We start from the raw sequence: 43,718 nt of genomic DNA on the forward strand, positions 1-43,718 counted from the left end.
CAGCTTGGTGCCTGATAGTCAAAAGCAATCAGCTCTATGCCATCATCCAGTGCCACCAGTTCGTTTCTTCCACCAATGCTCTTTGTAATGGCTGGGTATGCAGGTATTTCTGGATGAAGTAGCATCGCGTCATCCAAATGACCGGATTATCCTGGTGCTTGATGGTACAGGGTGGCATCGCAGTCACACCCTGAAGCTTCCGCCTAATCTGCGTTTACTCATGCTGCCACCCTGCTCGCCGGAACTCAATCCTGTTGAAAATCTTTGGGATGAGTTACGTTAGAAATCATTCCATAACCGTGTATTCGACAGCCTGGACGCACTTGAAAAGCACCTGGAAGCGGCACTGTATGACATGGAAAAGGATCGTGAATGTGTCCAATCCATCGTTACATGGCCTTGGATCATAAATTCAATTATGAAATAGAATTGGAATTAGATAGAACCATTTTGTGGCGCAGCCGCACCATATTTTATAAAGGGTCAGGCTGAAGTACACCACCCGACATGATCCTTGATCCCGAAAATTGCTGGGTAAAACTGAGTAGTGATGATCCATTGGGGTAAATGGACTTGGCTTGGGGTAGCTATAAAAATATATTCATGCATCCATGGCGTCTTTTTTATCATTTAAACTCGCCAACTCAACTCGATTTCTACCTTTATGCTTAGCAAGATAAAGCGCCTCATCAGCTTTTTTTAGTAGAAGGTTTTCGTCCAGCGTCTCTTGTTCCGTGCTGATAGCAACGCCTAAGCTGATAGTCACAGGAATAAACATTTGATTAGTGCTGACTTCTTGGCAAGCTACGGCATTGCGGAATCGTTCGGCGGCTTTCAGAGCCCCTTCTTGATCATAGGGCGAAACAATAGCCAGAAACTCTTCGCCGCCATAGCGTCCGATGTACTCATGAGAACGAGCTGATCTGGTTAGTCGCTCGGCAACCTCGCATAATACCGCATCGCCGATCAGATGGCCGCACGTATCGTTAATCGATTTAAAGCGATCAATATCGATCATGATAACCGCGATTCCAAGACCGCTTCGTTTGGCGTGCAGGATTTGTTTACGCAGGATATTGAATATGGCAGGCCGATTGAATAGGCCAGTTAGCGCATCATGGGTGACACGTTGCTCCAGTGATTTCTTTTGCGCGATGAGTTGCTTGTTCAGTTTTATTCCCCGATATAATTTGGTTTTCTCAATGATTAAAGCCAGATGACTAGCGATTTGCAGGGATAAATCCCGGTGGGGTTTTTTGTAAATATTTTTCTTGCGGCAAGAAAATAAAATAAATCCGATCGGTTTTCCGGTGGCGATTAAAGGACAGATCAGACAGGAATGAATTCCTTCTTTAGTAGCTGTCTGGATGAGATTGGATTCTGAATGCTTCTCCAGATACGCGCTTAAATCATCAATAATCAGCATTTCCTGGCTTTCAATGAGCTTCTGTAAAGTACTATCTGTGATTGGGAAAGAGTAGCCTGTATTTAATTCAAGATTACTGTAATTGGCGCGAGCCCAATGCAATTTAAGCTTGTTTTTATCATTTTCAATTAAGGCCAGGCTAATCCGGTCATAAGGTAAATGATCTTGAAAAGATTCATAAATATGGTTCAGTACATCAATCAGGCGCAGATTGAGGTTACACTCGACCATGATCCTGTAGAGCGATTGGTTTTTATCAAACTGTTTCTGCAAATAAGATGATAATTTTCTGAGAGATTTTCCCAGATGGCCGATATCATCGTCAGCAATAGGAATGCTGGGTGTGAAATCACCGCGCGCCATAGCTTCAACTGCTCTATGCAACGCGAGAATTCGATCACTCTTTTTCATCTGCTAACTACCAGTCGAAATGATATACCGTTAAGCCATTTTGCACAGGGATGTTCCAACACTTTCTCTTCTTAAGACTGATTTGCAGGTTATTAATTCAAAAATTGAAATAGAATTTATTGAGTAATTGTTCGCTGAATAAAAGCCGAGCAGGCTTTTTTTATCGATCCATAACAACTCAAACATATCTAAGCAATGTCAATGCTAAAATTCTTGAATTGATTAATCGAAAGCAGAAACAGGGCAAAAGCGAGATGATTGGAATTTTAGTGCTCACACATGAAGATTTAGGGGATCATTTGATTCGTTGTGCAAGCCATGTGGTTGGTATGAAACCACCACAATTGATACATTTGAGTGTTTTTCCACAGGATGATCCTGATATTGTGCTATCCCGAGCACGCGCATTGATTAAACAATTGGATGGCGGTGATGGTGTGCTGATATTGAGTGATATTCTGGGTGCAACGCCTTGTAACATCGCTAGCCGGCTAGTGCAGCCCGGTAAAGTGGAGTGTGTTACAGGTGTTAATCTACCGATGCTGGTGCGTGTACTGACCTATCGTAATGAGCCGTTGTCTGTTGTCCTTGAGAAAGGATTAAGCGGCGGTCAGGATGGGGTAGTACATATTTAATGATTAATGTGGAATCTTGGTATGCAAATTAAAGAAGTGGAAATTGTCAACAAACTGGGGTTGCATGCACGCGCATCCGCAAAACTGACAAAACTGGCTAGTCAATTCAAATGCGAAGTCTGGGCGACACGTAACAATCGCCGCGTGAATGCGAAAAGTATTATGGGAGTGATGACATTGGCGGCCAGTAAAGGCTCACGTATCCAGATTGAAACGACTGGCGATGATGAGGTTGAAGCGATGGTAGCCTTGGTGGCATTGGTTGAAAATTATTTTGGTGAAGGTGAATGAGCTTTATTCTGCATGGAATTGGCGTATCTGAAGGCATTGCGATAGGGCATGCCCATCTAGCTGCCCCTGCTGCTTTGGAGGTGATGCACTATCTGGTTCCCAAGAATCAGGTGGATAAGGAAATTGCGCGTCTGGATAGCGCTTTTGCGGTGGTCCGTAAAGAATTCGAGGCGTTACAAAAATCAGTGGTTGATGGTCGTGCGCGCGCTGAGTTTAGTGCATTCCTGGATTTGCACATGATGATCCTGGATGATCCGACGCTTTCAGAAGCGACTCGTAGCATGATTGCGCAAACTCACTGCAATGCAGAATGGGCGTTGATTCAGCAAATGCAAGTGCTATTGGTGCAGTTTGAAGAAATCGAGGATGCTTATTTGCGCGAGCGCAAAGCCGATGTGGTGCAAGTTGTGGAACGGGTGCTCAAAGCGATGCTGGGACATCCTGGCTACTTACCCATCGCATCGAGACTCACCGGTGACAGCATTCTGGTTGCGCATGATTTGAGCCCTGCAGATGTGATGCAGTACAAGCAGCACCAATTTACCGCTTTTCTCACTGACCTTGGCAGTCAGACTTCGCATACGGCAATCGTCGCGCGCAGTTTAAATATTCCTTCGGTCGTCGCGCTGCATCACGCGCACCAGTTAATTCTGGAAAATGATTCTCTGATTGTGGATGGTACACATGGGATCATCATCGTCAATCCGGATAAATATGTTCTGGATGAGTATCGCCTGCGGCAAGGCCAGTTGGAGCTGGAGAAGAGAAAGTTACAGCGGATTAAAAGTGTTGCTGCAGTGACACTGGATGGAACACTCATCGATTTATACGCCAATATTGAACTGCCTGAAGATATTGCGCAAGTCAAAGAAAGTGGCGCTACCGGCATAGGCTTGTTTCGCAGTGAATTTTTATTTTTGAATCGCGACGATACACCCAGTGAAGATGAGCAGTTTGAAGCTTATCGCGCGGTTGCAGTGAAAATGCATAAACAGCCGGTTACCATCCGTACTTTTGATCTTGGTGCGGATAAGAATCTTAAAGGCACAACACAGGTGGCGGTTAATCCGGCGCTGGGTCTGCGCGCGATTCGTTTGAGCCTGGTAGAACCGAAAATGTTTCATGTCCAGCTCCGCGCAATTTTACGCGCTTCTAAGTATGGTGATGTCCGTATCTTGATTCCCATGCTTTCCAATGTGGCGGAAATTGATCAAACATTGCATCTGATTGAATATGCCAAGCAGACCTTACGGGATGAGAAAATAGATTTTGACGAGCATATTAAAGTTGGAGGTATGATTGAGATTCCAGCGGCTGCTTTGAGTCTGGATATTTTTATGCGAAAACTGGATTTTTTGTCTATCGGCACCAATGATTTGATCCAGTATACCCTGGCTGTTGACCGAATAGATGATACGGTGGCACACCTGTATGATTCATTTCATCCCGCTATTATATGGCTGGTTTCTCATATCATTCAGAGCGCTAATCGTGCCAAAGTACCGGTATCGCTTTGCGGTGAAATGGCAGGTGATAAGCAGTTTACACGATTGTTGCTGGGTCTCGGCTTGAAGCAATTCTCCATGTACCCGACCCAGTTATTGAATGTGAAGAGCCAGATCTTAAAAAGCCACTTGCCTGATATTATTCCACTGGTAAACAAGATTCTCAAAACGGACCATCCAGAAAAAATAGCTGCATTGCTGGCAAAGTTGAACGACTAGAAAAACGCGAATAATGAATTACATTGGTTTTGAGCCACTAATGAGTTTGATCAGAGTTTTCCCTAGTGTATGCCGGTTTTTTTGGCGATATAATTGTCAACCATATATTCATTCGGTTTTTTCTGCGGAACTCCCTTTATAAATGCAAGACTCGAAATCAGTAGGTGTGATAACACCTCAGTATGTGCAGATCAGCACGCCATTACAGTTGAAAAGCGGGCTGGTGCTCGATAGCTATCATTTAGTGTATGAAACATACGGACAATTGAATGCGGCACGATCAAACGCCGTGTTAATTTGTCATGCGCTCTCAGGCAACCATCATGTGGCTGGCGTGTATGCCGAGACAGAGAAAAGCCTTGGCTGGTGGGATAATATGGTGGGATCTGGAAAACCCATTGATACTAATCGCTTCTTTGTCATTGGCGTGAACAATCTGGGCGGATGTCATGGTTCTACCGGGCCAGCAAGCATTGATATTAAAACTGGCAAGCCCTATGGTGCGACTTTTCCCGTGGTGACGGTAGAGGACTGGGTGGAAACCCAGGCGCAGTTAGCCGAGCATTTGGGAATTGAACAGTTTGCAGCGGTCGTCGGCGGCAGTCTGGGCGGGATGCAGGCTATGCAGTGGGCGCTGGATTATCCCGAAAAAGTGCGCCATGCACTGATAATCGCAGCGGCTGCCAAGTTAACCGCACAAAATATTGCTTTTAATGACGTCGCCCGGCAGGCGATCATGACCGATCAGGAATTTTATGGCGGCAATTATTACGCGTATAACACCTTGCCGAGACGGGGCTTACGATTGGCTCGCATGTTGGGGCATATCACTTATCTCTCCGACGATTCAATGGCAACGAAATTCGGACGTAATTTACGTAACGGCGAGCTTTCTTTCGGCTTTGATGTCGAGTTTGAAATTGAATCCTATCTGCGCTATCAAGGTGACAAATTTGCAGATCTGTTCGATGCCAATAGCTATTTGCTCATGACGAAGGCACTGGATTATTTTAATCCAGCCGATGCTTATGATGGTGATTTAAGTGCAGCCTTCCGGGTTGCCAAGGCGAATTTTCTGATTTTATCGTTTACGTCCGATTGGCGCTTCTCGCCGGAACGTTCGCGGGAAATTGTCAAGGCATTGCTGGATAATAAAATTAACGTGAGCTATGCAGAAATCACCACCAGCCACGGCCATGACTCGTTTCTGATGGCAACGCCGCATTATCATCGACTGGTACGGGCCTATATGGACACTATTTCTACCTGAGTGATCGAATCGATTAATTAACCATGAACGATACAACAGCGCCATCAACTATTGCACTACGTCCGGATTTTGCCGCCATTGCGGCGTGGATCAAGCCCGGTGCAAAAATATTGGACTTGGGCTGCGGCGACGGCTCCTTACTGCGCTATTTGCGCGATACGCGTAATGTCTTTGGTTATGGCGTGGAAATCGACGACGACAATTTACTCAAATGCTTTCGCAATGGCATCAATGTGATTCAGAATGATTTGGAAGCAGGATTATCTGGCTTTGAGTCGGACTCGTTCGATTATGTCATTCTGTCCCAGACCCTGCAGGCCATGCGGCATACAGAAGGCATTATTAAGGAAATATTGCGGGTTGGCAAAGAAGGTATTGTCTCATTCCCCAATTTCGGCTATTGGAAAAACCGCGTGCAGGTGATTTCTGGACATATGCCTGTTTCAAAAACACTGCCGTATCACTGGTACGATACACCCAATATTCATTTATGCACGCTGGGTGATTTCGAAGCGCTGTGTCAGCAATGTAACGCCCGCATCCTTGAACGCCGGGTGATGAATAACGATCGGCTGGTTAAATTTCTGCCGAACTTGATGGGGATGCTGGCGTTTTATCGATTTGAAAGACAAGATTGAGATGGGCCAAAATGCTTAACATACCGGGTGATCAGCCGCTTCATGCTGCTTTGCCTGAAGGGCAGCCCATACTGCGTATGGTGCCGATGCCATCAGATACCAACTATGCGGGCGATATTTTCGGCGGCTGGATCATGTCGCAAGTCGATTTGGCAGGCAGCATTCCGGCTATCCGGCGCGCACGCGGCCGGGTTGCAACGGTGGCTGTCAATTCTTTTGTATTCAAGCAGCCCGTGTTTATCGGCGATCTCGTCAGCTTTTATGCCGATATCATCAAGGTAGGACGCACTTCAATTACCGTCGATGTATCGGTATATGCTCAGCGTGGTGTGCGTGAGGGCGGGGAGGAGATCTGCATCAAAGTGACCGAAGCCGTATTGACGTATGTGGCGATTGATAACAACCGACGACCAAAAGCGGTGCCGCAGGAATGACTGGACTGAACAGAAGCCTGACGATTCCGAGAACCGATTCTGAAAAACCAGCATCGTTAACACCCATCACGCTATTTTTGTGTGGTGATATGATGCTTGGAAGGGGAATAGATCAATTATTACCCAATCCCAACGATCCAGAGTTGTATGAGCCCTATGTAAGGGACGCAAGACGTTATGTCGAATTGGGAGAAGAAACGGGTGGTGCGATTCCCAAGCCGGTCGGCTTCGACTACGTCTGGGGTGATGCGCTTGTGGAGCTGGAAAAAGCGAGAGCCGACGTGCGCGTGATCAATTTGGAGACGAGTATTACCACAAGCAGTGATTTTTGGACCAACAAAGGCATCCACTATCGGATGCATCCCAAAAATGTCGGATGCCTTATCGCTGCAAAAATAGATTGTTGTGTCTTGACGAACAATCACATTCTGGATTGGGGATATGCTGGTTTAACGGAAACACTGGACACACTGCGGGATGCTCATATCAAAGCAACGGGTGCAGGTACGGACCTGCAAGAGGCGCAATCTCCAGCTATTCTGGATGTGCCATCCAAAGGCAGAGTCATTGTGCTATCCTGTGGTACAGAATCCAGCGGAATTCCAAGCGAGTGGGCTGCCCAGAGCAGGAAAGCCGGGGTGTATTTCTTACCTGATCTCTCTCGCAGGATGGTTGACCAGATCGCAGCGATCGTGCATCCAATCAAACACCCCGGTGATGTGGTGGTGCTTTCCATACACTGGGGTGGAAATTGGGGGTATGAGATTTCCCAGGAACACATCAATTTCGCCCACATGCTCATCGATTCTGCAGAAGTTGATATGCTACATGGTCATTCTTCCCATCATCCGATTGGTCTGGAAATTTATAAGGGAAAACTCATCCTGTACGGATGCGGCGATTTCTTGAACGATTATGAAGGCATCGGTGGTTACGAGCACTATCGCGGTGACTTATCCTTGATGTATTTTGCACGTATCGAGCCGGTTACCGGAAAATTGGCTGGATTGGAAATGATACCGATGCAGATTAAACGCTTCAGGTTAAATCACACTTCAGAAGAGGATGCACGCTGGTTGCAACGCACCTTAGACGAACATAGCCGCAGATTCAATTGTCTGGTTGAACTAACACCAGATCAGACGTTAAAGGTTGTGTATTAGGCTACGTTCAATTTTGTATTTTGCTTTATCCGTTATTTTTGGGGAACAGATAGTTAGTAATGGCAACAAGCGTGACTCCTACCTGGACAACGGTGGCGCCAATTAACGACATGAACACGTTTTCCGTTATCAGACGTTGATCATTCTGAATAAGCTTTTCTCTGAGCAGCACAATATCAACACTAAAGGCTTGCCAAACAAGAAAAATCACTGCCACATTCAGCAGAATGGAAAGCACGACGATCGCTAGCGTCATCAACAGGCGCGCCCGCGTATCGGCATCCATGCTGCGAATGCGCGCCTTCGTTTCCTCGCTGACTCCAGTAAGTTGAGCAGCCTCTTGATCGAGGATCGTTATACCAATTTTAGTAGCCTCTTGATCGAGGTGGATCGTCATGGCGGACTGTTACTTGATGATTATTTTCTGATCCTTGTCGTCCTTGCGGATAGTAATCGACCCATCCTCTGCTTCAGATTCCGCGGCAATCTTCAGAAGAGCAACCGCTTTTCTTAATACTTCAGCTTTGGAAGAGGCTCCAAAATGGGCCTGCAACTCTTCCAGTGTTTTTCCCATTTTTCCATCGATATTAAAAGTTGTGACCGGCATGTCTTTACTCTCTATTTAGAATGATATATATAAAATATATATAATAATTATATAAAAATCAAATTATCTATATATTGTTGGAAGCGATTATAAATAAAAATGCTCGTTTCCCATTCAAAATTCTCTTTATTTTAATTCATACAGTTAATACGAGAAGCGCGGCATACGGAAAAACGATGAGGGAATCTGCATCAAAGTGATCAAAGCCGTGCTGATTTATGGATTATCGATAGAATCGGAGGCTCAGGATAATGTCGCAGGAATGGATTAACTGATAAAAACTCAACTCACAGTTGTTGAGGGTATCAGAAAAGTCTTGCCCAATTGTTTCCTCATAAACTTCTTGTAGGAAGGTTTCTTGAATCAAACCCCGCTACGAGAACGGGGTCATCTTAAACGTAGCTAATCAAAGTTGAGTTTTGGTTTTCCTGCGAAGTGCAGTGAACCCCAACAATCCAAGCCCAGCCAATAGCATGGCGTAGGTTTCTGGTTCTGGAACAGCCACTACGGAGACGTTATCGAGCACGGCACCTACATCGTCGCCACCAGCGTTCTGGAAAATCAGTGAGTAAGTGTCAGTGACGCCGGGTGTAAAAGAAATAGTTTCCCTTGAAAAGTCATCACCACTCCTTACCGTAAAGTCGTCAAAAGCGCTGCCAAAAACGACAAGCACCTCTTCAGTGCTACCGCGCTAACTCCCAGCCAAATCAAAGGTAAGCTTATATTCTTGCCCTCCAGTTAGCGATAGTTCTTTCTGGAATGAGCCTGCTTGATTCATAGAGCCATCAAGATCCACATAACGTCCATTACCTGACAGCAAGGGAAAATCAAAGAAAGGATCACCCTTTCCGATTAAATCGACAGCGCCACCACTGACTGTCCATCCGCCCTTAAATACGGTTTGATTAAGAGCTAGAGCGTCCTTATTGAAGTCATCGGAAAAAATTGTTGCTTGAGTTGTTGCTTGAGATAAAGAAGGTAAAAGTATCAGAGACAAAGTTAATATGAATGCAATTTTCTTCATTTCTTTCTCCTTTGTAGGCTTTGTAGGAATTACAGAAAAGTACCAAGCTATCTAACTGCCCAATTAGTCTACAGTTTATACTATCTCGATGCAATGAGAGATTATTCCTACGATGGAAAATATTTTTTCAGTTTACATTATTTGTCTCAAAAACAGTCAGTGCTGTATTAGCGTGTTGCAATAGCCATATTAGGGGTAGCTTCTTCGGATCGGGATGTACATTCAATTGATCCAGCAACCTCCGCTTAGCCTTACCCGTAACCACCAGCGCAATCTGTTCACTTCCCGCTAGCATCGCCAGCGAAAGGCTGATGCGCGGCGATGGTGCAATGGGCGGCGCAACGGCGACGCAATGATGAGCCGAGAGTAAATCCGAATTCATGCCCGGAAACAGCGAAGCGATGTGTCCATCTTCTCCCAAACCTAACACTGTCAGGCTTAATGGCAGTGGCAGGCTATTCAGTCGTTGATGAATTTCATCAATCGCAGAAAATGGACTATTGTGCTGGGTTTTGAGTCCAACAAACGGAGTATTTGCCGGAAGGTGTGCCATCAAGTATTTTTTCACCAAATGTTCATTCGACTGCTCATCAGTGACATCGACCCAGCGCTCGTCGCTGAGTGTGACGGTGATTCGATCCCAAGGTAGCCGGTGTTTTGCCAATTCAGGCAGGTAATGGCGTGGCGTATTGCCGCCGGGAACAACTAGCGTGGCTTTAGACCTATGAGCTAGCGTGTTCTGCAGCGTAGTTGCTGCAAAATCGGCAAAGCCCTGGCTTAAGTGTTCGATATTCGGGTAGACATTTCTCTGCATTGGAGAACTCCAATTCTAGACGACTAATCCGCGCAAATCGGGAACAATTTCTACATAGGTGGGAAAAGGATTTAGGTCACCAGGCCGTACGCGACCGAGAAAAGCGGTGCCGTTGGCAATTGCGCCCTCAAAATCTGCCATCGCATCGCCGATCATTAACACCGCTTCAGGTTTGAGTGCGTGGGCAGATAAGATTTCTGAAATAATGGTTTTTTTAAGCGCTGGTGCGCCGCGCACTTCGGTAAAGTAGGGAGATAAACCCCGACGTTCAATGATGACCTTGAGTTCTGTTTCCGGTGTGCCGGAAGCGACAAATAAAGGAATTTTACCGGCTTGCTGGCGGATCAGTTCTATTGCGCCAGGCACGGCTTCGGCTGCAATAATGGCTTCAACCACCAGTTCAGAAAAGTGCCGGTCCAGTTCTTTTTCTTCCGCTTCCGTCAAGGGCGGCTTGGCCAGAAAATGTTGTTGAAAATAACGGAATTTGTGGTAGCGCGACAACCCGCCGTTCTGGGTATGGAATTGCATCACCTTTGCGACGATGTCTTCTCCATGCGGACGATAAAGTTCCGCAAAAGCCTGGGTTTTGATTTCCCCGGATTCCACCACGACGCCATCAAAATCAAAAATGATCGCCTGCCAGTCAAAATTTTTCATAATCGTTCGTTACGCCAGATTATCCGATGTCATCGGCGTGGCGTCGTCATTTTCACCATTATGATGCAGATTCTGGTGAATTTCCCGCAGGCAATCGAGAATGCCTTGCCCCAGATCGACATGTTCGTTCAACACCAGTTTGCGGCCAATGCGCGGCTGGAATGCATAGGGCGTGATCTCGTAGTGATGCACGGCATTGGCTTCGTCAAAATGCAATTCAACCGGCCACGGCAGGATTTCCGAGATCATAGTCATGACATCCTTGATGCGCAGTTTTTCCTGACCTGTCAAAATCAGGTGCCGGTTGGCGAATTCGGGTGCGAGTATCTGCACGCTCATACGGGCAGCGTCTTCCACATGGATATATTCACGCATGGCTTCGCCACTGCCCTTGTAGGTGATGGAATGGTGCGCGACGGCTTCGTGCAGCATGCGATAGATGCCGTTGCGCTTATCGGCGCGCCGACCATACAGCGAGCCGTAGCGCAGGATGCTATAGTCCAGGCCGTAGCGTTCATGGTAAGTTTCAGTGAAGCGCTCTGCTGCCTGCTTGCTGGCTCGATAAAAAGAACCGGATTCGGAGTATACATACACACTGCTGGCAAATACAAAGCGGCGCGCGCCGGTGATGCGTGCGGCCTCCAGAGCGTGCATATTGCCCAGTACATTGATAGTTGCTGTGGGAAGAGGCTTGTCGTTCGCTTCATCAATGTCGGCAATCGCGGCAAAGTTATACACAATGGATGCTCTCTTGGCGGCATCAATGACTTGATCGAGATTCATAATATCGCCAACAATCATTTCCTGGTTGCCTTTGAGATAGGGAGATGGAGTACGGTCAAACAGCCGCACGCGGTAGCCTGCGGCTGATAATGCATCGGCAACATGGCTGCCCAGAAAGCCGCTGGCGCCAAATACGACAACCATTTCATTAGATATTGCGTTATCAATCATTGATTAACCCTGTTTTGATCAAACCCTGCAGCAAATTTTCAGCTGCTTCTATTTCCATGCGCTGACGCGACTCTCTGGCAAGTGAACCGATGTGCGAAGTCAGGATAATTTGGTTAGATTCGATTAATGGGCCTTGATAAGGTTCCTGCTCGAATACATCCAGCGCAGCGGCAGCGAGTTTGCCGGTTTTCAAGGCTTGCGCTAGTGCGTTTTCGTCGACCAAGCCACCCCGCGCTGCATTGATGACAATCGCTTCAGGCTTCATGATTGCGAACGCCTGGGCGTCCAGCAGATGATGCGTGTCAGGTGTATAAGGCATGTGCAGGCTGATAATGTCCGCGGTGGCTAATAATTGTTCCAGTGGCATCAAAGTGACGTCAGCAAGAATCTGATTGGTATACGGATCATGTGCAATGACAGTTGCCTCAAAAGCTTGACACAGGCGTGCAACCCGCCGGCCAATATACCCCATGCCGATGATACCGATGGTTTGCGCTGCCAGCAAACGGCCTTGGGTGCGGGGCCATTCGCCTTTGCGGATTGATTGATCAATCTGACCGATTTGCCGAAGTGAAGCCAGTATCAGTCCCAGGGTGAGCTCGGCTACTGCCTGCGCAGGTGCTTCCGGTGTGTTCAAAACAGTAATGCCGTGATTTTTTGCCGCTGTCAGATCAACACTGTCAAGTCCTGTGCCACAGCGCGAGATGACTTTCAGTTTTTTGGCGGATTGGAATACCCGCTCAGTCAATGGTTCAATGCCGGCGATCAGGCCGACCGCACCGTCATTCAGTAGTCCAATAATTTCATCCTCGGTGAGCTTGCGCCGATATGGATTGGGGATTGCCCGCATGCCTTTTTGCAGCAGATGCTGAATAGCAGGGTTGTTGTCTATATTAAAAGAGGAAGTGGAGATGACAAATGCATTCATGACGTTTTGAGTGTTGCGCGAATATGTTGCAGATGATTGCGGCAGATGGAATCAAGAATGCGAATATCCAGACCATAGCCGAGGAAATTAAAACCCGCTTGAATGCGTTGTTGCAGTGCTTGCGGATCCGGTTCTATGACGTGAATGCCCCCCGGCTTGTTGATGCGACGGCCAGCTTCCAGAACTTGTGTGATGGCACTTTGCACATCGGGATGATTCAGATCGCCGGGGCGTCCCATCGAGCCGGATAAATCATACGGTCCAATGATATAAGCATCGATACCTGGAACAGCCAGAATGTGATCAATGGCTCTGACAGCGTCGACATGTTCGATCATGACGACAATTACTGCATTATCTTCCAGCCATTGCCGATAGGTCGGGAAACTGGCCCCATAACCCTGGGCACGTGCCAAGCCGACACCCCTTTGCCCTCGTGGTGGATAATAAACGCCATCCACGGCAGCTTTGGCATCAGCGGCAGATTTGATCATCGGTACCATCACACCCGTTGCGCCGGCGTCCATCACGCGTTTAATCTGATCAGGATGGTTTGAGGTCAGGCGTACGATGGCCGGGCATTGTTTGCCATCCAGAACCTGAATAATGGCCTGCGCCTCATTGAGTTCCAGAACACTGTGCTCCATATCCAGCACTAACCAATCAAACCCGGCGGCTGCCATGATTTCGGCAATTGATGGATGCCCCAAGGTAACCCATGAGCCAATGGTCAATTCAGACCGGCTCAACTTTGATTTTAGTGACATTGCTATTCCTAGTAGCGACTGAGCAGCGGATCAGTTTCCATCAGTTTTGCAACGCGTGCCAAATCTGCTTCCGTATCAACTGCCTGAGTATTAAATTCTGTAGGGATCATCTTAACCTGAAGACCATGTTCCAGCAGACGCAGCATGTCAACAGATTCAAATTGTTCCAGTGGCGTGGATGTCAGACGGGTGTATTGAAATAGCGTGGCACGGCGAAATGGAATAATGCATACTTGTTTGTAAGCAGCAGTATCGGCAAAGCCTGTTTTTGCCATTGTCGGAATAGGCCGACGTGACATGTAAAGAGCATCGCCCTGCTGATTCATCACAACTTTGATGGTATTAGTGTCCAGATAATCTGCTTCCTGATCAATCCTGCGCACCAGGTTGACGCAACCTAATTGCAGATCATCTCGAAAGGGAGCAACCGCTGTATCAATCATATCCGGGTGAGTCATGGGTTCGTCCCCTTGTACCATTACGATCAGATCTGCATCAATATGGGTAACTGCTTCAGCGACACGATCGCTGGCGCGTTCATGAGTATCGGCCGTCATAATGACAGAAGCGCCAAAATCTTCTGCAACTTGCCGGATTTCTTCATCGCAGGTAGCAATATAGGTGGCATCGAGTGATTTGCTCATGGCAACGCGTTTGTAGATATGTTCAATCATGGGGCGACCCAAGATTTTCGCGATGGGTTTGCCTGGGAAACGCGATGAACCCATGCGGGCCGGTATTACAGCGATTGTTTTCATGGAAATGTTGTGCGATTAATTGTTAACTACTCAAAAAATTTTTAGGCAAAAAGCGGTCTGCTGATTATCAGGTTTTTTTTGTTTCTGGGGCAATACTTATTGTTAAATTTAAACGATATCTTGTAAGTTAAAGTTTTATTTTTCGCAGACCGGTATGCTGCTGGTAATTGAATGGTTGCCAAGGTAAAATGGCGCGTTTTACGGAATCTTCTGTTTAAACAGGGAAATAATAGAGATGCTGCATGTTCTGAATATTTTTGTACTTCTATCATGGTTATGAAGGCCCTTTTTTTCCTCCGCCATTATAACGACATTGATCATGTTACTCCGGTTATTTACAAGTGGACTCAGTCGGGTCATTCATGTGATGTGGTGCTGATCGGCTCTACGCAATTCCGCCGTGATTTTCGCATTAAATATTTAAGTCAGCTGCAAGGTGTGCGCGTAGCGCATATGCGCGAGCTGTTTCCGCTGACCGAATATTTAAAATGGCGTTTGCAGATGCTTATTCTGACGCGCAATGTCAGGCGCATAAAAATTATTGGCCGGTTGGCGGAGAAACTGGCCGAACGCTATGATGAAAAACAGCGTGAACCGCTGTGGCGGCATACTGCTGAATATCTGCTAAATAGAAGTTTTGGCAGCGAAGGCAAGGGAATGGTGGCTTTTGACTGGATTGAACGAAATTCGGTAATTTGTGTGGAATGGGTAGAAGTGGTTGTTGCGATGGCGAAAAGCAGAGGATTTAGCGCTGTGTCATTGCCGCACGGAGATAGTCCACACGCCAGTCAGCTGATCCGCCGCGGTGAAAGACGCATGGAACCGGATATTACTTACTCGACGGCTAAGATATTTGACAAGCTGGTAGTACCTAATGAGCTATGTGCCAAACGTTTCCGTCCGTTTTTGGAAGATAAGAATATTGCGGTATTAGGTTCACCGCGGTATTGTGAAGAATGGTTGAAAATACTTGCGGGGTTGATGCCGCCTTCGCCGCTCATTCGTTCAAACAGTCAGCTTAAAATTGTCATGTTTCTGAGAAAAGCCAACTTTACAACATTCTGGGAGGAAGTGGGAGAAGTGGTGCATATGATTGCCGAATTTCCTGGCGTGGAATTGATCATTAAGCCACATACGCGCAGCGGCTGGAAACAGTCTTTGACGACAGATAGCTCGATAAGGAAATTGTCTAATGTGCGTATTGCCGGTGATGATGCGCATTCGGTTCATTTGATGAACTGGTCCGATGTCATTATTGATTTGGCGACCTCGGTAGTGTTTGAAGCCGTCAGGGCAAAAAAACCGGTATTAGCAGCTGATTATTTGATCGCGGGCTGTTCAACGGTGGCTTATTACATGCCGGAGACGGAGTTGAAATGCCGCGATGACGTGTATGAGAAAATAAATGGTTTTTTAACCCATGGTTGTGATTCCTTTTATGTTGAGGAACATCGGCAGCGTTTCTTGGAGGAAATGCTGGATTATCCAGATGCTGACGTGTTACCCCGCTATGTAGCTTTGCTTGAGCAAGCGACATGTTGAGTTGCTTGTCATGTTCCACCTTGCAACAATCGAAGCTTAACTTAATAACTTCCTAGAGTGATCAGATGTCAGCAAAAGACATACTTAACGAATTGGTTGTGGCAGCGTATAAACTGAAAGGCGGGTATGCAGGTATACAGGTAAGAGATCAGCGCATACTCCTTTCAATCGACCACTTGCGTACGTTGAAGCGAGCCAGAACTTACTCCATCAAAGAGCCAGATACCCTGGATTGGTTAGATAGCTTTGAACCAGGTTCATGTTATTTTGATATCGGTGCCAATATCGGCCAGTATTCCTTATATCCGGCTAAGAAATATGGTGACAAGATTCAGGTGTATGCGTTTGAACCGCAAAGCAACAACTACTATGCGCTCAACAAAAATATTTTTTTGAATAATCTGGGAAAAAATATTTTATCGTATTGTGTTGCGGTATCCGGTCAAAGTGAGTTTTCCAAATTGTACATCCCCAAATTTATTCCGGGCGGGAACCGATCGCAATTTGGTCATGAAGACATCGAGAATATGAAAATGTCGGCGACGCATGTCCAGGGTATGTTTGGTGTGACTTTGGATGATTTGTGCGGTAAGTGGAAATTTCCCTGTCCGAATTATATGAAGATCGACGTCGATGGCATAGAAATCTCCATTCTTAAAGGCGCAGCATCCGTGTTGGCGAACCCTGCATTGAAATCTGTTATCGTTGAGCTGGGTACCGATGAGGAACAGAATCAAGCGATTGATTTAATGAAACAGGCAGGTCTTGAAGTCAAGCAAAGATCAACCAGAAACTGGGGAGAAGCGTATCTGATTTTTGCAAGAGCTTAATCTGTATGGATGAATCGGCCTCACCGTCTATTGATGTCATTATTCCTGTTTATAATGCGCCAGAGCAGACAGGGCGTTGTATTGACTCAGTTATTGCTCATCTTGGTCAATTGATAGGAACTATTTATATTCAAGACGATGCATCGGGCGCTGAAACCCGTGCGATGCTCAATCGTCTGCCTTATCAGCAGATTCATATTTATCATGCGCCGCAGAATCAAGGGTATGGGAAATCGGTAAACGAAGCAGTGGCGCGTTCTAATGCTGATCTGGTGCTGGTGCTCAATTCAGATACTGAGATTTGTGAAAATTTCCTGCCATTATTATGCAGGGCACTTGCAGATGATCCAGAATTGGCAGTTATCAGTCCCGCGCATGATAATTTTTTCAAGTGTGAAGCCGATCGCTATCAACGGCAGTCGGGCGGCTATATTGCTACTTATCGCTTTAAAGGTTATGCCTTCCTGATTCGGCGTAATCTGTTTGTTGCAATGGGTGGATTTGATACGCAATTCGGCCGCGGTTATTTTGAAGATATCGATCTGGGGCGCCGACTCGATCAGCAAGGGTGGCACATGGGCGTGCATCCGGACACTCATATCCATCATGAAGGCGGGGCATCGTTTGGACGCGGACGAGCGTATCGCGCATTAGTGCAACGTAATCGCGCACTGTATCTTTCGCGTTATCCTGAAGCACGTCAAAATATTCTGCTGATCTCAGGTCAATATACATTGGCTGATCTACCGGCTCAGCTTGCTGATGCAATCGAGCATGTGTTGCGGCAAGGTGGAGGTATTTATTGGTTGACGCCATTGCCATTATCACGGTTATCGTGTCTGCAAATGCGCAACAGTCCGGCCAGCGTCAAAATGATCATGCGACTGATGTTGCGTGGCTGGTTCCGCGAGGACAAGCGCATTACCGGGGTTTGGATATTGCCGGGAGTCTCAGGTTTGCTGCGCACGCTGTTAGCCTTCTTTGTCCATATGCGTAAACTACAAGTCCAAAAGTGGAATAGCGTAGCCTGAGATTGCGGAAAATCCGATAATCGCTGTGCTTAGAGTGTTAGGCTTAGAGGAAATTTTAAGATACCAATCCGTTTTTTATGCAAGCTCACTTTAAATGGCAGGAATTGTTGGTCAGATTTGCGCTGGTTTTGATCTGCCTGGGATTCTGGCATAGTGGGTGGAATCTTTTTTCCTTCCCGTTGCTGGCAATAGCCTGGCTGATGGATGGCGGCTTGCGCCGATTGAATCAGATGGTTAAAGAACCCTTTGTGCAAGCGATTCTTCTGTTAAGTACGCTTTTGCTGTTAGGGTTGTTATGGGGTGAGCCACCGGAAGATGGGCGGATGAAATGGTTAAAGTACTACATTCTGCTGCTCTTCATTCCATTATATTCCCTTCTGAATAAAGAACGCTTGCCATGGGCGACAGGTGCATTACTGACGAGCTATTTTAGCGTTTTAGTTATAGGTATTTATTATTGGCTTGTAAGGGGGGATCAAGGTATCCCGCTACTCGGAATGTCCTATCTGAGTTTCTCAGCTATGCTCGGGATAGGTGTAGTGGTGGCTACGTCTCTAGCGTGCTTGAGTCAAGCCAGAAAGCTGCAAATTGTGCTGTGGATTGTAGCGCTTGCGTTGCTGTTTGTTCAGTTTCATCAGAATGGCAGGATTTTCCTGATTGCTACGCTGATAACCGCATTATTTTTGGTTTTCTTATGCTTTCAGCTGGAACTTAGAAAATTTATCGGTATTCTACTATTGATGTTTAGCATCACTGCTATTTTCGCCTATAGCAGTCCTGCTTTTCAGGATCGATGGGCGCAAGTAAAAAGTGACATCGAATTACTGCAACAAGGTGATTACAGTTCCAGTTTAGGCTATCGCCTTGCCATGTGGGATGTCGGTCTGTATGGCATTGCTGAGCGCCCATTATTGGGTCACGGGACAGGTACGCCTGAGCGCTATTTCGAAAGCGTCATTCTAACGTACAAAAATGGCATTTATAAAAATTTGCCGCAATTTCAGGAAACTTCCCATTATCATAATGACTGGATTGAGATTGGAATGCACATCGGCATTCTAGGCATGATAACGTTATTATTTCTGCTTTTGAGCTGGTATCAGATATTTAAGAAAAATCAGCTAGGTATATTAGGGATGGGCTTGGTAAGTTATATTTTTCTGGCTGGGCTTACGGAAACTTTTATCATCTTTAGCAGAACTCAAGTTTTATTACTAATAATTACCGCAATTGCTATCAGTTGGCAAAAAAGGACACGACGATAATTATTTACCGTTTTAAACAAATCTTCAGAACAGAGTATGAATAGCAGGGAATATTTGTGGTCGAGAACAATAAGATAGCGCAACCCGATCAGATTGGTGTGGAAGCTAAGTCTGTCTGCTATTTATGTGGCAAGCATGGCATATTATTTTATCGCAATCTTGTAGATTGCCTTTTTGGCGCACCAGGTAAATGGACTTTTAGAAAATGCTCTGATCCCGAGTGTGGTCTTATCTGGCTTGACCCAAGGCCAACGTTAGCTGAGATCGGTAAGGCTTACCGCACTTACTATACGCATGGTCAAGCAAATAATGCGCAACAAACACGACCAGCGCGTATAGCCCGCACCATTTTGCATACAATGAGCATCTTTTTATTGGGTTTACGTGCTGAGCGTCGGCGTTATAAATGCATGTATCTGGACCAGATTCCGTCGGGACGGTTGCTGGAAGTTGGCTGCGGTAGCGGAAAAAGATTGGTGCGGCTACAGGCACTGGGTTGGGATGTTACGGGGCAGGAAATTGATCCAGTAGCCGCCGAGCATGTGCGTAAAGTAAAAGGTATTGATGTGCATGTGGGACCGCTTGAAACAATGGAGGTGGCGGAGAAATATGATGCAGTGATCATGAGTCATGTCATTGAACATGTGCACGATCCGATTGCCTTATTGGCCACTTGCCGCAATCATATGCTGAAAGAAAATGGCTTGTTAGTATTGTTGACTCCTAATGCGGAAAGCTATGGACATCATAAGTTTGGTGCAACTTGGCGCGGCCTTGAGCCGCCGAGGCATCTGCATCTGTTTACCTGTAAGACACTGATCCAAATTTCACAAAAAGCAGGCTTTCATCGTCAGCACTGCTGGACTACGCCGGTTGGTGCTGATGGAATTGGTCAAAGCAGTTCACTATCAGCTGAAACTATTAAACAGGGGCATCTCTTGATCACTACGTGTGATGTTCTGAGGGGATTCTGGTTTCAGATTGCTGCAAGCTTGGTTTTTTTAACAGACAAGAATTCGGGTGAAGAATGTGTATTGATGGCTACCAAGTGATTTATCAGATATTAATTATTTATTACTGAGGAAAATAGAATGAAGGATATACGATCGCCAGATAAAGATAATTCAGGCATTCTTATTCCAGTCAATCCAGCAATTGAAAATTATATGTGGAGTTTGGTAAATCAAACTGGTCATCCTGTTTTAATTGAGATGGAAGAATTTGCGAAACTAAGAAATTTTCCCATTGTTAATCGCTTGGTTGGCATTTTTCTTGAAACTCAGGCAAAAATGATTAACGCAAAGCGTGTATTTGAGTTTGGTAGTGGTTATGGTTATTCGGCCTACTGGTTTGCCAGAGCTGTAAGGAATGATGGATGTGTCATCTGTAGCGATAGTGATCCAGTCAACTGTGAGCGTGCGGAAAAATATCTTTCTGCAGCTTCTTTATGGCAGCGTACAGAATTTTGTGTTGGCATGGCGCAGGATATCTTTACTCGAACTGATGGCTTATTTGATATTTGTTATAACGACGTTGACAAAAGTGCTTATCCTGAAATTTGGCAAATGGCGAAGAATAGAATCCGTTCTGGTGGCCTTTATATTGCTGATAATGTTTTGTGGCATGGTCGTGTAGCGGTGGAAAATTATACTGATACTGTCTCGGATTCAACTGAGGCAATTATAGAACATAATCGACTGATTTTTAACGATCCAGAATTTGATGCATTTATTAATCCAACTCGTGATGGCGTGATTGTGGCAAGAAAAAAATAATGATAATTGGTAAAGTTTATTGAATATCTGTAAGGCTTACCGGCAATTTTCATGGCGATATCATCAATTAATTGGTATAGTTATCGCATTTAATTTTCGATGCGTAATTTGCTGTAATTGATTTTTTCAGAAAATATAAGGAAATATTATGCAAATTCATGTTTATGATACTTATGTGAAAGCTAAAGATGGGCATACGATGCACTTTGATGTGTTTACGACAGTAAAGGATGATCAGAAAGCTGTTGAATATGCCAAACAATGGCTTGCTTCAATCGGTGAAGAAAGTGCCGTTGTTACTAGTAGAGAATGCAGTTTTTGTCATAGTCAGAGTGCACCCCCAGAAGTTATCGATGAGATTAACAAGAACGGATTTTATATTTACAAGATGGAAGGTTGCTAACCTGCTGTTAACTGGTTGCTGGCAGTAATTTGGAATGCCTCATGTCAACCGCAATTCTGAAGGTTTTTCGAAATGAAGCTCAAAATTAGAAAATTAATAATTTCTAGTGCTATCTTTATGCTGTGTAACCCAGCTCAAGCTACTGAGCCTAAGCTGATCGGAGAGCACGGCGACTGGACAGCCTATATGTTTATGGAGAACAATAGCAAAGTTTGCTATATGGTTAGCCAGCCTAAAAAGACTTCAGGTAATTATACAAAACGAGGCGATGTATTCGCTTTGATTACTCATCGCTCGGCAGAGAAAAGTAAGAATGTTTTTAGTTATATTGCGGGCTATTCCTATAAATCGGGTAGTGAGGCAACAGTTACAGTTAATAACCAGAATTTCCGGCTATTTACTCAAGATGATTCAGCTTGGGCCTCAGATGAAGCAACCGATAATAAAATTACTGATGCGATAAAACGTGGAAATTCTCTGGTAGTCAAAGGTGCATCAGCGCGTGGCACAGAAACAGTGGATACGTTTGGATTAAATGGCTCATCAGCTGCTTATAAAGCTATTTCAGCCGAATGTGGTGTGAAATAAATATATACTCTTACTTATCAAATACTTAAATACTCAAATACTTGGTGTCTGATTAAAAAGCCAGTGTATGAGTCAGAAAAATTTATGAATGATAAAATCATTATTTATCAGAAACCGACTTGCAGTAAATGTCGAGCAACATTATCGCTACTAAATAATAGTGGTGAGGAATTTGAGTCAATTAATTATTATGAAACACCTTTAACTGCTGATAAATTGCGGGAATTGATTCAGATGCTCAACATGTCGGCGCATGATATTTTGCGTAAAGATGAACCGGCAGCGCATAACTTGGACGCTGCCTCGGATGATGAGATTATTAAAGCAATGGTGGAGAATCCGGATTTGATACAGCGCCCCATCGTGGTGCGTGGCAACAAAGCTAAATTATGTAGACCACCAGAAAATGTCTTGGATTTGCTCAAATAAAAGAATAAATGCTAACCTGTAACTGTAATTGTAATTTTTAACTAGGAAAATAACTTTATATAGAAAAAAAACCGTACGTTCTCTTCGTACGGTTTTCTATTTTCCAGGATTGTTATTTGTTATTTGTTAGGCAGAAGTTTCTTGTATTGAGTTTTTTTGTTCAGCTGATACCAGCTTTTTATTATTATCAGCACGAGCTGGCAACTTTTCACGGATACGCGCTGACTTACCGGCACGATCTCTAAGATAATAAAGTTTTGCGCGACGAACTGCACCGCGACGCTTGACCTCTATATTTGCTATCAATGGTGAGTAGGTTTGGAAAGTACGTTCTACACCTTCTCCACTTGAAATTTTGCGAACTGTGAAGGCTGAATTCAAGCCACGATTGCGTTTGGCTATTACTACGCCTTCATATGCTTGTACACGTTTGCGGTCTCCCTCAACAACGTTAACGTTTACAACTACTGTATCTCCAGGAGAGAAATCCGGTATATCTTTGTTAAGACGTTTTATTTCTTCAGCTTCTAATTGCTCAATTAAGTTCATATTTTTCCTTTTCTTTCCTGTTGTTAATTCTACCTGGATTTACAGGATTGTTTAAATTCTTCTAAAAGTTTCTTTTCTTCTATTGTCATGCCATGGGCAAATTTTAACTGAAATAAATCAGGCCGTTTTAGCCATGTTTTGCCGAGCGCTTGCTGCAAGCGCCAACGGCGAATATGTGCGTGATTGCCTGACATGAGTATCTCTGGTACATGACTGCCTTTATACATTTCAGGTCGGGTATAGTGTGGGTAATCCAATAATCCATCTACAAATGAATCCTGCTTTGCTGATTCCGGGTCGCCTAATGTACCTGGAATTTGTCTAACAATGCAATCAATTAATACCATTGCAGCCAATTCACCACCTGATAATACATAGTCTCCAATAGAGATTTCCATATCGACTTGACGCATGATTAACCGTTCATCAATGCCTTCATATCGTCCACAGAGTAGAATCAGTCCCGGCAAGGTACTAAGTTGTTTGATTAATGTATGATCAAGCCGTTTGCCTTGTGGTGACAGATAAACCACCTTCGGCACTTCAATACCAAGTGCGATTTGCCTTGTTTTAGCTTGAATGATGGCATCTTCTAAAGGTTGTGCCATCAACACCATACCTGGCCCTCCGCCATAAGGGCTATCATCTACAGTGCGATAATTGTCGTGGGTAAAGTCACGCGGATTCCATGTATTAAGCCGAAAGACAGTGTTTCTACTTGCCTTTCCCGTTACACCATATTGAGTAATGGCATTGAACATTTCTGGAAATAGTGTAATGACATCATATTCAAATGGCATTGTTACTCCACCTTAATAATCCGTACCCCAATCCACAACGATTCGAGAAAGCTTCAAGTCTACTTTTATAATAACTTGTTCAATAAAGGGAATGAGGATTTCTTTTTTTTTATTAATGCCTTGTATCCGCAAAACATCATTGGCGCCTGTTTCGAGCAACCCTACAATCTTGCCAAGCGCTTCATTTTGTAAGTTGATTACATCAGCGCCGATTAAATCATGCCAGTAATAACCGCATTCTCCTTCTTCTGGCAGAACAGGTAGTTGATTTCGTGGAATTGCAATTTGCATTCCCTTAAGTTTCTGAGCTTGCGTGCGGTCCGTATACTCCTTTAGTTTGGCATGTAAAATACTGCCATTACGTTGTCCCTTAACCACGTGGGCTTCTTGCCATTCATGGTTTTCTTTGCTGAGCCACCACGATGAGTATTCCATTAATGTATCAATAGATTGAGTGTAAGGGAAAACTTTAACCCAGCCATAAACGCCAAAAGAGCCAATAACATGTCCCATTACAACCAGAGGAATGCTTGGTTGGCTATTATTGCAAGCCTTAGCTGTTTGCGGATGCTTTATCTTTGTTATTGGCGGCAAATTGTTTAATCAATCGGGTTGCTGTTGCTGATAATTGCGCTCCTTTGGATTGCCAATAAGCAACCCGGTCCAATTGGATTCGCAGCGCTTCTTCGCTACCGATCGCTCTCGGGTTATAAAAACCAACGCGCTCTATAAATCGACCATCACGCGCGTCACGAGAGTTTGCAACAACCATATTAAAAAACGGACGCTTCTTGGCACCGCCTCTTGCCAATCTAATAATCACCATATTTTTGCCTATAAGCCTAACATGAAGTCTTCAGAAAATTTTTAATTTTACAGCAATTTCTTTAGCTTTGACAAGTAATAAGCTCACTAAATTTGTTATGATTTCATAGTCGGCAGACTAAGCTAAGGGAGAGGAGCATGAATTTTTATAATGAGATTGATTAATGTCTTCAAAGTTTTCTAAGGACTTTATTATTGATGAGTCAAATCAATGTGTTTCATGTGGGCTATGCTTACCTCATTGTCCAACTTATCGATTATTAAAATCAGAAGCTGACTCTCCGCGTGGACGTATTGCATTGATGAGCGGAGTTGCTCATGAGCGTATTCCTTTGAATGAGCGATTCATTCAGCATATGGATCGTTGTTTAACCTGCCGGGCATGTGAAGCAGTTTGTCCTAATAATGTTGCTTATGGGCATTTGATTGATGAGGCTCGTGCACTAATTGAAGATCACTCAAAATCCTTCACGGCAGAACAAAGATCGCCTATAAAAGTAGCGCTAAAAAAGCTATTGCTAGCACGGCCTGCACGCTTAGAGCGTTTACGTCCATTGTTTTATTTTATCCAGAGAAAGGGCTTGTTGCGCTGGTTGCTTGGGTTTAGTCGGCTAGAGAAAAATAAATTATTTAAATTTACTGCACAACTTCCCTGGATTAAGTTTCCCTATAGCGTAACTGCAGATGGGGAGCTTATTCATAGCAGTGCCTGGAAAAAAGTCTATCCTGCCCCAGAAGAAGAACGGGATAAGGTTAGCCTGTTTCTGGGCTGTATCGCACGAATAACCGATGTTGCAACATTGAATTCGAGTATTTATGTATTAAATCGCTTGGGCTATACCGTTTATGTTCCACCTCATCAAACTTGTTGCGGTGCGATATACCGACATAGCGGTGCATTGAAGCAAGCTGCTGCGTTGATGCAACAAAATAAATTGGCCTTTAGTGAATTGAATATAAGTACAATTATCACTGCTGCATCGGGTTGTGGTATGCAGTTACTTGAATCTGGGATGGCTAAGGGCCATAAGATCGTGGATATCAGCCAATTTTTGATCACGGCGGAAGGATGGGAAAGTGTAGAAATAGCACCATTACCACGCAAGGTTCTGGTGCATGATCCATGCAGCTTGCGCAATGTATTATACGGTCAGGCATATCCCTATGGGTTGATTTCACGAATACCGGATGTGCAAGTTAAGCCTTTGGCTGGTAATGATCAGTGCTGTGGTGCTGCAGGGACTTATTTTATAGATCAGCCTGAGATCGCAAACAGGCTATTGAATGATAAGATATCTGCTCTGATCAAAAGCGATGCCGAATATCTGGTTACTTCAAATATTGGTTGCGCAATGCATATTGCCAATGGTTTGTACGAGAAAGAAATAAATATTGAAGTGCTGCACCCCGTTACACTGCTGGCACGGCAAATGGGTTTGGAATTATAATGGAACAAATTTCATCAATTTATACAATATGAAAGGGCGATGATCAATATTGATAAGCTTATCATTGGTTTTGATAGTGCTTTACGCACGTTGCTGACACCGGCCCAAACGTTGCGGCCTGTTCCAGGTAGCGAACTACCAGAAGCTGAGCTTACTGATGCAGAAAAACATTTGTCTGGTGCGCTGATGCGTGTGAATCATGTAGGTGAAGTTTGCGCACAAGCATTGTATCAAGGGCAAGGATTAACGGCACATAACGAAACAGTACAAGAGACACTGATGCAAGCTGCACGTGAGGAAACCGAGCATCTGGCTTGGACAGAACGACGCATTGCTGAATTGGGGGGGCGCAAAAGCCTGATGAATCCGCTCTGGTACGGTGGATCTTTTGCCATTGGCGTTATGGCAGGGTTATTGGGAGATAAATGGAATTTAGGGTTTCTTGCTGAAACAGAGCGACAAGTGGGCGCGCACTTGGCAGGTCATTTAGAGCGCTTACCTAATCAGGATAAAAAAAGTCGCGCTATTGTCGCACAGATGAAAATTGATGAAGCAAGCCATGCAACTATGGCAGTGTCCTATGGTGGAGCAGAGCTACCGCTACCGGTGAAACTTGCTATGAAACTTGGATCGAGAGTAATGACTCAAACAGCTTACTGGGTTTGACTTTCTTAACGATTAAAAGAGTTGATGAATCGGAACAGTGATGCAATAAGAAAGAACACTAACTTCACTATGAAAAATATTAATCTGACACACCATTTCTTAATTGCCATGCCAACGATGGCGGATTCTGTATTTTCCAAGACATTGACGTATATTTGTGAACACAATGAACAAGGTGCGGTCGGCATCGTTATTAATCGGCCTACTGACCTCACTCTAATTAGTCTTTTTAAGCAGTTGGGAATTCCACAAGCTGATTCTCTGGTTGAGACAGTGCCGGTGCTTTTTGGTGGGCCGGTACAAATGGACTGCGGATTTATATTACATCATCCTATCGGTCAGTGGCAGTCTACATTGGCTGTCAATCAGGAAGTGGGCTTGACGACATCATTGGATATCTTGAAAGCTATTGCTAATGATGAGGGACCGGATCAAGCACTGATTGCATTGGGTTATGCGGGTTGGGCTGCGGGGCAGATTGAGCATGAATTAGCCCAAAATGCATGGTTGACGGCCCCCGCTTCTGTCGATGTAATATTTGATATACCTTCGGAAGAAAGACTGCCTGCTGCCATGCAATTACTGGGCATTCATGATGCTCATCTCTCCAATGAAGTTGGGCACGCATAACTATTTTATTGTTGCGGATGACAGAAAATTTTTCAGGTGTGCAATCAGGGTGCCAATCACTAGAGCAGCTTCCTCAGGGAACTGTATTAGCTTTTGATTTTGGTAAAAAACGCATTGGCGTAGCGATTGGCAATAATATATTAGGTGTAGCGCGCCCACTCTTGACCATTGATAGTGAAGTGACAGAGCGACGTTTTGCTATGATTGCTCAGTTGATTGAAACTTGGCGACCGGTTTTATTAGTGGTGGGTTTGCCATTGTATAGCGATGGAACTGCACATGAATTGACACAGCTAAGCCAGCGTTTTGCCCGGCGTTTGGCGGGGCGTTTTGATATCAAAGTAATATTGAAAGATGAACGTTATACTAGTCAAACGGCCAGTGCTGTGTTACGTGAAGCAGGTATTGCTGGAAGAAAACAAAAATCAGTGCTGGATCAGGTGGCCGCACAACAAATACTCCAATCATTTTTTGATGAGCAATATGCAATTACCGGATGCTGAAATCGTATTCAAGAATCTCGCAAAAAAAATACAATCCGATCAGGGCAAGGATTTCGCATTGATAGGTATTTATACAGGCGGGGTATGGTTGGCTGAACGTCTGCATCAGGAGTTGGAAATTGCACAGCCGCTCGGCACATTGGATGTATCTTTTTATCGCGATGATTTCGATAAGATCGGCTTGCATTCACAAGTTAAGCGGTCAGAAATACCTTTTGAAGTGGAAGGGGCGCACATTTTATTGATGGATGATGTACTTTATACAGGACGTACGATTCGTGCGGCGATCAATGAATTATTTGATTATGGCCGTCCTGCTTCTGTCAGTCTGGCCACTCTGGTTGACCGGGGGGGCAGAGAGCTACCAATAGCTGCGCAATATACAGGTATAGAACTTGAACTGCCAGCGAATAAAATGCTCGAGTTGAAGCGTGGAGAAAGCGGGAAGTTAAGTTTAAATTTATATGATAGAGTTCATCCAGAATGATCAATAGGAATCCGCAACTGGATGAAAATGGTATGTTGCGGCATTTGCTGACAACAGAAGGATTGCCAGCCTCTATTTTGTTACACATTCTGGATACTGCTGAATCATTTGTAGGCGTTACTGAACGTGATGTCAAAAAAATTCCTTTGTTGCGCGGAAAATCGATCTTCAATCTTTTTTTTGAACCAAGCACCCGTACGCGGACCACATTTGAAATAGCTGCTAAGCGATTGTCGGCAGATGTTATTAATCTCAATATTGCAGTTTCCGCGCAATCCAAAGGCGAAGCATTGCTGGATACCGTCAATAATTTATCCGCGATGAACGCGGATATGTTTATTGTGCGGCATGCACAAAGTGGTGCTGCTCATCTGATTGCAAAACATGTCCGATCAGACATTCGCGTGATTAATGCTGGCGATGGTAGTCATGCGCATCCGACACAAGCTTTGCTGGATATGTTCACGATCCGGCGTTACAAGCGTGATTTTCGTAACTTGCGCGTAGCCATCATCGGAGATATTTTGCATTCCAGAGTTGCGCGTTCCCAGATTCATGCATTGACGACACTGGGAGTACCGGAACTACGCGTGATTGCCCCCAAGACGCTATTGCCGAAAATGGTAGAGCGATTGGGAGTGCATGTCTACCATGACATGACGAAAGGATTAAAGGATATTGATGTGTTGATGATGTTGCGGTTACAGAATGAACGGATGAAAGGTGCAAATTTACCTAGCCCGGAGGAATATTTTAAATACTATGGACTTACTCCAGAGAAATTATCCCTTGCGCGACCTGACGCGATTGTGATGCATCCTGGGCCGATGAACCGGGGCGTAGAAATTGATTCCGCGGTTGCGGATGGCAAGCAGTCAGTGATTTTGCCTCAGGTTACATTCGGCATCGCAGTACGTATGGCTGTGATGTCCATTCTGGCAGGTAACTAGGCTTAAAGACATTTCATGAAAATTCATATTAAAAATGGGCGTGTGATTGATCCAAAACATGGTATTGATGCTGTTCAGGATATTTTTATTGCTAAAGGTAAAATTGTTGCGATTGGTGAAGCCCCGAGTGAATTTCATGCCAGTCGTGTCATTGATGCGCAATCGTTAATCATATGCCCGGGTTTGGTTGACTTATCAGTGCGTTTGCGTGAGCCTGGGCTTGAGTATAAAGCGACCCTTGAATCAGAAATGGGTGCAGCAGTTGCAGGTGGTGTGACAAGTTTTGCTTGCCCTCCAGATACGGATCCACCCTTAGATGAACCGGGTCTGGTGGAAATGCTGAAGCACCGTGCGAAGAGTCTTAATCAAGCCCATGTTTATCCCATTGGCGCGCTTACTCAAGGATTAAAAGGAGAGCGTCTCACTGAAATGGCCGAATTAAACGATGCAGGATGTGTTGTTTTTGGTCAGCCTGATGGTTTGCTGCCTAACTTGCGGGTTCTCATGCAGGCAATGCGATATGCCTCTACCTTCGGTTTTAGCGTATGGTTGCGTCCGCAAGAAATCAGTTTGACCAGCGATGGCGTAGCGCATGATGGAGAAGTGGCAACCCGTTTGGGTCTACCCACTGTTCCTGTGTGTGCCGAGACTATTGCGTTGTCCAACATTATTTTGCTGGCCAAAGAAACTGGTGTCAGAGTGCATCTATGCCGAGTTTCCAGTGCAGAAGGATTGTCGATGATCCGTGCCGCCAAGCAGCAGGGCTTACTGATGACTTGTGATGTGACGATTAATCATCTGCACCTGTCCGACATGGATATCGGTTTCTTCGATTCTAATTGCCATATGATGCCGCCGCTACGCGCTTCTAGTGATCGAGATGCTTTACGCAATGGCTTGCTTGACGGTACGATCGATGCAATTTGCTCAGATCATGCCCCAGTGGATGAGGATGCGAAGCTACTGCCATTTGGTCAATCTGAAATCGGCACGACAGGTGTGGAGTTATTGCTGCCGCTCACATTTAAATGGGGTATAGAAATGCGCTTGCCCCTGCTTAAAGTGCTGGCGAGAATTACCTCAGATCCGGCAGAAATATTGGGAATTGATGCAGGACATTTATCTATCGGAAAAGCAGCAGATATATGCATTTTCGATCCTGAATCTTATTGGAAAGTGATGCCATCGGCTATTCTAAGCCAAGGTAAAAATACGCCTTTTTTAGGGATGGAGTTACCGGGCAAAATTAAATATACCTTAGTAAATGGTCATATTGTTTATGAACATTGAATCTGTGCGGTATCTTATTCCTTAGTCTGTAACCACTGCGCTATTTGTTTTTAACCCATTATTTGGAGCAACATGTCAAACCCGTTACTTGATTTTTGTGGATTACCCCGTTTTGCAGAAATAAAGAATGAGCATATTTCACCAGCTATTGAAGCATTATTGAAAGAGAATCGTGCGGTCATTGAAAATGTGCGAGCTGATGATCATGCGCCTACCTGGCAGAATTTTGTACAGCCGATGGTAGATGCCAATGAACGTCTATCGCGTGCTTGGGGGCAAGTGTCGCATTTGAATGCGGTGATGAATAGCCCGCAGCTGCGGGAAATCTATAATGCCAATCTGCCGTTGATTACGCAGTTTTATGCCGAGTTATCGCAAGATCTATTACTGTTTGAAAAATTTAAGCAGTTACGTGCGAGCGTGGAATTCGACAATTTAACTCCAGCCCGAAAGAAAATTATTGAAAATGAATTGAAAGATTTTCGTTTGGGTGGTGCAGAGTTACCATCTGACAAGAAACAGCGATTTTTACAAATCCAGGAAGAGCTATCGAAACTTTCTTCAAAGTTCAACGATAATTTATTGGATGCCACAAATGCCTATTCGTTATTTATCGAAGACGTAGAAGCCGTCAGAGGTATTCCGGCTGACGTATTGCAAACGGCTAAGGAATTAGCTGAGGCAGATTCCAGAGCAGGATGGAAATTTACTCTGCATATGCCATCTTACCTGCCAGTGCTGCAATATGCCGACAATCGTGACTTACGTGAACAGATGTATCGTGCTTATGCCACGCGCGCCAGTGAGTTCGATAGTCAGGCTGGATCAGATAAGGATAATATGCCGCTCATCAACCGAATACTGGAACTGCGCCGAGAGGCGGCGCAAATGCTGGGGTATGAAAATTTTGCTGAAGTTTCGCTGGCTACCAAGATGGCAATTTCTCCACAGCAAGTTCTGGATTTCCTTAGGAAATTAGCCTATAAAGCAAAACCATATGCTGAGAGCGATTTACAAGCGCTTCGGCAATTTGCAGCAGAGAAGTTGAATTTACCGAAACTCGAAGCCTGGGATCTGGCTTATGTCAGTGAAAAATTGCGTCAAGAGCGTTATGCTTTTTCTGATCAGGAAGTTAAGCAATATTTTCCGGAAGATAAGGTACTGGATGGCATGTTCAAGCTGGTGGAAAAGCTCTACGGCATTAAAATTGTTCCGGTGACGGCTGCACGCAATATTCAACGCTGGCATCCTGATGTGAAATTTTTTGATATTCATGATGCCAATGGGCAATTAATTGGTCAATTTTATCTGGACCTCTACGCGCGACCTACTAAACGGGGGGGCGCCTGGATGGATGATGCCATAACTCGCCGTCGAATTGACAATGAAGAAGGAAAGCCTACCATACAAATACCAGTCGCGTATCTTACATGCAACTTCTCAGCGCCTGTCAATATTAATCATCAGATTCGCCCAGCTTTATTTACACATAATGAAGTAATTGTGTTATTTCATGAGTTTGGCCATGGTTTGCATCATCTGCTGACAAAAATGGAAGATTTGGGTGTATCTGGTATCAACGGGGTTGAGTGGGATGCAGTAGAGCTGCCTAGTCAGTTTATGGAAAATTTTTGCTGGGAATGGGATGTATTGGCTGGCATGACGCAACACATCGAAACAGCAGAACCATTACCCAAGGCATTATTTGACAAGATGATAAAGGCCAAGAATTTTCAAAGTGGATTGCAGATGTTGCGACAGATTGAGTTTGCACTCTTTGATATGCATATACATTTTGACTTTAATCCCAATGATGATAATACAGTATTACAGTTACTTGACGATATCCGCAAAGAAGTTGCCGTGATCATACCTCCGGATTTTAATCGGTTCCCGAACAGCTTTGCGCATATTTTTGCTGGCGGCTATGCAGCAGGCTATTACAGTTATAAATGGGCAGAGGTTCTCTCGGCAGATGCCTACAGTATGTTTGAAGAAACTGCCTCCGATGGCGTAGTCAATGCCGCAACCGGTTCACATTTCTTGGAACAGATTCTTGCAGTGGGAGGGAGTCGTTCGGCACTGGAATCGTTTATCGCCTTTCGAGGACGTGAGCCGGAACTGGATGCGTTGTTGCGTCATAGTGGAATGGAAACCGCTTGATCAAAAGTGCTGCATGATTCTGGGTTGAATGAGTGAGATATAGGAATATTTGCCTATCAGAGATTTAATATTAAATTTAATAAAAGCATTTAATTTTTGTGTGCAGTATCAGTTTACAGCTGACCTGAACAAATCAAATATTATTGAAATAGAGTGTATTGAACCTATTTTATAAATGTGGCAAGATCCGTTGAATTTTTACTAAAATAAATAATAACATGTTTAATATTATCCGTTTCAAAGTTACTGCTTTTCTGGTCTTAAGCATATTTCTAAGTGGTTGTGCTTCAACTAAGGTTAATAACCAGAATGGTCCTGATGATCCTCTAGAACCCATGAATCGTGCTATTTTTGATTTTAATGAAAAGTTTTATGACAATATATTGGATCCGGTTGCCAGAGGTTATAAGAGAGTAACACCTGATCCTATCGAGCTGGTGGTAGGCAATTTTTTTTCGAATTTAAACGATGTGGTGGTGTTAACTAACTCTGTTCTTCAATTAAATTATGAGAGTGCACTTGCCAGCAGTGCGCGGCTATTGGTCAATACTACGTTTGGTGTATTTGGTTTGATCGATATTGCCAGTGATATCAGTGCAGCAAGCGATGTTAATCTCAATAAACGGAACGAAGACTTTGGCCAAACTTTGGGACGCTATGGTATTGATAGCGGACCCTATATCGTATTGCCTTTCTTGGGACCCAGTTCCGTACGTGATACATTCGGAATTGCTGTAGATAGTTTCTTTGTGGATCCTGTTACACAAGGGGTAACAGGGGTGTTTATGAAAGGAGTTCCTTATCTTAATACGACTGCTTTGCGTTTACCTGTTGCAACAGCGAGAACTATCAATTCACGTGCCCAGTTTCTTGATGAAGATAAAACACTGGAAGAAGCTGCATTGGATAAGTATGAATTTTTGCGTGACGCATATATTCAAAGACGGAAGAGTTTAGTAAATAATACTGATACTGCAGAAGTTAAATAAGGAACTGATTTTGTTAATTTTAATTAGTATTGTAGGTATAACTGTAAATAGGCTTGATAAAATTAATTTTAAGATTATCTTTATCTTATCTTTTCCTTTGATAAATTATTCAATCCTATTGCATTAAGTATGCACATTAAAGGTTTTTTCCTAACCAGTGGGCATATTTTTTGCACATCCGTAAGTAAAAATTTAGAAAGATGAAGAAATTTCAATGCAATATCTGCGGATTCATTTTCGATGAGTCAACAGGAGACCCGGAGCATGGCATTGAAGCCGGCACACGCTGGGAAGATATTCCTGAGAGTTGGGTTTGTCCCGCGTGCGGAGTGGATAAAGTTGATTTTGAAATGGTGGAGATTTAAGGATGAATGATCCCGTAGTTATTGTAGGAAGTGGATTGGCGGGCTATGCTGTAGCACGTGAGCTACGTAAGCTGAATACAGAAATTCCGATAATTATGTTATCTGCAGACCACGGTGGTTTTTACTCCAAGCCGATGTTGTCAAATGCTTTAGCATTTGGTAAGACGCCTGCTTCTATTTTAAATAACGATGCAGTTCAAATGGCTGCACAGCTTAAGATTTACATTCGCCCTTACTGTCGTGTAGCGACCATTGATCAATCCAGAAGTATGGTGACATTGATGGATGGTGAAGAAATATTCTATGACCAGTTAGTTCTGGCATTAGGCGCAGATCAGGTGCGCTTGCCATTACAGGGAAATGGTGTGGCAAAGATCTTAACCGTGAATGATCTCGATGATTATCAAAATTTCCGAGATGCATTGACAGGTAAGAAGCGAGTCAGCATTATCGGCGCAGGTTTAATTGGTTGTGAATTTGCAAATGACTTGGCAGCAGCAGGGTATCAAGTGGATGTCATTGATATAAGTGCACAGCCCTTAGGAAGACTTTTGCCACCAGCAGGGGGCGCTTTTATACAGCAGAAACTGGCAGCCAATGGTGTATTTTTTCATTTAAATACGACTACTCAAACTGTTGATCAAGTCAATAAGCAATTCCGTTTAACGCTAACCAGCGGAGAATCGTTCGAGTCTGATCTGGTGCTCTCATCGGTAGGGCTACGTCCTCGTACTCAACTGGCTGAAACAGCTGGCATTCAGGTTAATCGTGGTGTTGTAGTGAATCGGCTGTTACAAACTCGGTTTGCTAATATTTATGCTTTAGGTGATTGTGCAGAGGTTGAGAGCAAGGTACTCCCCTTTGTAATGCCAATTACTCACGCAGCAAGGGCTTTAGCTGCAACGCTTGCGGGTAACCCAACATTTGTTCAGTATCCAGCAATGCCAGTAATGGTAAAAACACCGGCGTGCCCAACAGTGGTTTCGCCGCCTGATTTTAGCGTAAAGGGAGAGTGGAATGTTGAGGCTGATGAAGAGGGTGTCAAAGCACTTTATCAGGATGAGGCTGGGAACCTGCTAGGTTATGCTTTACTGGGTGCCGCGACCAAGGAAAAAAATAACCTTACAGCTCAATTGCCTCCTGTATTGATGTGAAGATAAAACTGTTTTGGTAATCAACTTATCAATGGGTTATGAAATACATACTCAATATTTGCGATGACGAAATTTTTATTTGATCTTTTTCCAGTCATTTTGTTTTTCTTGTCTTTCAAAGTTTATGATATTTTTGTCGCAACCGCAGTCGCGATGGCAGCAGCGATTGGACAGATTGGCTGGCTTTGGTTCCGGCGTCGTCAAGTTGATAAAATGATGTGGTCAAATCTGGCTATTATTGTTATTTTTGGCGGTGCTACGCTGATATCCCAGGATGAAACATTTATCAAATGGAAACCGACGGTATTGTACTGGTTAATTGCAACTGTCTTGCTGGCATCAAATTTAATTTTCAGAAAAAACTTGATTCAAGCAATGTTAGAGAAACAAATTGTATTGTCACCCATAATCTGGAATAAACTTAATCTGAGCTGGATAGGATTCTTTCTATCAATGGGTTGTATCAATCTGTATGTGGCGTTTAATTTCTCGGTGGATACTTGGGTTACGTTTAAATTATTTGGCGCGACTGCCTTAATGCTCGTTTTTATGATAGTGCAAGTAATGATGTTAGGAAAGCATTTGAAAAATGCATCTTCCGTATTAATCGAAAACGTCTCTGGTAAGCAACGTGATCCAGGAGAAGAAAATCGAGAATAAGGCAAGTAAAGGGAGCAATGATGCTATATGTTATCAATGGTGAGGATGCTCCAAACAGCCTCGAAAAAAGAATGGCAGTTCGTCCAGAGCATCTGAAGAGGATTCAGGCGCTACAAGAAGCAGGGCGTTTGATTTTGGCAGGACCCTATCCTGCAATCGATAGTCAAGATCCAGGAGCAGCAGGTTTTTCAGGAAGTTTAATCGTGGCGGAGTTTGAATCCTTAGAAGCTGCACAGGCTTGGGCCGATGCGGATCCTTACACTGGTTCAGGTGTTTACGAGAAAGTAACTGTCAAACCTTTTAAAAAGGTATTGCCAACATAAAACAATTACCAATTTCAATAGTATCAGCTAGTTGAATGTAAATGACATGTAGAGATTCACGTCTATTCAGTTAAGGCGTATACTTTCGGTCGGCAAATATATTCTGGTGAATATAACTTTATCTAAATCACAAAAAAGGAAATTCCATGCGTTTGACGAAATTTTCGCAAGTTATGATAGTTAGTATGTTGGGCTTGGCTACTTTATCAGCTCAAGCTCAGTCAACAGGAGTGATGGCTAAGGTAAATGGCGTAGCAATTCCGCAATCACGTCTGGAGCTAATGGTGAAAGCGAGCGTTGCGCAGGGTCAGCAAGATGGTCCGGAATTGAGAAAAGCTTTGCGTGAAAATCTGATTGCTGAAGAAATTATTGCACAAGAAGCAATCAAAAAAAAATTGGATAAAGATCCAGAAGTTATTGCACAGCTTGAAATAGCTCGACAGCAGGTATTAATCAGAGCTTTTCAAGCTAATTACATCAAGAATAATGTGGTGAGTGACGAGACCTTGCGGAAAGAATACGAAGTTCTGAAAGTACAGATGGGTGATAAAGAATATAAAGCACGTCATATTCTTGTGGAAAGTGAAAGCGCAGCTCGGGATATTATTGCCAGCCTCAAGAAAGGCGGTAATTTTGCTAAAATTGCCGAGGAAAAATCAATTGATGAGGGAAGTAAAGAAAATGGTGGCGAACTTAATTGGAGTCCACCAGCAGCATATGTCAGACCTTTCTCCGAAGCATTGGTGAAATTACCGAAAGGTGGATTGACGGAGCAGCCAGTGCAAACTTCTTTTGGTTGGCATGTGATTCAATTAATGGATACACGACCAATGGAAGTTCCGCCATTTGAAGAAGTAAAGCAGAATATACAACAGCGTGTACTGCAACGGGAATTTGCAACAGTTGTCCAAGATTTGCGCAGTAAAGCAAAAGTAGAGTAGTAAAGTTATTTTTTGTATTGTAAATTGCCCGACGAGTAGATTGGATTTAATTATCAAGAAAATTATTAAAAACAAACCTTTTCTACTCGGGGTGCTACTGCGCAAAGTAATTCATAGCCGATCGTACCTGCTCGGTGCGCTATTTCATCAACGGTTATTTCTTTGCCCCATAAAATAACCGGGCTATTTAACTCAGCATTCTCAATATCAGTTAAATCCACAGCCAACATATCCATAGATACCCGGCCCAATAGTCGAGTATGTTGGTTGTTGACCAGTACCGGCGTGTTGGTCGGTGCATGACGGGGATATCCATCTGCATAGCCACATGCAACAATACCAATACGCATTGCACGGTCAGCCTGGAAGAGACCGTGATAACCTACCTTGTCCCCGCATTTTAGATTCTGTATTGCAATGATTCTACTTGATAGTGTCATGACTGGTCTCAAGTTGAGATCTGATGCGGTTTGATCAGGAAAAGGGGAAATTCCATAGAGCATGATTCCAGGGCGTACCCAGTCAGCATGTGTTTCTGGATACCGTATAATAGCTGCTGAATTTGCCAGTGAGCGTGGATAGTTATATCCTTGAGTAGCCATTTCAAAATACTGCAATTGTTGAATTACACTCTCTTTTTCTGAAGGATCATCGGCGCAGGCAAAATGTGTCATCAATGTGATAGTGTTTGCACATCGATTTCCTTTAAACATACTCATTACTTTATGAAATTGCTCAGGTGCTAATCCTAAGCGATTCATACCCGTATTGATTTTCAGAAATAGGTCGACACGTTGCTTGGACTCTAGCAACATAGCGACTTGTTCACTATGATGAATGACAGTACTTAACTGATACTGTTCAAGCAACCCTAATTCTTGTGTAGAAAAGAATCCTTCCAATAACAGGATAGGTTGCCGATAGCCAGCATCGCGTAAGCATATCGCAGCATCCAACTCCAGAAGTGCAAATCCATCGACAGTTTTTAACGCGTTTGCAGCATGCAGCAATCCATGGCCATAAGCATCTGCTTTGATAACTGCCATAATGCGCGAGCGTGGGGCGTATTGACGAACCACAGCCAGATTATGTGCTAAAGCGGAAAAATCTATTGTGGCTTGGGTAGGGCGGGGCATCGATTTCAAGTCCAGAATGAGCGGGAGTGAGTATATTATTTGCAGGATTTTTATAATAGTTTAAATTTCGTGTGTTGAACTTAACTTTACTATCTTAGTACTTTAATGGCTCTCATAATATGTTAATCTCGCGTCCTTAATAAAATAGAATGGTTAAAAAACAGCATGTGTTGCTGTTAACTAACTTTTTTGAACGGACGAATGGCGCAATAATTCTTAAAACATAACCTTACAAGGAAATAGTTTGGAACGCGGTTTTTATACGATTATGGCAGCGCAGTTTTTCTCTTCCTTGGCAGATAACGCGTTGTTGGTTGTAGCGATTGCATTATTGATTGATTTGCATGCTCCTGCTTATTTAACACCCATGTTGAAATTTGTCTTTGTGTTGTTCTACGTCATTCTCGCTCCTTTCGTTGGCGCATTTGCTGATTCTATGCCCAAAGGACGTGTTATGTTTATTAGCAATATCATCAAAATTACAGGGTGCGGATTATTATTTTTCGCTATACACCAATACCTTGCATTGGCTGCTTATGCAGTTGTCGGTTTGGGCGCGGCCGCTTATTCTCCTGCTAAATATGGCATATTGACCGAATTACTGCCACCTGAAAAACTAGTGATTGCTAATGGATGGATCGAAGGATTAACAGTGGGATCCATCGTGCTAGGTACCGTATTGGGAGGTATTTTGATTACACCCGCTGTTGCAAATGTCCTGTTGGAACTCGATTTTCCTATCATTGACACAGGTATTGATAGCGCACTGGAAAGTGGGATTTTTTTGATAGCCATCATTTATACGATTGCTGCATTGTTTAATATATATATTCCTAACACAGGCGTGGATCATCGTATTCCCAAGAAAAATCCTCTTTATCTGATCCATGAATTCAGTCACTGCGTAAAATTATTATGGACAGACAAGCTCGGACAAATATCGCTTGCCGTAACCACGTTATTCTGGGGAGCGGGCGCGACGTTGCAATTTATTGTGTTGAAGTGGGCTGAGGTGGCGATGGATTACCCACTTAATCAAGCTGCTCAATTACAAGGTGTAGTTGCGGTGGGTATTGCAATTGGCGCTGTGATGGCAGCAAGATTGGTTTCGCTGCGGCAATCGGTAAAAGTGATTCCGCTTGGTATTGCGATGGGAATTGTTGTGATGGCCATGATTCTAGTAAAAAATTTAGGTATTGCGATTGTTTTGCTGATGCTGATCGGTGGATTGGCAGGGTTCTTTGTTGTACCCATGAATGCTTTGTTACAACATCGTGGGCATATTCTGATGGGGGCTGGACACTCCATTGCAGTGCAAAATTTTAATGAAAATTTAAGCATTCTGGCAATGTTGTCACTTTATGCCTTGCTGATATTATTTGAGGTGCATATTTATATTGTCATCGTCGCTTTTGGATTATTTGTATCTGTCATCATGACATTGATTAGAAGATGGCATTTACTTAACCAAAGCAAAGAAGACTCACTGCATTTGATTGGTGCTAAGAAGATCCATTAATTTCATTAAGATTAATATCGGAAAGAGATATTGAATGAATTGTTTATTTCAATGATTGCATAGTTGATTGGGCGAAGCACAAGTCTTTCCAAGCTTTTGCTTTTTCTGGGAGGGCGCGCAACAGATAAGCAGGGTGATACGTAACAATCAAAGGAATGCCGGAATAATCATGAACTTTTCCACGCAAGCTGGAGATGCTGTCTTCACGCTTAAGAAGGTTTTGTGCAGCAACTTTCCCTAATGCAACAATAAGCTTAGGTTTAATCAGTGCAATTTGCCGCGTTAAATAAGGTTCGCATTGCCGTGCCTCATTCGAGGTAGGATTTCTATTATTTGGTGGGCGGCATTTTACGATATTAGTGATATAGACTTGGTGCTCGCGCTTTAATCCAATTGCCGCCAGCATTTGATCGAGTAGCTTGCCAGCCTGTCCTACAAAAGGCTCACCAGTCGCGTCTTCTCTTGCGCCAGGCCCTTCGCCGACAAACAGCCAATCTGCATCCTTATCACCGGTACCAAATACGGTTTGAGTGCGTGTTTGGCTTAAAGGGCACGCAATACAAACCGATACTGTTGATTTGAGCTTATTCCAATTCATCCGCTGGATTTCTTCCCACCGCTGGGCGTTTTCTGCAGATCCCAATGGAGGTGTAAAATCGCTGGTCTCGTTAGATGATGTTTCTATTGCTTTATTTTGTTCTGATATGCCTGATTTTGAACGCCATATAGGCACCAAGCCCAATTCCTTAAGTATTTTTCTGCGCCGGCTGCTCATAATATTAATAGCATCACAAGCGCGTCTTCGCGTCCACACATGGCAGGGTAATAACCTTTGCGCGTAGCGATATGTTGAAAACCCATTTGCCTATAGAGTCTTGCGGCTCCGTGATTGGACTCTCGTACATCCAAGAACATCGACTTTGCATTTTCTTTTTTAGCAGATTGAATAAGATGTTGCAGCAGTCTCCCTCCGAAACCTTTTTTCTGCCAGTTTGCAGCAATACCAAGCGTTAACACATGTGCTTCTTCCGGACTCATCATCATTATTCCATAACCGATCAGCGTATCGCCTTGTTCCAGAACCTGGCATAAATAGCCAGCTTTGATTGAATCGGCAAAGTTTCCAAGTGACCATGGAAAAAGAAAAATTTCCCGCTCAATAAGAATAACACGATCCAGGTCCGACGGATGCATTTTTCTGATTTCAACCGTCTGCTCCAATGTCATGTTCACCGCTCACCTTCTTTTAATGCTATCTTGTTGCGCAAATAAACCGGTGTGGCTTGAGCCGGATCCGTCTTAGAACCATCGGTAAATTTGGGTAGTGCAAGCTGTGCTATTTCCTTAGCCTGGGGATGGAGTGCATAGTGAATCTGCTGAATATTATCACTGTAAAGTGCCGATAATTCTTTGTGATATACATCAAAGCCACTTCCGCATCCAATCCATTCATGCCCAGGCAATAGAGGTACCTGCTGGGGCGAACAAAGCGTAGGCGGACTGACTATTTTCCAGTGCTGATTAGTTAATTTCCTATATGCAGCATGATAAATCTCGTTCATGCGTGCATCAAATGCTACGATAATTTTTTGTTTCCCGATTTGCTGCGCAACCGCTTCCAGCGTGCTGATGCCTACGATAGGAAGATTGAGCGCATACCCTAAGCCTTGGGCGACACCACATGCAATGCGCAAACCAGTGAAAGAACCTGGGCCAGCGCCAAAAGCGATGCCATCTATTTGGTGTAATGTTAATTCAGCTTCTGTGAGCAACTCCTGAATCATGGGCAGAAGAATCTCAGAATGACGATGCTGCGCAAGAATCTCCTTATTGAGTATCCTGCCATCAAGATAAAGTGCTACTGAGCAAAATTCAGTAGAGGTTTCGAGAGCGAGAATTTTCAAAGTATGAGAAGTTTTAATTCAATAAAAATAAATATCCTAGTGTCCAAAATAATGGATTCTTTAATGCTGGCTTAGCTTAAACACCATCGACCCAGTGAAAAATAATTAACACCGTTATCAGTTTGTTTGGACTGAATAAGAGACCATTCATTCACTTGCCATCGGATGGAATTATTCAGTTTGATTCTGGCTGGGCGAATCGCCTTTCGGATTAACGTTATATGCGGTTTATAGGCGCGCTCGTCAAATAAAAACCCCATCTCTAACAATGTATTTTTTAGTGCATCAACGAGACAAAATAGTTCTATAGGAAGCTTCTTTGCCTGAATATAAACAATTTGATTTTGCTTCCAGTAGCAAATTTCTTCCAAGTTTAGTTCAAATTTCTTTGCCGAGATATTGTTCATGGCTTGCTGAAGCACCTCAACCTGATGGGCAGTTATATTCCCCAGAAATAGTAAAGTGAGGTGAATATGTTGCATTTTAACTTTGCGACCACCGCAAATAGATTCTAGTAGATCAGCCTGATCAGATAACTGTGTTTGTACAGATTTGTTAGGAAAAAGAGCAAGAAATACTCGAAGAGGTTTTGCATGTGCATCAACTGGTTCTTTAATCAATTTTGTTTCATGCGATCAATCAAGCATACAACTTCTGCCACTATGCCTTCTTTGCGGCCAATTGCACCTAAGTATTCAGCTGTTTTGGCCTTAATGTTGATATTACTCGATTGAGTTTTTAAATCTTGTGCGATATTTGTAATCATGGTCGAGATATGAGGAGCCATTTTTGGTGCTTGAGCAATAATGGTTGCGTCAATGTTAATGATTTTATAACTGTTACTTTCCAGTAAGCTATATACGCTGCGCAATAATACGCGACTATCAATATTTTTATAACGTGGATCAGAATCAGAAAAATGCTGGCCAATGTCTCCTAATGCAGCCGCACCTAGTAATGCATCGCAAATTGCATGCAATAACACATCAGCATCAGAATGGCCTAGTAATCCTTTTTCATAAGGAATAATCACTCCACCAATAATGAGTTGGCGACCTTCAACTAATTGATGTACATCAAAACCCTGCCCAATTCTTATTGTGCTCATGGATTATTCCTTTTTTGGATGATAAGTTCTGCTAAAGCCAGATCCTGAGGATAAGTGACTTTAAAATTGTAAGTATCACTGAGTACCAGCTTGGGACGAAGCCCTAAAGCTTCGACCGCGCTGGCATCATCTGTTATATGAATATTTGCTGTATTGCGAAGTGCAGTCGTGAGTAGATCATAACGAAACATTTGCGGTGTTTGTGCTTGCCATAGATTTTCTCTGGATTCAGTGTGTGCAATTCGATATTCAGCGTTACCTCGCTTTAATGTATCAGCTACTGGTACGGCTAATAATCCACCCACTTCATCGTCTGCTAATTGATTGATTAATTTCTCCAACTGAATTGAAGTTAAGCAAGGTCGTGCAGCATCATGCACCAATATCCAATCGCTTGCACCAATTAAATTTTTTTGCTTCGCTGCAGTAAGACCATTGAGCACACTTACTGCGCGAGTTGCACCGCCACAGTTTAATGTAGTCAATTTTTCCGAAAATTCGGACCAATCATATTTGATCCATTCATTATCGTTGGGTGCAAGTACGACAAATATTCTTGTGATACGGTGGTTTTGAAATAATGCACTTATTGCATGATAAATCATGGGCCGATTGTTCAATGGGAGATATTGTTTAGGCAATTCATTATGCATACGTGAACCTGAGCCTGCTGCTGGAATTAGTGCAAAAAAGTTGGACATTGTTGAGCTTATGAAATGTTGAGTTAAGAAAACTGATTGATGTGTGAGAAATGCAAACACACTCAGCAGGGTTACAGAATTATAATTTCTTTTACTGATCTATAGCTTGAAATGCTGAACTATCAGTCTGAGAACCTGTTTGCAAAACTAATAACGTCGTCGCAGAAGCAATTGAACGAAGGCAATTTGAATCCACACTTCCGAAGATGCAGGCAAGATTTCATGATCTTTACATAAACGTCG

At 43.8% G+C, this 43,718-nt stretch carries 54 protein-coding genes; 32 read left to right on the top strand and 22 right to left on the bottom strand.

The genetic code is table 11. The annotated features are described in order from the left end of the window. Nucleotides 1–97 precede the first annotated feature (97 nt). On the top strand, nucleotides 98–283 hold the full coding sequence (locus BM021_RS08780) for a transposase (protein WP_090720664.1): 186 nt from the start codon (nucleotides 98–100) through the stop codon (nucleotides 281–283). A 318-nt stretch (nucleotides 284–601) separates the two neighbouring features. Here BM021_RS08780 and BM021_RS08785 read toward each other — a convergent pair whose 3' ends face one another. Continuing rightward, nucleotides 602–1,837: a sensor domain-containing diguanylate cyclase gene (locus BM021_RS08785; protein ID WP_090720665.1), complete on the bottom strand. Its 1,236-nt coding sequence runs from the start codon at nucleotides 1,835–1,837 to the stop codon at nucleotides 602–604. A gap of 254 nt (nucleotides 1,838–2,091) precedes the next feature. Here BM021_RS08785 and BM021_RS08790 point away from each other — a divergent pair, with 254 nt between their 5' ends. The 7 genes from BM021_RS08790 (at nucleotide 2,092) to BM021_RS08820 (ending at nucleotide 7,992) form a co-directional block, all read left to right on the top strand. Then, complete coding sequence (locus tag BM021_RS08790) at nucleotides 2,092–2,472, top strand: PTS sugar transporter subunit IIA (RefSeq protein WP_090720709.1); 381 nt, start codon at nucleotides 2,092–2,094, stop codon at nucleotides 2,470–2,472. 21 nt (nucleotides 2,473–2,493) lie between these two features. Next, the gene (locus BM021_RS08795) at nucleotides 2,494–2,763 is read left to right on the top strand and encodes an HPr family phosphocarrier protein (protein ID WP_090720710.1); all 270 of its coding nucleotides are present in this window, start codon (nucleotides 2,494–2,496) and stop codon (nucleotides 2,761–2,763) included. Then, the gene (gene ptsP / locus BM021_RS08800) at nucleotides 2,760–4,487 is read left to right on the top strand and encodes a phosphoenolpyruvate--protein phosphotransferase (protein WP_090720666.1); all 1,728 of its coding nucleotides are present in this window, start codon (nucleotides 2,760–2,762) and stop codon (nucleotides 4,485–4,487) included. Before BM021_RS08795 ends, ptsP begins: the two co-directional genes overlap by 4 nt. Before the next feature lie 142 nt (nucleotides 4,488–4,629). After that, nucleotides 4,630–5,757, top strand: a complete 1,128-nt coding sequence (locus BM021_RS08805) for a homoserine O-succinyltransferase MetX (protein ID WP_090720667.1) — start codon at nucleotides 4,630–4,632, stop codon at nucleotides 5,755–5,757. A gap of 23 nt (nucleotides 5,758–5,780) precedes the next feature. Continuing rightward, complete coding sequence (gene metW / locus BM021_RS08810) at nucleotides 5,781–6,395, top strand: methionine biosynthesis protein MetW (RefSeq protein ID WP_090720668.1); 615 nt, start codon at nucleotides 5,781–5,783, stop codon at nucleotides 6,393–6,395. An 11-nt stretch (nucleotides 6,396–6,406) separates the two neighbouring features. Further along, nucleotides 6,407–6,829: an acyl-CoA thioesterase gene (locus BM021_RS08815; RefSeq protein ID WP_090720669.1), complete on the top strand. Its 423-nt coding sequence runs from the start codon at nucleotides 6,407–6,409 to the stop codon at nucleotides 6,827–6,829. After that, a complete protein-coding gene (locus BM021_RS08820; RefSeq protein WP_090720670.1) occupies nucleotides 6,826–7,992 on the top strand; it encodes a CapA family protein in 1,167 nt (388 codons plus the stop codon). The genes BM021_RS08815 and BM021_RS08820 overlap by 4 nt, the downstream gene beginning before the upstream one ends. A gap of 25 nt (nucleotides 7,993–8,017) precedes the next feature. Here BM021_RS08820 and BM021_RS08825 read toward each other — a convergent pair whose 3' ends face one another. The 10 genes from BM021_RS08825 to BM021_RS08865 all read right to left on the bottom strand — a co-directional run bounded on the left by BM021_RS08825 (nucleotide 8,018) and on the right by BM021_RS08865 (nucleotide 14,501). Next, complete coding sequence (locus BM021_RS08825; RefSeq protein ID WP_090720671.1) at nucleotides 8,018–8,389, bottom strand: hypothetical protein; 372 nt, start codon at nucleotides 8,387–8,389, stop codon at nucleotides 8,018–8,020. A gap of 9 nt (nucleotides 8,390–8,398) precedes the next feature. After that, complete coding sequence (locus BM021_RS08830; RefSeq protein WP_090720672.1) at nucleotides 8,399–8,599, bottom strand: hypothetical protein; 201 nt, start codon at nucleotides 8,597–8,599, stop codon at nucleotides 8,399–8,401. Between the two features lie 406 nt (nucleotides 8,600–9,005). Beyond that, entirely contained in the window at nucleotides 9,006–9,272 is a 267-nt protein-coding gene (locus tag BM021_RS16620) for a PEP-CTERM sorting domain-containing protein (RefSeq protein WP_371116314.1), read from the bottom strand. 18 nt (nucleotides 9,273–9,290) lie between these two features. Then, on the bottom strand, nucleotides 9,291–9,623 hold the full coding sequence (locus BM021_RS15760; protein WP_218147844.1) for a carbohydrate binding domain-containing protein: 333 nt from the start codon (nucleotides 9,621–9,623) through the stop codon (nucleotides 9,291–9,293). Between the two features lie 127 nt (nucleotides 9,624–9,750). After that, a complete protein-coding gene (gene pgl / locus BM021_RS08840) occupies nucleotides 9,751–10,437 on the bottom strand; it encodes a 6-phosphogluconolactonase (RefSeq protein WP_090720673.1) in 687 nt (228 codons plus the stop codon). A 15-nt stretch (nucleotides 10,438–10,452) separates the two neighbouring features. Next, the gene (locus tag BM021_RS08845) at nucleotides 10,453–11,094 is read right to left on the bottom strand and encodes an HAD family hydrolase (RefSeq protein WP_090720674.1); all 642 of its coding nucleotides are present in this window, start codon (nucleotides 11,092–11,094) and stop codon (nucleotides 10,453–10,455) included. Nucleotides 11,095–11,103: 9 nt separating this feature from the next. Next, nucleotides 11,104–12,048, bottom strand: coding sequence for an NAD-dependent epimerase/dehydratase family protein (locus BM021_RS08850; RefSeq protein ID WP_177186346.1), 945 nt, complete (start codon nucleotides 12,046–12,048; stop codon nucleotides 11,104–11,106). Continuing rightward, complete coding sequence (locus tag BM021_RS08855; protein ID WP_090720675.1) at nucleotides 12,041–12,976, bottom strand: phosphoglycerate dehydrogenase; 936 nt, start codon at nucleotides 12,974–12,976, stop codon at nucleotides 12,041–12,043. Before BM021_RS08855 ends, BM021_RS08850 begins: the two co-directional genes overlap by 8 nt. Further along, on the bottom strand, nucleotides 12,973–13,743 hold the full coding sequence (locus BM021_RS08860) for an HpcH/HpaI aldolase family protein (protein WP_090720676.1): 771 nt from the start codon (nucleotides 13,741–13,743) through the stop codon (nucleotides 12,973–12,975). The genes BM021_RS08855 and BM021_RS08860 overlap by 4 nt, the downstream gene beginning before the upstream one ends. An 8-nt stretch (nucleotides 13,744–13,751) precedes the next feature. Next, nucleotides 13,752–14,501, bottom strand: a complete 750-nt coding sequence (locus BM021_RS08865) for a 3-deoxy-manno-octulosonate cytidylyltransferase (protein ID WP_090720677.1) — start codon at nucleotides 14,499–14,501, stop codon at nucleotides 13,752–13,754. Nucleotides 14,502–14,777: 276 nt separating this feature from the next. On the opposite strand from BM021_RS08865, the gene BM021_RS08870 reads away from it, so the two are divergent. From BM021_RS08870 to BM021_RS08910, 9 genes are all read left to right on the top strand, one after another. Further along, nucleotides 14,778–16,043, top strand: a complete 1,266-nt coding sequence (locus tag BM021_RS08870; protein ID WP_177186347.1) for a hypothetical protein — start codon at nucleotides 14,778–14,780, stop codon at nucleotides 16,041–16,043. Between the two features lie 65 nt (nucleotides 16,044–16,108). Further along, entirely contained in the window at nucleotides 16,109–16,873 is a 765-nt protein-coding gene (locus tag BM021_RS08875) for an FkbM family methyltransferase (RefSeq protein WP_090720678.1), read from the top strand. 5 nt (nucleotides 16,874–16,878) lie between these two features. Beyond that, nucleotides 16,879–17,904, top strand: a complete 1,026-nt coding sequence (locus BM021_RS08880) for a glycosyltransferase family 2 protein (protein ID WP_090720679.1) — start codon at nucleotides 16,879–16,881, stop codon at nucleotides 17,902–17,904. A 77-nt stretch (nucleotides 17,905–17,981) separates the two neighbouring features. Continuing rightward, a complete protein-coding gene (locus tag BM021_RS08885) occupies nucleotides 17,982–19,169 on the top strand; it encodes an O-antigen ligase family protein (RefSeq protein WP_090720680.1) in 1,188 nt (395 codons plus the stop codon). A gap of 56 nt (nucleotides 19,170–19,225) precedes the next feature. Continuing rightward, the gene (locus BM021_RS08890; RefSeq protein WP_256207849.1) at nucleotides 19,226–20,221 is read left to right on the top strand and encodes a class I SAM-dependent methyltransferase; all 996 of its coding nucleotides are present in this window, start codon (nucleotides 19,226–19,228) and stop codon (nucleotides 20,219–20,221) included. A gap of 39 nt (nucleotides 20,222–20,260) precedes the next feature. After that, nucleotides 20,261–20,944 carry an O-methyltransferase gene (locus BM021_RS08895; RefSeq protein ID WP_090720681.1) on the top strand — a complete coding sequence of 228 codons (684 nt, stop codon included), beginning with the start codon at nucleotides 20,261–20,263 and terminating at the stop codon, nucleotides 20,942–20,944. A 148-nt stretch (nucleotides 20,945–21,092) separates the two neighbouring features. Then, nucleotides 21,093–21,347 (top strand): DUF2024 family protein, encoded by a 255-nt coding sequence (locus BM021_RS08900; protein WP_090720682.1) that lies wholly within the window; start codon nucleotides 21,093–21,095, stop codon nucleotides 21,345–21,347. 72 nt (nucleotides 21,348–21,419) lie between these two features. Continuing rightward, the gene (locus BM021_RS08905) at nucleotides 21,420–21,935 is read left to right on the top strand and encodes an invasion associated locus B family protein (protein ID WP_090720683.1); all 516 of its coding nucleotides are present in this window, start codon (nucleotides 21,420–21,422) and stop codon (nucleotides 21,933–21,935) included. An 84-nt stretch (nucleotides 21,936–22,019) separates the two neighbouring features. Beyond that, a complete protein-coding gene (locus BM021_RS08910) occupies nucleotides 22,020–22,364 on the top strand; it encodes an arsenate reductase family protein (protein WP_090720684.1) in 345 nt (114 codons plus the stop codon). Between the two features lie 126 nt (nucleotides 22,365–22,490). Here the strand turns inward: BM021_RS08910 and rplS are convergent, their stop codons facing one another. From rplS to rpsP, 4 genes are read right to left on the bottom strand one after another with little or no spacing between them, the layout of a single operon-like run. Further along, nucleotides 22,491–22,913: a 50S ribosomal protein L19 gene (rplS, locus tag BM021_RS08915; RefSeq protein ID WP_090720685.1), complete on the bottom strand. Its 423-nt coding sequence runs from the start codon at nucleotides 22,911–22,913 to the stop codon at nucleotides 22,491–22,493. A gap of 29 nt (nucleotides 22,914–22,942) precedes the next feature. Continuing rightward, on the bottom strand, nucleotides 22,943–23,713 hold the full coding sequence (trmD, locus tag BM021_RS08920; RefSeq protein WP_090720686.1) for a tRNA (guanosine(37)-N1)-methyltransferase TrmD: 771 nt from the start codon (nucleotides 23,711–23,713) through the stop codon (nucleotides 22,943–22,945). A gap of 12 nt (nucleotides 23,714–23,725) precedes the next feature. Further along, on the bottom strand, nucleotides 23,726–24,307 hold the full coding sequence (gene rimM, locus BM021_RS08925) for a ribosome maturation factor RimM (RefSeq protein ID WP_256207850.1): 582 nt from the start codon (nucleotides 24,305–24,307) through the stop codon (nucleotides 23,726–23,728). Next, the gene (gene rpsP, locus BM021_RS08930; RefSeq protein WP_090720688.1) at nucleotides 24,267–24,539 is read right to left on the bottom strand and encodes a 30S ribosomal protein S16; all 273 of its coding nucleotides are present in this window, start codon (nucleotides 24,537–24,539) and stop codon (nucleotides 24,267–24,269) included. Before rpsP ends, rimM begins: the two co-directional genes overlap by 41 nt. Before the next feature lie 163 nt (nucleotides 24,540–24,702). Between rpsP and BM021_RS08935 the strand changes: the two genes are divergently transcribed. The 14 genes from BM021_RS08935 to BM021_RS09000 all read left to right on the top strand — a co-directional run bounded on the left by BM021_RS08935 (nucleotide 24,703) and on the right by BM021_RS09000 (nucleotide 37,107). Continuing rightward, nucleotides 24,703–25,986 carry a (Fe-S)-binding protein gene (locus tag BM021_RS08935; protein WP_090720689.1) on the top strand — a complete coding sequence of 428 codons (1,284 nt, stop codon included), beginning with the start codon at nucleotides 24,703–24,705 and terminating at the stop codon, nucleotides 25,984–25,986. A gap of 39 nt (nucleotides 25,987–26,025) precedes the next feature. After that, the gene (gene coq7 / locus BM021_RS08940) at nucleotides 26,026–26,652 is read left to right on the top strand and encodes a 2-polyprenyl-3-methyl-6-methoxy-1,4-benzoquinone monooxygenase (RefSeq protein ID WP_090720690.1); all 627 of its coding nucleotides are present in this window, start codon (nucleotides 26,026–26,028) and stop codon (nucleotides 26,650–26,652) included. 69 nt (nucleotides 26,653–26,721) lie between these two features. Further along, on the top strand, nucleotides 26,722–27,282 hold the full coding sequence (locus tag BM021_RS08945; RefSeq protein WP_090720691.1) for a YqgE/AlgH family protein: 561 nt from the start codon (nucleotides 26,722–26,724) through the stop codon (nucleotides 27,280–27,282). Nucleotides 27,283–27,299: 17 nt separating this feature from the next. Continuing rightward, nucleotides 27,300–27,785, top strand: a complete 486-nt coding sequence (ruvX, locus tag BM021_RS08950) for a Holliday junction resolvase RuvX (protein ID WP_090720692.1) — start codon at nucleotides 27,300–27,302, stop codon at nucleotides 27,783–27,785. After that, nucleotides 27,766–28,272, top strand: coding sequence for a bifunctional pyr operon transcriptional regulator/uracil phosphoribosyltransferase PyrR (gene pyrR, locus BM021_RS08955; RefSeq protein ID WP_090720693.1), 507 nt, complete (start codon nucleotides 27,766–27,768; stop codon nucleotides 28,270–28,272). The genes ruvX and pyrR overlap by 20 nt, the downstream gene beginning before the upstream one ends. Beyond that, a complete protein-coding gene (locus BM021_RS08960; RefSeq protein ID WP_090720694.1) occupies nucleotides 28,269–29,222 on the top strand; it encodes an aspartate carbamoyltransferase catalytic subunit in 954 nt (317 codons plus the stop codon). Before pyrR ends, BM021_RS08960 begins: the two co-directional genes overlap by 4 nt. A 15-nt stretch (nucleotides 29,223–29,237) precedes the next feature. After that, nucleotides 29,238–30,512 (top strand): dihydroorotase, encoded by a 1,275-nt coding sequence (locus tag BM021_RS08965; protein ID WP_090720695.1) that lies wholly within the window; start codon nucleotides 29,238–29,240, stop codon nucleotides 30,510–30,512. A 72-nt stretch (nucleotides 30,513–30,584) separates the two neighbouring features. Then, nucleotides 30,585–32,675: a M3 family metallopeptidase gene (locus BM021_RS08970; RefSeq protein WP_090720696.1), complete on the top strand. Its 2,091-nt coding sequence runs from the start codon at nucleotides 30,585–30,587 to the stop codon at nucleotides 32,673–32,675. 218 nt (nucleotides 32,676–32,893) lie between these two features. Then, nucleotides 32,894–33,664 (top strand): MlaA family lipoprotein, encoded by a 771-nt coding sequence (locus BM021_RS08975; protein WP_090720697.1) that lies wholly within the window; start codon nucleotides 32,894–32,896, stop codon nucleotides 33,662–33,664. A 200-nt stretch (nucleotides 33,665–33,864) separates the two neighbouring features. Beyond that, the gene (locus BM021_RS08980) at nucleotides 33,865–34,029 is read left to right on the top strand and encodes a rubredoxin (RefSeq protein WP_090720698.1); all 165 of its coding nucleotides are present in this window, start codon (nucleotides 33,865–33,867) and stop codon (nucleotides 34,027–34,029) included. A 2-nt stretch (nucleotides 34,030–34,031) separates the two neighbouring features. Then, complete coding sequence (locus BM021_RS08985; protein ID WP_090720699.1) at nucleotides 34,032–35,183, top strand: NAD(P)/FAD-dependent oxidoreductase; 1,152 nt, start codon at nucleotides 34,032–34,034, stop codon at nucleotides 35,181–35,183. Between the two features lie 63 nt (nucleotides 35,184–35,246). Beyond that, a complete protein-coding gene (locus BM021_RS08990) occupies nucleotides 35,247–35,843 on the top strand; it encodes a septation protein A (protein WP_090720700.1) in 597 nt (198 codons plus the stop codon). Between the two features lie 20 nt (nucleotides 35,844–35,863). Further along, entirely contained in the window at nucleotides 35,864–36,166 is a 303-nt protein-coding gene (locus BM021_RS08995; RefSeq protein ID WP_090720714.1) for a YciI family protein, read from the top strand. A gap of 146 nt (nucleotides 36,167–36,312) precedes the next feature. Next, nucleotides 36,313–37,107 (top strand): peptidylprolyl isomerase, encoded by a 795-nt coding sequence (locus BM021_RS09000; RefSeq protein WP_090720701.1) that lies wholly within the window; start codon nucleotides 36,313–36,315, stop codon nucleotides 37,105–37,107. A 65-nt stretch (nucleotides 37,108–37,172) separates the two neighbouring features. Here BM021_RS09000 and alr read toward each other — a convergent pair whose 3' ends face one another. Continuing rightward, the gene (gene alr, locus BM021_RS09005) at nucleotides 37,173–38,243 is read right to left on the bottom strand and encodes an alanine racemase (protein WP_090720702.1); all 1,071 of its coding nucleotides are present in this window, start codon (nucleotides 38,241–38,243) and stop codon (nucleotides 37,173–37,175) included. Nucleotides 38,244–38,487: 244 nt separating this feature from the next. Here alr and lplT point away from each other — a divergent pair, with 244 nt between their 5' ends. Continuing rightward, nucleotides 38,488–39,762 carry a lysophospholipid transporter LplT gene (gene lplT, locus BM021_RS09010; RefSeq protein ID WP_090720703.1) on the top strand — a complete coding sequence of 425 codons (1,275 nt, stop codon included), beginning with the start codon at nucleotides 38,488–38,490 and terminating at the stop codon, nucleotides 39,760–39,762. A 43-nt stretch (nucleotides 39,763–39,805) separates the two neighbouring features. On the opposite strand, the gene BM021_RS09015 is transcribed toward lplT, so the two are convergent. From BM021_RS09015 to ispD, 6 genes are all read right to left on the bottom strand, one after another. Beyond that, nucleotides 39,806–40,495, bottom strand: coding sequence for a uracil-DNA glycosylase (locus BM021_RS09015; RefSeq protein WP_371116321.1), 690 nt, complete (start codon nucleotides 40,493–40,495; stop codon nucleotides 39,806–39,808). A 38-nt stretch (nucleotides 40,496–40,533) separates the two neighbouring features. Then, nucleotides 40,534–40,989 (bottom strand): ribosomal protein S18-alanine N-acetyltransferase, encoded by a 456-nt coding sequence (gene rimI / locus BM021_RS09020; protein ID WP_371116323.1) that lies wholly within the window; start codon nucleotides 40,987–40,989, stop codon nucleotides 40,534–40,536. Between the two features lie 2 nt (nucleotides 40,990–40,991). Further along, nucleotides 40,992–41,666 (bottom strand): tRNA (adenosine(37)-N6)-threonylcarbamoyltransferase complex dimerization subunit type 1 TsaB, encoded by a 675-nt coding sequence (gene tsaB, locus BM021_RS09025; RefSeq protein ID WP_090720706.1) that lies wholly within the window; start codon nucleotides 41,664–41,666, stop codon nucleotides 40,992–40,994. A 71-nt stretch (nucleotides 41,667–41,737) separates the two neighbouring features. Then, nucleotides 41,738–42,286, bottom strand: coding sequence for an RNA 2',3'-cyclic phosphodiesterase (thpR, locus tag BM021_RS09030; RefSeq protein WP_256207852.1), 549 nt, complete (start codon nucleotides 42,284–42,286; stop codon nucleotides 41,738–41,740). Next, complete coding sequence (gene ispF, locus BM021_RS09035; protein WP_090720707.1) at nucleotides 42,283–42,774, bottom strand: 2-C-methyl-D-erythritol 2,4-cyclodiphosphate synthase; 492 nt, start codon at nucleotides 42,772–42,774, stop codon at nucleotides 42,283–42,285. The genes thpR and ispF overlap by 4 nt, the downstream gene beginning before the upstream one ends. Further along, nucleotides 42,771–43,475 carry a 2-C-methyl-D-erythritol 4-phosphate cytidylyltransferase gene (gene ispD, locus BM021_RS09040; protein WP_090720708.1) on the bottom strand — a complete coding sequence of 235 codons (705 nt, stop codon included), beginning with the start codon at nucleotides 43,473–43,475 and terminating at the stop codon, nucleotides 42,771–42,773. Before ispD ends, ispF begins: the two co-directional genes overlap by 4 nt. Nucleotides 43,476–43,718: the final 243 nt, after the last annotated feature.

Source organism: Nitrosomonas sp. Nm166, from assembly GCF_900112825.1.
In the GTDB taxonomy this organism is placed as follows: Bacteria; Pseudomonadota; Gammaproteobacteria; order Burkholderiales; family Nitrosomonadaceae; genus Nitrosomonas.

Excerpts from the sequence above, each read along its gene's own strand:
- BM021_RS08975 (WP_090720697.1), top strand. The coding sequence starts at position 32,894 with ATGTTTAATATTATCCGTTTCAAAGTTACTGCTTTTCTGGTCTTAAGC.
- ispF (WP_090720707.1), bottom strand. The coding sequence starts at position 42,774 with ATGAGCACAATAAGAATTGGGCAGGGTTTTGATGTACATCAATTAGTT.
- BM021_RS08960 (WP_090720694.1), top strand. The coding sequence starts at position 28,269 with ATGATCAATAGGAATCCGCAACTGGATGAAAATGGTATGTTGCGGCAT.
- alr (WP_090720702.1), bottom strand. The coding sequence starts at position 38,243 with ATGCCCCGCCCTACCCAAGCCACAATAGATTTTTCCGCTTTAGCACAT.
- BM021_RS08795 (WP_090720710.1), top strand. The coding sequence starts at position 2,494 with ATGCAAATTAAAGAAGTGGAAATTGTCAACAAACTGGGGTTGCATGCA.
- BM021_RS08830 (WP_090720672.1), bottom strand. The coding sequence starts at position 8,599 with ATGCCGGTCACAACTTTTAATATCGATGGAAAAATGGGAAAAACACTG.
- BM021_RS08815 (WP_090720669.1), top strand. The coding sequence starts at position 6,407 with ATGCTTAACATACCGGGTGATCAGCCGCTTCATGCTGCTTTGCCTGAA.
- BM021_RS08885 (WP_090720680.1), top strand. The coding sequence starts at position 17,982 with ATGCAAGCTCACTTTAAATGGCAGGAATTGTTGGTCAGATTTGCGCTG.
- BM021_RS08780 (WP_090720664.1), top strand. The coding sequence starts at position 98 with ATGCAGGTATTTCTGGATGAAGTAGCATCGCGTCATCCAAATGACCGG.
- BM021_RS09000 (WP_090720701.1), top strand. The coding sequence starts at position 36,313 with ATGCGTTTGACGAAATTTTCGCAAGTTATGATAGTTAGTATGTTGGGC.
- BM021_RS08785 (WP_090720665.1), bottom strand. The coding sequence starts at position 1,837 with ATGAAAAAGAGTGATCGAATTCTCGCGTTGCATAGAGCAGTTGAAGCT.
- BM021_RS08855 (WP_090720675.1), bottom strand. The coding sequence starts at position 12,976 with ATGAATGCATTTGTCATCTCCACTTCCTCTTTTAATATAGACAACAAC.
- pgl (WP_090720673.1), bottom strand. The coding sequence starts at position 10,437 with ATGCAGAGAAATGTCTACCCGAATATCGAACACTTAAGCCAGGGCTTT.
- rpsP (WP_090720688.1), bottom strand. The coding sequence starts at position 24,539 with ATGGTGATTATTAGATTGGCAAGAGGCGGTGCCAAGAAGCGTCCGTTT.
- BM021_RS08875 (WP_090720678.1), top strand. The coding sequence starts at position 16,109 with ATGTCAGCAAAAGACATACTTAACGAATTGGTTGTGGCAGCGTATAAA.
- ptsP (WP_090720666.1), top strand. The coding sequence starts at position 2,760 with ATGAGCTTTATTCTGCATGGAATTGGCGTATCTGAAGGCATTGCGATA.
- BM021_RS15760 (WP_218147844.1), bottom strand. The coding sequence starts at position 9,623 with ATGAAGAAAATTGCATTCATATTAACTTTGTCTCTGATACTTTTACCT.
- BM021_RS08945 (WP_090720691.1), top strand. The coding sequence starts at position 26,722 with ATGAAAAATATTAATCTGACACACCATTTCTTAATTGCCATGCCAACG.
- rimI (WP_371116323.1), bottom strand. The coding sequence starts at position 40,989 with ATGACATTGGAGCAGACGGTTGAAATCAGAAAAATGCATCCGTCGGAC.
- BM021_RS08910 (WP_090720684.1), top strand. The coding sequence starts at position 22,020 with ATGAATGATAAAATCATTATTTATCAGAAACCGACTTGCAGTAAATGT.
- BM021_RS08860 (WP_090720676.1), bottom strand. The coding sequence starts at position 13,743 with ATGTCACTAAAATCAAAGTTGAGCCGGTCTGAATTGACCATTGGCTCA.
- pyrR (WP_090720693.1), top strand. The coding sequence starts at position 27,766 with ATGCAATTACCGGATGCTGAAATCGTATTCAAGAATCTCGCAAAAAAA.
- BM021_RS08935 (WP_090720689.1), top strand. The coding sequence starts at position 24,703 with ATGTCTTCAAAGTTTTCTAAGGACTTTATTATTGATGAGTCAAATCAA.
- BM021_RS08995 (WP_090720714.1), top strand. The coding sequence starts at position 35,864 with ATGCTATATGTTATCAATGGTGAGGATGCTCCAAACAGCCTCGAAAAA.
- BM021_RS08790 (WP_090720709.1), top strand. The coding sequence starts at position 2,092 with ATGATTGGAATTTTAGTGCTCACACATGAAGATTTAGGGGATCATTTG.
- BM021_RS08845 (WP_090720674.1), bottom strand. The coding sequence starts at position 11,094 with ATGAAAAATTTTGACTGGCAGGCGATCATTTTTGATTTTGATGGCGTC.
- BM021_RS08990 (WP_090720700.1), top strand. The coding sequence starts at position 35,247 with ATGACGAAATTTTTATTTGATCTTTTTCCAGTCATTTTGTTTTTCTTG.
- coq7 (WP_090720690.1), top strand. The coding sequence starts at position 26,026 with ATGATCAATATTGATAAGCTTATCATTGGTTTTGATAGTGCTTTACGC.
- BM021_RS08825 (WP_090720671.1), bottom strand. The coding sequence starts at position 8,389 with ATGACGATCCACCTCGATCAAGAGGCTACTAAAATTGGTATAACGATC.
- BM021_RS08880 (WP_090720679.1), top strand. The coding sequence starts at position 16,879 with ATGGATGAATCGGCCTCACCGTCTATTGATGTCATTATTCCTGTTTAT.
- rplS (WP_090720685.1), bottom strand. The coding sequence starts at position 22,913 with ATGAACTTAATTGAGCAATTAGAAGCTGAAGAAATAAAACGTCTTAAC.
- BM021_RS08865 (WP_090720677.1), bottom strand. The coding sequence starts at position 14,501 with ATGAAAACAATCGCTGTAATACCGGCCCGCATGGGTTCATCGCGTTTC.
- BM021_RS08895 (WP_090720681.1), top strand. The coding sequence starts at position 20,261 with ATGAAGGATATACGATCGCCAGATAAAGATAATTCAGGCATTCTTATT.
- trmD (WP_090720686.1), bottom strand. The coding sequence starts at position 23,713 with ATGCCATTTGAATATGATGTCATTACACTATTTCCAGAAATGTTCAAT.
- BM021_RS08850 (WP_177186346.1), bottom strand. The coding sequence starts at position 12,048 with ATGATTGATAACGCAATATCTAATGAAATGGTTGTCGTATTTGGCGCC.
- BM021_RS08900 (WP_090720682.1), top strand. The coding sequence starts at position 21,093 with ATGCAAATTCATGTTTATGATACTTATGTGAAAGCTAAAGATGGGCAT.
- BM021_RS08970 (WP_090720696.1), top strand. The coding sequence starts at position 30,585 with ATGTCAAACCCGTTACTTGATTTTTGTGGATTACCCCGTTTTGCAGAA.
- metW (WP_090720668.1), top strand. The coding sequence starts at position 5,781 with ATGAACGATACAACAGCGCCATCAACTATTGCACTACGTCCGGATTTT.
- ruvX (WP_090720692.1), top strand. The coding sequence starts at position 27,300 with ATGACAGAAAATTTTTCAGGTGTGCAATCAGGGTGCCAATCACTAGAG.
- BM021_RS08870 (WP_177186347.1), top strand. The coding sequence starts at position 14,778 with ATGAAGGCCCTTTTTTTCCTCCGCCATTATAACGACATTGATCATGTT.
- BM021_RS08805 (WP_090720667.1), top strand. The coding sequence starts at position 4,630 with ATGCAAGACTCGAAATCAGTAGGTGTGATAACACCTCAGTATGTGCAG.
- BM021_RS08820 (WP_090720670.1), top strand. The coding sequence starts at position 6,826 with ATGACTGGACTGAACAGAAGCCTGACGATTCCGAGAACCGATTCTGAA.
- ispD (WP_090720708.1), bottom strand. The coding sequence starts at position 43,475 with ATGTCCAACTTTTTTGCACTAATTCCAGCAGCAGGCTCAGGTTCACGT.
- BM021_RS08965 (WP_090720695.1), top strand. The coding sequence starts at position 29,238 with ATGAAAATTCATATTAAAAATGGGCGTGTGATTGATCCAAAACATGGT.
- BM021_RS08905 (WP_090720683.1), top strand. The coding sequence starts at position 21,420 with ATGAAGCTCAAAATTAGAAAATTAATAATTTCTAGTGCTATCTTTATG.
- BM021_RS08985 (WP_090720699.1), top strand. The coding sequence starts at position 34,032 with ATGAATGATCCCGTAGTTATTGTAGGAAGTGGATTGGCGGGCTATGCT.
- BM021_RS08980 (WP_090720698.1), top strand. The coding sequence starts at position 33,865 with ATGAAGAAATTTCAATGCAATATCTGCGGATTCATTTTCGATGAGTCA.